The organism is Spirosoma areae, from assembly GCF_054781775.1.
In genome coordinates, this window is the sequence record NZ_BAAGTT010000052.1 from 1 (window position 1) to 56,651 (window position 56,651).

Annotated in this window: 56 protein-coding genes (1 of these 56 running past the window's edge); 36 read left to right on the forward strand and 20 right to left on the reverse strand. The window is 51.3% G+C overall.

Going from position 1 to position 56,651, the window contains the following annotated elements; genetic code table 11:
* A partial coding sequence (locus ACYVI1_RS28875) for an IS1 family transposase (protein ID WP_460915316.1) occupies positions 1-109 on the forward strand: 109 nt, incomplete at its 5' end.
* Between the two features lie 79 nt (positions 110-188).
* Here the strand turns inward: ACYVI1_RS28875 and ACYVI1_RS28880 are convergent.
* The 3 genes from ACYVI1_RS28880 to ACYVI1_RS28890 all read right to left on the reverse strand — a co-directional run bounded on the left by ACYVI1_RS28880 (position 189) and on the right by ACYVI1_RS28890 (position 3,367).
* Positions 189-1,193: a hypothetical protein gene (locus tag ACYVI1_RS28880; RefSeq protein WP_460914873.1), complete on the reverse strand. Its 1,005-nt coding sequence runs from the start codon at positions 1,191-1,193 to the stop codon at positions 189-191.
* Between the two features lie 256 nt (positions 1,194-1,449).
* Complete coding sequence (locus ACYVI1_RS28885; RefSeq protein ID WP_460914874.1) at positions 1,450-1,659, reverse strand: hypothetical protein; 210 nt, start codon at positions 1,657-1,659, stop codon at positions 1,450-1,452.
* Positions 1,660-1,687: 28 nt separating this feature from the next.
* A complete protein-coding gene (locus tag ACYVI1_RS28890) occupies positions 1,688-3,367 on the reverse strand; it encodes an amino acid permease (RefSeq protein WP_460914875.1) in 1,680 nt (559 codons plus the stop codon).
* Positions 3,368-3,623: 256 nt separating this feature from the next.
* Here ACYVI1_RS28890 and gldA point away from each other — a divergent pair, with 256 nt between their 5' ends.
* Entirely contained in the window at positions 3,624-4,541 is a 918-nt protein-coding gene (gene gldA / locus ACYVI1_RS28895) for a gliding motility-associated ABC transporter ATP-binding subunit GldA (protein WP_460914876.1), read from the forward strand.
* Positions 4,542-4,638: 97 nt separating this feature from the next.
* Here gldA and ACYVI1_RS28900 read toward each other — a convergent pair whose 3' ends face one another.
* Complete coding sequence (locus ACYVI1_RS28900; RefSeq protein WP_460914877.1) at positions 4,639-5,172, reverse strand: DUF4136 domain-containing protein; 534 nt, start codon at positions 5,170-5,172, stop codon at positions 4,639-4,641.
* A 126-nt stretch (positions 5,173-5,298) separates the two neighbouring features.
* A complete protein-coding gene (gene aroB / locus ACYVI1_RS28905; RefSeq protein ID WP_460914878.1) occupies positions 5,299-6,366 on the reverse strand; it encodes a 3-dehydroquinate synthase in 1,068 nt (355 codons plus the stop codon).
* A gap of 90 nt (positions 6,367-6,456) precedes the next feature.
* On the opposite strand from aroB, the gene ACYVI1_RS28910 reads away from it, so the two are divergent.
* The 3 genes from ACYVI1_RS28910 to ACYVI1_RS28920 all read left to right on the forward strand — a co-directional run bounded on the left by ACYVI1_RS28910 (position 6,457) and on the right by ACYVI1_RS28920 (position 9,248).
* Positions 6,457-7,698, forward strand: coding sequence for an MFS transporter (locus tag ACYVI1_RS28910; RefSeq protein ID WP_460914880.1), 1,242 nt, complete (start codon positions 6,457-6,459; stop codon positions 7,696-7,698).
* 136 nt (positions 7,699-7,834) lie between these two features.
* A complete protein-coding gene (locus tag ACYVI1_RS28915) occupies positions 7,835-8,743 on the forward strand; it encodes a manganese catalase family protein (protein ID WP_460914881.1) in 909 nt (302 codons plus the stop codon).
* 115 nt (positions 8,744-8,858) lie between these two features.
* On the forward strand, positions 8,859-9,248 hold the full coding sequence (locus ACYVI1_RS28920) for a hypothetical protein (RefSeq protein ID WP_460914882.1): 390 nt from the start codon (positions 8,859-8,861) through the stop codon (positions 9,246-9,248).
* Here ACYVI1_RS28920 and ACYVI1_RS28925 read toward each other — a convergent pair.
* Positions 9,243-10,298 carry a glycosyltransferase family 9 protein gene (locus tag ACYVI1_RS28925; protein ID WP_460914883.1) on the reverse strand — a complete coding sequence of 352 codons (1,056 nt, stop codon included), beginning with the start codon at positions 10,296-10,298 and terminating at the stop codon, positions 9,243-9,245. The two genes, ACYVI1_RS28920 and ACYVI1_RS28925, sit on opposite strands and share 6 nt — an antisense overlap.
* Before the next feature lie 43 nt (positions 10,299-10,341).
* Here ACYVI1_RS28925 and ACYVI1_RS28930 point away from each other — a divergent pair, with 43 nt between their 5' ends.
* Both ACYVI1_RS28930 and ACYVI1_RS28935 read left to right on the forward strand, forming a co-directional pair.
* Entirely contained in the window at positions 10,342-11,577 is a 1,236-nt protein-coding gene (locus ACYVI1_RS28930; protein WP_460914884.1) for a M16 family metallopeptidase, read from the forward strand.
* 81 nt (positions 11,578-11,658) lie between these two features.
* Complete coding sequence (locus ACYVI1_RS28935) at positions 11,659-12,003, forward strand: nucleotide pyrophosphohydrolase (protein WP_460914885.1); 345 nt, start codon at positions 11,659-11,661, stop codon at positions 12,001-12,003.
* Between the two features lie 80 nt (positions 12,004-12,083).
* Here ACYVI1_RS28935 and ACYVI1_RS28940 read toward each other — a convergent pair whose 3' ends face one another.
* The 3 genes from ACYVI1_RS28940 to bshA form a co-directional block, all read right to left on the reverse strand.
* Positions 12,084-12,731 (reverse strand): sterol desaturase family protein, encoded by a 648-nt coding sequence (locus tag ACYVI1_RS28940; protein ID WP_460914887.1) that lies wholly within the window; start codon positions 12,729-12,731, stop codon positions 12,084-12,086.
* Between the two features lie 93 nt (positions 12,732-12,824).
* Positions 12,825-14,162, reverse strand: a complete 1,338-nt coding sequence (locus ACYVI1_RS28945) for an NAD(P)/FAD-dependent oxidoreductase (RefSeq protein ID WP_460914889.1) — start codon at positions 14,160-14,162, stop codon at positions 12,825-12,827.
* 109 nt (positions 14,163-14,271) lie between these two features.
* On the reverse strand, positions 14,272-15,408 hold the full coding sequence (gene bshA / locus ACYVI1_RS28950) for an N-acetyl-alpha-D-glucosaminyl L-malate synthase BshA (protein ID WP_460914890.1): 1,137 nt from the start codon (positions 15,406-15,408) through the stop codon (positions 14,272-14,274).
* A 172-nt stretch (positions 15,409-15,580) separates the two neighbouring features.
* Between bshA and ACYVI1_RS28955 the strand changes: the two genes are divergently transcribed.
* The 3 genes from ACYVI1_RS28955 (at position 15,581) to ACYVI1_RS28965 (ending at position 17,807) form a co-directional block, all read left to right on the forward strand.
* On the forward strand, positions 15,581-16,456 hold the full coding sequence (locus ACYVI1_RS28955) for a geranylgeranylglycerol-phosphate geranylgeranyltransferase (protein WP_460914892.1): 876 nt from the start codon (positions 15,581-15,583) through the stop codon (positions 16,454-16,456).
* 148 nt (positions 16,457-16,604) lie between these two features.
* The gene (locus ACYVI1_RS28960; protein ID WP_460914893.1) at positions 16,605-17,306 is read left to right on the forward strand and encodes a TapB family protein; all 702 of its coding nucleotides are present in this window, start codon (positions 16,605-16,607) and stop codon (positions 17,304-17,306) included.
* 120 nt (positions 17,307-17,426) lie between these two features.
* Positions 17,427-17,807 (forward strand): MerC domain-containing protein, encoded by a 381-nt coding sequence (locus ACYVI1_RS28965; RefSeq protein ID WP_460914894.1) that lies wholly within the window; start codon positions 17,427-17,429, stop codon positions 17,805-17,807.
* On the opposite strand, the gene ACYVI1_RS28970 is transcribed toward ACYVI1_RS28965, so the two are convergent.
* Together ACYVI1_RS28970 and ACYVI1_RS28975 are read right to left on the reverse strand one after the other, a co-directional pair.
* On the reverse strand, positions 17,804-18,910 hold the full coding sequence (locus ACYVI1_RS28970) for a cytochrome-c peroxidase (RefSeq protein WP_460914895.1): 1,107 nt from the start codon (positions 18,908-18,910) through the stop codon (positions 17,804-17,806). The two genes, ACYVI1_RS28965 and ACYVI1_RS28970, sit on opposite strands and share 4 nt — an antisense overlap.
* Complete coding sequence (locus tag ACYVI1_RS28975) at positions 18,907-19,722, reverse strand: MbnP family protein (RefSeq protein WP_460914896.1); 816 nt, start codon at positions 19,720-19,722, stop codon at positions 18,907-18,909. The genes ACYVI1_RS28970 and ACYVI1_RS28975 overlap by 4 nt, the downstream gene beginning before the upstream one ends.
* 252 nt (positions 19,723-19,974) lie before the next feature.
* Here ACYVI1_RS28975 and ACYVI1_RS28980 point away from each other — a divergent pair, with 252 nt between their 5' ends.
* From ACYVI1_RS28980 to ACYVI1_RS29000, 5 genes are all read left to right on the forward strand, one after another.
* Positions 19,975-20,853, forward strand: coding sequence for a c-type cytochrome (locus tag ACYVI1_RS28980; RefSeq protein WP_460914897.1), 879 nt, complete (start codon positions 19,975-19,977; stop codon positions 20,851-20,853).
* A gap of 501 nt (positions 20,854-21,354) precedes the next feature.
* A complete protein-coding gene (locus ACYVI1_RS28985; protein WP_460914898.1) occupies positions 21,355-21,483 on the forward strand; it encodes a hypothetical protein in 129 nt (42 codons plus the stop codon).
* 254 nt (positions 21,484-21,737) lie between these two features.
* Positions 21,738-23,588, forward strand: coding sequence for an outer membrane protein assembly factor BamB family protein (locus tag ACYVI1_RS28990; RefSeq protein ID WP_460914899.1), 1,851 nt, complete (start codon positions 21,738-21,740; stop codon positions 23,586-23,588).
* Entirely contained in the window at positions 23,585-24,598 is a 1,014-nt protein-coding gene (locus ACYVI1_RS28995; protein WP_460914900.1) for a VOC family protein, read from the forward strand. The genes ACYVI1_RS28990 and ACYVI1_RS28995 overlap by 4 nt, the downstream gene beginning before the upstream one ends.
* 6 nt (positions 24,599-24,604) lie before the next feature.
* Complete coding sequence (locus tag ACYVI1_RS29000) at positions 24,605-25,369, forward strand: SDR family NAD(P)-dependent oxidoreductase (RefSeq protein ID WP_460914901.1); 765 nt, start codon at positions 24,605-24,607, stop codon at positions 25,367-25,369.
* Between the two features lies 1 nt (position 25,370).
* Here ACYVI1_RS29000 and ACYVI1_RS29005 read toward each other — a convergent pair whose 3' ends face one another.
* Positions 25,371-26,363 (reverse strand): alpha/beta fold hydrolase, encoded by a 993-nt coding sequence (locus ACYVI1_RS29005; protein ID WP_460914903.1) that lies wholly within the window; start codon positions 26,361-26,363, stop codon positions 25,371-25,373.
* Between the two features lie 138 nt (positions 26,364-26,501).
* Between ACYVI1_RS29005 and ACYVI1_RS29010 the strand changes: the two genes are divergently transcribed.
* The 10 genes from ACYVI1_RS29010 to ACYVI1_RS29055 all read left to right on the forward strand — a co-directional run bounded on the left by ACYVI1_RS29010 (position 26,502) and on the right by ACYVI1_RS29055 (position 34,530).
* Positions 26,502-27,089, forward strand: a complete 588-nt coding sequence (locus ACYVI1_RS29010) for a dioxygenase family protein (protein WP_460914904.1) — start codon at positions 26,502-26,504, stop codon at positions 27,087-27,089.
* A 75-nt stretch (positions 27,090-27,164) separates the two neighbouring features.
* Positions 27,165-27,758, forward strand: a complete 594-nt coding sequence (locus ACYVI1_RS29015) for a cupin domain-containing protein (protein WP_460914905.1) — start codon at positions 27,165-27,167, stop codon at positions 27,756-27,758.
* A gap of 3 nt (positions 27,759-27,761) precedes the next feature.
* Entirely contained in the window at positions 27,762-28,634 is an 873-nt protein-coding gene (locus tag ACYVI1_RS29020; RefSeq protein ID WP_460914907.1) for a helix-turn-helix domain-containing protein, read from the forward strand.
* 52 nt (positions 28,635-28,686) lie between these two features.
* Positions 28,687-29,514, forward strand: coding sequence for a helix-turn-helix domain-containing protein (locus ACYVI1_RS29025; RefSeq protein ID WP_460914908.1), 828 nt, complete (start codon positions 28,687-28,689; stop codon positions 29,512-29,514).
* 75 nt (positions 29,515-29,589) lie between these two features.
* Positions 29,590-30,243: a hypothetical protein gene (locus ACYVI1_RS29030; RefSeq protein WP_460914909.1), complete on the forward strand. Its 654-nt coding sequence runs from the start codon at positions 29,590-29,592 to the stop codon at positions 30,241-30,243.
* 182 nt (positions 30,244-30,425) lie between these two features.
* On the forward strand, positions 30,426-30,773 hold the full coding sequence (locus tag ACYVI1_RS29035; protein ID WP_460914910.1) for a nuclear transport factor 2 family protein: 348 nt from the start codon (positions 30,426-30,428) through the stop codon (positions 30,771-30,773).
* Positions 30,774-31,191: 418 nt separating this feature from the next.
* On the forward strand, positions 31,192-31,983 hold the full coding sequence (locus ACYVI1_RS29040; RefSeq protein ID WP_460914911.1) for a HipA family kinase: 792 nt from the start codon (positions 31,192-31,194) through the stop codon (positions 31,981-31,983).
* Complete coding sequence (locus ACYVI1_RS29045; protein ID WP_460914912.1) at positions 31,961-32,347, forward strand: DUF3037 domain-containing protein; 387 nt, start codon at positions 31,961-31,963, stop codon at positions 32,345-32,347. Before ACYVI1_RS29040 ends, ACYVI1_RS29045 begins: the two co-directional genes overlap by 23 nt.
* A gap of 77 nt (positions 32,348-32,424) precedes the next feature.
* Positions 32,425-33,720, forward strand: a complete 1,296-nt coding sequence (locus ACYVI1_RS29050; protein WP_460914913.1) for a serine hydrolase — start codon at positions 32,425-32,427, stop codon at positions 33,718-33,720.
* Between the two features lie 117 nt (positions 33,721-33,837).
* A complete protein-coding gene (locus tag ACYVI1_RS29055) occupies positions 33,838-34,530 on the forward strand; it encodes an arginine-tRNA-protein transferase (RefSeq protein ID WP_460914914.1) in 693 nt (230 codons plus the stop codon).
* Positions 34,531-34,961: 431 nt separating this feature from the next.
* Here the strand turns inward: ACYVI1_RS29055 and ACYVI1_RS29060 are convergent, their stop codons facing one another.
* Positions 34,962-35,084, reverse strand: a complete 123-nt coding sequence (locus tag ACYVI1_RS29060; RefSeq protein WP_460914915.1) for a hypothetical protein — start codon at positions 35,082-35,084, stop codon at positions 34,962-34,964.
* Between the two features lie 35 nt (positions 35,085-35,119).
* Here ACYVI1_RS29060 and ACYVI1_RS29065 point away from each other — a divergent pair, with 35 nt between their 5' ends.
* The 5 genes from ACYVI1_RS29065 (at position 35,120) to ACYVI1_RS29085 (ending at position 42,535) form a co-directional block, all read left to right on the forward strand.
* The gene (locus ACYVI1_RS29065) at positions 35,120-38,287 is read left to right on the forward strand and encodes a SusC/RagA family TonB-linked outer membrane protein (protein WP_460914917.1); all 3,168 of its coding nucleotides are present in this window, start codon (positions 35,120-35,122) and stop codon (positions 38,285-38,287) included.
* A 92-nt stretch (positions 38,288-38,379) separates the two neighbouring features.
* Positions 38,380-39,834: a SusD/RagB family nutrient-binding outer membrane lipoprotein gene (locus tag ACYVI1_RS29070; RefSeq protein ID WP_460914919.1), complete on the forward strand. Its 1,455-nt coding sequence runs from the start codon at positions 38,380-38,382 to the stop codon at positions 39,832-39,834.
* Between the two features lie 55 nt (positions 39,835-39,889).
* Positions 39,890-40,369: a putative periplasmic lipoprotein gene (locus ACYVI1_RS29075; protein WP_460914920.1), complete on the forward strand. Its 480-nt coding sequence runs from the start codon at positions 39,890-39,892 to the stop codon at positions 40,367-40,369.
* Positions 40,370-40,478: 109 nt separating this feature from the next.
* A complete protein-coding gene (locus ACYVI1_RS29080) occupies positions 40,479-41,636 on the forward strand; it encodes a pyridoxal phosphate-dependent aminotransferase (protein WP_460914921.1) in 1,158 nt (385 codons plus the stop codon).
* 371 nt (positions 41,637-42,007) lie between these two features.
* The gene (locus ACYVI1_RS29085) at positions 42,008-42,535 is read left to right on the forward strand and encodes a DinB family protein (RefSeq protein ID WP_460914922.1); all 528 of its coding nucleotides are present in this window, start codon (positions 42,008-42,010) and stop codon (positions 42,533-42,535) included.
* A gap of 10 nt (positions 42,536-42,545) precedes the next feature.
* Here ACYVI1_RS29085 and ACYVI1_RS29090 read toward each other — a convergent pair whose 3' ends face one another.
* The 3 genes from ACYVI1_RS29090 to ACYVI1_RS29100 all read right to left on the reverse strand — a co-directional run bounded on the left by ACYVI1_RS29090 (position 42,546) and on the right by ACYVI1_RS29100 (position 47,189).
* The gene (locus ACYVI1_RS29090) at positions 42,546-43,337 is read right to left on the reverse strand and encodes a LytR/AlgR family response regulator transcription factor (RefSeq protein ID WP_460914923.1); all 792 of its coding nucleotides are present in this window, start codon (positions 43,335-43,337) and stop codon (positions 42,546-42,548) included.
* A 67-nt stretch (positions 43,338-43,404) separates the two neighbouring features.
* Positions 43,405-45,165, reverse strand: coding sequence for a histidine kinase (locus ACYVI1_RS29095; protein ID WP_460914924.1), 1,761 nt, complete (start codon positions 45,163-45,165; stop codon positions 43,405-43,407).
* Positions 45,162-47,189: a histidine kinase gene (locus tag ACYVI1_RS29100; RefSeq protein ID WP_460914926.1), complete on the reverse strand. Its 2,028-nt coding sequence runs from the start codon at positions 47,187-47,189 to the stop codon at positions 45,162-45,164. The genes ACYVI1_RS29095 and ACYVI1_RS29100 overlap by 4 nt, the downstream gene beginning before the upstream one ends.
* Before the next feature lie 593 nt (positions 47,190-47,782).
* On the opposite strand from ACYVI1_RS29100, the gene ACYVI1_RS29105 reads away from it, so the two are divergent.
* From ACYVI1_RS29105 to ACYVI1_RS29120, 4 genes are read left to right on the forward strand one after another with little or no spacing between them, the layout of a single operon-like run.
* Positions 47,783-48,334, forward strand: a complete 552-nt coding sequence (locus tag ACYVI1_RS29105; protein ID WP_460914928.1) for a cupin domain-containing protein — start codon at positions 47,783-47,785, stop codon at positions 48,332-48,334.
* Positions 48,335-48,376: 42 nt separating this feature from the next.
* Positions 48,377-50,818 carry an outer membrane beta-barrel protein gene (locus ACYVI1_RS29110; protein ID WP_460914929.1) on the forward strand — a complete coding sequence of 814 codons (2,442 nt, stop codon included), beginning with the start codon at positions 48,377-48,379 and terminating at the stop codon, positions 50,816-50,818.
* 40 nt (positions 50,819-50,858) lie between these two features.
* Complete coding sequence (locus ACYVI1_RS29115) at positions 50,859-51,935, forward strand: hypothetical protein (RefSeq protein WP_460914930.1); 1,077 nt, start codon at positions 50,859-50,861, stop codon at positions 51,933-51,935.
* A 12-nt stretch (positions 51,936-51,947) separates the two neighbouring features.
* Positions 51,948-53,441, forward strand: coding sequence for an MBOAT family O-acyltransferase (locus ACYVI1_RS29120; protein ID WP_460914931.1), 1,494 nt, complete (start codon positions 51,948-51,950; stop codon positions 53,439-53,441).
* 227 nt (positions 53,442-53,668) lie between these two features.
* On the opposite strand, the gene ACYVI1_RS29125 is transcribed toward ACYVI1_RS29120, so the two are convergent.
* The 3 genes from ACYVI1_RS29125 to ACYVI1_RS29135 form a co-directional block, all read right to left on the reverse strand.
* Positions 53,669-54,304: an HNH endonuclease family protein gene (locus ACYVI1_RS29125; RefSeq protein ID WP_460914933.1), complete on the reverse strand. Its 636-nt coding sequence runs from the start codon at positions 54,302-54,304 to the stop codon at positions 53,669-53,671.
* Positions 54,305-54,480: 176 nt separating this feature from the next.
* The gene (locus ACYVI1_RS29130; protein WP_460914935.1) at positions 54,481-54,717 is read right to left on the reverse strand and encodes a hypothetical protein; all 237 of its coding nucleotides are present in this window, start codon (positions 54,715-54,717) and stop codon (positions 54,481-54,483) included.
* A complete protein-coding gene (locus ACYVI1_RS29135) occupies positions 54,710-55,555 on the reverse strand; it encodes an AAA family ATPase (RefSeq protein WP_460914937.1) in 846 nt (281 codons plus the stop codon). The genes ACYVI1_RS29130 and ACYVI1_RS29135 overlap by 8 nt, the downstream gene beginning before the upstream one ends.
* Before the next feature lie 81 nt (positions 55,556-55,636).
* Between ACYVI1_RS29135 and ACYVI1_RS29140 the strand changes: the two genes are divergently transcribed.
* Together ACYVI1_RS29140 and ACYVI1_RS29145 are read left to right on the forward strand one after the other, a co-directional pair.
* Positions 55,637-55,867 carry a hypothetical protein gene (locus ACYVI1_RS29140; protein ID WP_460914938.1) on the forward strand — a complete coding sequence of 77 codons (231 nt, stop codon included), beginning with the start codon at positions 55,637-55,639 and terminating at the stop codon, positions 55,865-55,867.
* Positions 55,864-56,286 carry a PIN domain-containing protein gene (locus tag ACYVI1_RS29145; RefSeq protein ID WP_460914939.1) on the forward strand — a complete coding sequence of 141 codons (423 nt, stop codon included), beginning with the start codon at positions 55,864-55,866 and terminating at the stop codon, positions 56,284-56,286. Before ACYVI1_RS29140 ends, ACYVI1_RS29145 begins: the two co-directional genes overlap by 4 nt.
* 7 nt (positions 56,287-56,293) lie before the next feature.
* On the opposite strand, the gene ACYVI1_RS29150 is transcribed toward ACYVI1_RS29145, so the two are convergent.
* Positions 56,294-56,651 carry the final stretch of an ABC transporter ATP-binding protein gene (locus ACYVI1_RS29150; RefSeq protein WP_460914940.1) on the reverse strand. 1,424 nt of this gene lie beyond the right edge of the window, so only the last 358 of its 1,782 coding nucleotides appear in the window; its start codon lies off the right edge, out of view; it ends in the stop codon at positions 56,294-56,296.

Here is a 56,651-nt window from a genome sequence, read left to right on the forward strand (position 1 = left end):
CAAACGGTTAGCTCGGAAGACAATCTGTTTCTCGAAGTCAGTGGTGGTTCATGACACGGTGATTGGGTTATTTATCAATCAGTTTTTCTTCGGCATTCAACATTATTGAGCCATCACCAACTATCTTATATTGAGAGGGTATTCTGTAATTCAGTGCTTATCTATTAATTAATCTTCTCAAATAGTCTCTAAAAACTATAAATTCCTATTAGAATAATCCGTAGTTTTAAGGCGCTATTCTTCGTGTAATAATCAGAGTATTCACTTTCAAAACTAACAAGAGGCTGATATCGAATTACAACCCACCACTTCCCTGCTGAATTAATACCCGCAGTACGAATATTTACTTTCCCATAAGCGTTCATTACAGTATTTAAAGTAATATTTCCATCTATTGAATCCTTTATTAGAGGAAAGTATTTTTTAAAATTCCTAGCCATTTTTATTCCTATTATTCTTTGCTTCTTTTTATTTGCTCTATATAAAAATGATAGCCCCTGGCTATAATATATCATTTCTGTTGAAAAACTACCATGATTTTCTTCTTTATCTGGTAAGCCATAGACATTTATAACATCAGACTTCTTGCTATTATTAATTTTGATATTGTGTAATCCAGAAATGTTAATTTCTATTTCGTCTTCATCATCGTCCTCATTTTGATCCAAGTCCTCCTCTTCAATATCTCCATCCTCCTTATCTTCTTCGTACTCACTATCCTCTTCTTCCTCTATTTCATCTTTACTGCTTAGGTTTTCAGAACGTTTTAAGTCGTTGAAAACAGACATTGTCCATGTCTCAAGTAAACCGGCGGGTGTATCGTCTGGATCAATATTTAACTGTTCAGATTGTTTATGTTTTTCATCCTGCCAGTTTTTAGCCATTTCTAAAGCTTGAGATGAATGAGATATATTCTTTCTCAAATCAGTGGTATATATGGCTTCAACATGTTCGGGAGCACAATTTAAATTATTGGCAATAAAGACGTAGCTCGCTATTTTTTTGTTCTGATTTTTAATAGATTGGGTATTGAAATTTAATCCTCTATTTCCTTCTATACCTGCTGCTGATTCTGGATTATTCTTTTGATATTTCTCCCAGTTTTTATCTGTATTGTCTGTTATATATGTATCATAAATAAACTTACCAAAAAAGAACAGGGCAATTACTCCAATTACTGCAAGAAATTCCATTGTTTTTAATTAGTAATTTGTGGATGAATAATTCCTTTGACAAACCTTTATTATGGAAGCTTGAAATATGTTCTCTATAACAAGACTTCCACTGGTTATTATGCTATTTACCCCAATCAATAACCGTCTTAGCCTCTTCCAAACCGTAACAGCTTATTTAGCACGTTTGGCCCTACCGTCGGCCATATCTAAATGTGATTTATCAGGCTTATCTGACAATGGATAGTCGGCCCATATAATCTCCCCCTGCAAATAGTCAGGCATGTTGCTTAGCGTAAAATTCGTCCCATACGTCATTTTCGGGGGCCTCCCAATCGTCCCGGAGCGCTTCTTCGGTAAGTTTCATCCAGCCTGCATCCTCGTCCTCATCGTCAATCAATCGCTTAAACTCGTGCTGAACGGCAGCAGGCATTTGCCGGTAAATGATCCAAAGTGATCGGGCGATATCCATCGCTGTAGCTTCCATGTGTATCTTGTTTTAACAACAAACAAATTTACAACGAAATCGACTCCGCTTTCCGCAACTTACTATGGCTGAACCCATACGAAAAGTAGATAACTAAGCCAATCACTAACCAGATACCAAAAATCTTCCAGTTGCTGGCGCCCAATTCGGTCATCAGATACAGGTTGGTTAGCACGCCGACTACCGGCAACAATGAGAAATTATACCGGAAACCCTGCACGGCCAGTACCGTCCACACCCCCCAGAAAACGACCAGCAGTGGTTTACTCTCCAACGTTTGGACCAGGTTATCCCCCGTCAGCGCGTAGGCCAGTACGGCCAGCAGGACCGCCCCAATGATGTACTTGCCGTTTATGTAAGGCACCTTGAACTTCGATTGGGCCGTAAGTCCTTTGGCATCTAAGTACAGAATTCCGGCACAGACGAGAATAAACGCGAAAAACGTTCCCACGCTGGTCAGGTCGACAAAGAATTTCAAGTCCATGAACAGCGAGGGAATGGCCACCAGAAAGCCCGTAACGATGGTAGCAAACGAAGGCGTTTTGAATTTGGGATGAATCCGGGAGAACCGTTTCCAGAGCAATCCGTCGCGGCTCATGGTCATCCAGATACGCGGCTGCCCGAGTTGGTACACCAATAGGGCACTCGTGATGGCCACCACCGCACTCACCGAAATGACGCCAGCCACAAAATCGAGGTTTACTTTCTGAAACACGTAGGCCAGCGGGTCGCTTACGCCCAACTCCTTGTAATTTACCATGCCAGTCAGCACGAGCGTAATCAGCACGTAGAGCACAGTACAAATGCCTAAGCAGTAGAGCATGGCACGAGGCAGGTCGCGCTGGGGATTCTTACACTCTTCAGCGGTGGTGGAAATGGAATCGAACCCGATAAAGGCAAAGAATACTGACGCCACTCCGCTCAATACACCCGATACCCCGTTTGGCGCAAACGGCGACCAGTTAGCTGGTTTCACATAAAAGGCGCCCACCCCGATGACTAAGGCGATGACTGCTAATTTGAGTACGACCAGGATATTACTCGCCGTGCGCGATTCCTTGATACCGATATAGACCAACGCCGTAATCAGTACCGTAATGGCCCCGGCAGGCAGGTTGGCAATCAGATGGAACTCGCCGATCTGGGGCGCGTTGGCGTAGGCATCGGCCAGAATGCGCGTGTTTTCGGGAAGCGTATCGAGCGACCTACCCGCTAATCTGGTTTGCTCAATGAGGGTAAACGCACGGGACGCTGAACCGTAATCAGTGGCAAAGTATTTGGGAAAGGTGATACCAAAACCGCTAAGCATAGAGGTGAAATACTCCGACCACGAAATGGCCACAACCATGTTGCTGACGGCATATTCGAGAATGAGCGCCCAGCCAATAACCCACGCAAAAATTTCCCCAAACGCGACATAGGCATAGGTGTAGGCGCTGCCACTTACGGGCACCGTACTGGCAAACTGTGCGTAACTTAGCGCCGTGAATACGCAGGCAATGGCCGTAAACACAAACAGCAGCGACACCGCCGGACCACCGTTGTAACTGGCCAGGCCGATGGTGCTGAAAATACCGGCACCAATGATGGCCGCAATACCAAACGAGGTCAGGTCGCGGACACCCAGCGTCTTCACTAATTTACTCGACTCGCCTTCGGCGGCATCACTTAATATTTGGGTTACGGTCTTTTTGCGAAAAAGGGACATAGGCTGGCTGAAGAAAAACGGGGTCTATTGATGTTAAACCGCTAAAAATAGAAATTCTTTCCGGTTTTTGTCTGATACTTGTACACGGACGCCGGATAAGTATGTCATTTTTCGACAGGATTACAGGATTAGCACAATTTTGCTTAAATGAACATTCTGTCAATCCTGTAATCCTGTCGAATCAACATGAACACCTCATGAATATATGCCGGTTACGCGCCCTTCGTCGTTGATTAGTCAGCTTTATCAATAAATTATGTCTATCCGGGTACAGAATCTCACCAAAGAATATAATCAGCAGCGGGCCGTCGACCAGATTTCGTTAACTGTGCTGCCGGGCGAGATTGTCGGCTTTCTTGGCCCTAATGGGGCCGGAAAATCCACAACCATGAAGATTGCCACGGGTTATCTCCCACCAACGGAGGGCACCGTCGAAGTGAACGGATTCGACGTCAGGACGCAGCCAATGGACGTGCGCCGGAGTGTGGGCTATTTGCCGGAGCACAATCCGCTTTATTTAGATTTATACGTGAAGGAATATCTCCGCTTTGCGGGGTCCCTGCACGGCCTGCGTGGGTCAGACCTGAGCCGACGTATTGCCGACATGCTTGCGTTGGTTGGGCTTGGTCGGGAGCAGCACAAGCGCATCGGGCAACTCTCCAAAGGTTATCGGCAACGGGTTGGGCTGGCGCAGGCACTGCTGCACAATCCACCGGTATTGATTCTCGACGAACCCACAACGGGCCTTGATCCTAACCAGTTAGCCGAAATCAGGCAGGTGATTCGGGAGGCCGGTCGTGACAAAACGGTGCTTTTTTCCACGCATATCATGCAGGAAGTCGAAGCTATTTGTGACCGGGTGGTGATCATCAACCGGGGGCAGATTGTGGCCGACGGGCCGCTGAGTCAGCTCAGAAACGCATCGGCGGGAGAAAGCGTGGTCGTTGTTGCCGAATTTGAAGGCGATTTGACTGATTCGGCGGTGCTGACATCGGTGTCGGGCGTTACTCAGGTCGAACCACTCGGACGCGGTCAGTATCGCATTATTGCTAAGCAGACTACCGATTTACGAGCCTCGATTTTCCGCCTTGCCGCCGACCGGAATCTCAAACTGGTTGGATTGCGGCAACAGGAGAATTCGCTGGAGGGGATTTTTAAGGAATTGACGAAGTAATGTACCGCGCGGGCGGCCCCGAATGAATAATGGTCAATGGATAATGACTTGGTGCATTATCCATTGACCATTATTCATTTTACATCACCATTACCGCCTACCGGGCTGTCGCCATCAGCGGGTACTGGTCGAAAATGGACCGGACAATGCCTTTGAAATAGTTATTCTTGAAATTCTGGTTCCGCATCATCTTTGAGGCATAGCCTTTCCAGATCACCTGATACGATTCGGCGTCGATGAGCGAAATCATCAGCGTGCCTTCATCGAGATTGTAATCGATACGTTTGTAGGTGGCATCGTCATCTTCCCGAACGACCCAGTCTTTAATGACCGGCTGCTGGTAGCCCCGGAAACGCAGGTCGGAACGGAAAATATTATAGGATATCAACAGGTTGGGATTCCGGTTGCTGACCCGGTAGCCGCGTGCTTCCATCTGGTGCCGGATGGCATCCTGAATGTCGGAGCAGAGGAGTGTCGAATCGACAAATTCGCACTCTAAGAAATTGAAGGATTCGTAGTTTTTAAAATGGCCCTCGTAGCTATAATCATGCTCCACAAACAGTCGACTTGACGAACAACCCGCCATAGCAACAACGGCCAGCGTAAATAGAATTCCGATGCACTTTTTCATACTTACGTTCGTAAAGAAGTTTTCGATAGATAACTTATGTTTAATAAATAGTTATGACAACCACGGGTCGAACCCAAATATAATCGTAATTGTTTGGCAAACAATGGTCTATTACCAAATAATATGCTATTTATTTAGGCCCCGGTAGAACTCCATACCCCGGCGCATGTCGGCAGCCGTAACGGGTATGTCGAATGAACAACTTCCGGGTCCGTTGAGCAGCGACATTCGCACCTCCCGGCCCCGGTTCTTCTTGTCCTGCAGCGTCAGGGCCAGAATTGGCTCAATATCGTCATCGGTTAGCCGCACATTTCCATATACGGCAAATATGTATTCTTCGATTTGCGTCAGCAGCAATTGGTCAATCATCTTTTTCTGAAAGGCAATAAATGCTTCGGCCACCATCCCAACGGCAATGGCCTCGCCGTGCAGAAGCCGCTTGGGGGGCTGACCCGATCCGGTGCGCCGGAGCGACGGGACCGTCAGAAAATACGTTTCAACGGCGTGGCCCAGTGTATGCCCGAAGTTCAGAATTTTTCGTACTCCCTTCTCGGTAGGATCCTGTGCGACAACGTGCTGCTTCACGCCCACCGAATGCGCGACCAGCGCGGGCCAATCCTGCTCATTGAGGTCGCGTCGGCGAATTTCGTCCCACATACCCGCATCGGCAATCAGGCAGTGCTTAATGACCTCGGCAAAGCCCGACTGGAGTTCACGCTCGGGCAGAGTTGCCAGAAAAGTTGCATCAATAAGCACGCTATCAGGCTGTTGAAAAACGCCGATGTGATTTTTGAATCCCCGAAAATCAATACCTAATTTGCCGCCCACACTGGCATCTACCTGCGAGAGCAATGTGGTGGGCAGTTGGGCAAAGGCGATCCCTCGCTTGTAAGTTGCCGCACAAAAGCCGCCCATGTCGCCAATAACGCCCCCACCGAGGTTCAGTACCAGTGCATGCCGGTCGAAATTAGCCCGCGTCAGGGCATCCCAGATTAACTCGCAGGTGGCAATGTGCTTTTGCTCTTCGCCCGACTTGATCCTGACCAGTGTATGTTTGGGCAGTAACGGCTTTAATTCAGGGTAGCAAAACTTAAACGTGTGGTTATCGGCGATGACGGCAATGGCCGAAAAATCGTGGGACTCCAGGAAAGCAGGCAGGCTTTCGGAAATAGGGGCAATCGTTACGGTCGACATGCCGTAAAAATACATCTGCTAGGGGTTGGTATAAAGACATGCCCGTAAGTTATTTTTGGCCTTTCCCCTCACTCCCTTCCCTCGTCGCTTATGAAGGTCCGTTACCGCGTCCTCACGGGCTTATTTCTGCTCTCCACCATCACCTACCTCGACCGCGTTTGCATGAACGTGGTGAGCAAGTACGTCAAAGCGGACCTGCACCTCGACAATCAGCAGTTTGGCTGGATACTGGGTGCGTTCTCTTTAGCCTATGCGTTATTTGAAATACCGACTGGCGCTTTGGGCGACAAGATTGGGCCCCGGCGCGTGCTGACGCGGGTGGTGCTGTGGTGGTCGGGGTTTACAATGCTGACCGGCACGGCGTTTAATTTTCTGTATCTGCTCATCGTCCGGTTTTTGTTCGGCATTGGCGAAGCCGGTGCGTATCCGAATGCGTCAATCGTAATCGCGCGCTGGTTTCCCGCCGTTGAAGTAGGCCGGGCGCAGTCGGTGATATGGGCGGCTGGGCGGCTGGGTGGCGCGTTGACACCACTGTTGGTCATTCCGCTGGTGCACTGGGCGGGCTGGCGGTGGGCCTTTGGGGCACTGGGTTTGCTGGGCGTCGCATGGGCTATCGGCTGGTTTGCCTGGTTTCGGGACGAACCCGCCGAAAAATCGGGCATCAGCCAAGATGAGATTCAGGAAATCGAATCGGGCCGGCGTATCAAACAGACCGACCACCGGATTCCCTGGCAAACCATTATCCGCAACCCCGATTTATGGGCCTTGATGCTCATGTGCCACCTGTTTTTCTACGGCTCGTATTTCTTCACCAACTGGTCGTCGGTTTATTTTCAGGAAGGGCGCGGTATGACCGAAGACCAGACCAAGAACTTTATCTCCCTCTCCTATTTTCTGGGTGCCATTGGCTGTTTGGTCGGTGGTCTGTTGAGCGATGCGCTGACCAAACGCTACGGCCTGAAAATCGGTCGGCGGGCGGTGGGTATGGGTGGACTGGGCCTGTCGAGTTTGTTTTTTCTGCTGGCGGGGCTAACGACGGATAACCAGATGGCGGGCTATTTACTGGCAACGTGCGTCTTGCTGAAAGACCTTGCCCTGCCCGTTGCCTTTGCGGTATGCGTGGATATTGGCCAGCGCAACGCGGGCACAGTGACCGGGTCGATGAACTTTGCCGGGCAACTCGGTGGCTTTTTCATCACAATTCTGTTTGGCATAATCGTTGAACAAACCAAAAACTTCAATTATCCACTGTTCATGATTGCCGGTTGCCTGTTTGTTAGCGCGTTACTCTGGCTTCGAATCGACCCGACAAAGCCCGTGACGGTGAAGTAACATAACCGGACTGGCTACGTTCAGGCCCGTTGGCTCTCATTTTTCTTATTTCACACGTTTTTTCTAACCTAATCTCTGTAGGGTGAGTTGGCTTGTTGAGTATACATTCTCAGTCTAACTACAAAACGACAAGGTTATGATTTTAAAAATGGACCGGCTCCCTATTGAGCTGCCTATCCCTAAAAACCCGTCGGCCAACGACGCAGCCGCCATTCAGGAATTACTGGGTGGTAAATTCGGGGAGATGTCGACCCTGATGAACTACACCTTTCAATCGTTCAACTTTCGGGGTCGCAAGAAAATTCGCCCCTTCTACGACGTTATTGCCAGCATTGCCGGTGAAGAATACGGCCATATCGAGGTTGTGTCGTATGCCATCAACCTGTTGCTAACAGGCGTTACCAAACGCGGCCACGACCCCGTGCCGGGTCCACTTGCCGACGCTGTTAATGCCCGCAACACCTATCATTATATTGCCAGTGGACAGGGTTCGCTGCCTGTCGATTCGATGGGCAACTTCTGGACCGGCCAGAACGTGTTTAGCAGCGGGAACCTTAAATTAGATTTACTGCATAATTTCTTTCTGGAATGTGGCGCACGGGGCAACAAAATGCGGGCCTACGAAATGGTGACGGACCCAACGGCCCGCACGATGGTTGGCTACCTGCTGGTGCGCGGGGGGCTGCACATCGTTGCCTATGCGAAAGCGTTGGAAAAACTAACGGGCGTAGAAGTAACGAAACTGTTGCCAATACCCGACTTAAGCAACAATGCGTTTCCCGAAGCTAAGAAGTTCATGGAGCAAAAACTGCACCTGCAGCTTTACACCTTCAGTCAGGAAGATTACAAGCAGGCAGGTCTCATCTGGAACGGGCCGCACCCCGACGATGGCCAGGAGTGTGTGGTCATTGAGGGAGCCATTCCGGGCTTTCCAGTACCTGACCTTGAGGAAGAGCCACAATTGAATTCGCCCGGCGCCGACGATTTCGACCCGCAGGTGTTTTCGGATATGGCCAGGAAAATGGGCATCAAGTACGAATATTAGGCTATGGAGCGTGGGCTTCCACCCACGCTCCATTTGTAGTCAGTTTTCTGGAAAACGTCTCTCTTCGCTCTGTCATTGCTTTTGATTTTGCCCATAATATCAGTACGTTTGGGCTATGAAAAATGAGGAACGTATTTTAGAGTTACTGGTCGAAACCCTCCAACGCATTGATCGGCATAGTGAACAATTTGAGCGACTTGAAGAAGAAGTTAAGCAAATTAGTGAACGAATTGAACGCATCAATGAACGAATCGAGAATCATCAGGGACAATTGGATGAGCAGCGCGAACATAGAGACGAACAACGCCAGCAGATTTGGACATTAATTGCTCAGATGCAGAAACATCAGGAGCGCCTGGAGCGGCACGGAGAAGCCTTTGGTGAATTGCGGGAACGCACCGAAGCCATTCACCAAAGTTCGCTGGAGCAGCAGAAGGCTTACCAAGCCATGACGGAATTGTTAATGCATCATAATCGCGCCTTAGCCGCCAAAGGAATTTTATAAAGTTAATTGCGCCAACTCCTCCACCCGAATCCCCCAGGCGCACCGAAAATGACCCAGCGGACAGGCCGTCCGCCCATGCAGATTACAGGGTTTGCACGCCAGGTGTTCTGGTATTTGCACCACCCGCGAAACATCGGCCAGTGGCCCAAAGCCAAACTCCGGCACCGTTGAGCAGAAAATAGCCGTTGTCGGTGCGTTCATAGCCGAACACAAATGCAGTGGCGCCGAATCATTGACATAATTCATCACCGCACCCTGCTGCAAAGCCGCCGATTGCAATAAACTTAACTTTCCCGCCAGATTAACCACATCTGCCACCCGACCACTCAGGGTTTTAATGGTTTCACAGGCGATTGTATCGGTTGGCGCACCCAGCAAGTATACCGTCAGCTTTTCGGGTAATGCCTGAATTAGGTCAATCCATCGTTCGGCAGGATACTGTTTCGTGAACCAGACCGACATCGGCGCCATACACACATACCGCCCGCTCTGATATACCTTAATCACTTCATAATCCTCAGCCGACGGATACAGTTTGGGCCGCGCCAACGGTTGGACCGCCAATGGTTGGTTTTGTTGGTTCTCCCTCAGTTCCAGCACATTCAGCAAACCCCTGTTTCGGTCGACTTCATGTACTCCCGGCTCAAATCGGTGTTCGACCCGGTGCGTGAAGAACCGTGAAAAGGGGTTTTTGTCGAACCCAACCGTTTCTTTTGCGCCCGACAAAGTGGTTAATAAACCCATTGTACCGTATCGTTGCAGGTTCAGAACGGCATCGTAGTTCCGGGTACGAATGATGCGTACCAACCGCGATAAATCCCGATATTTGGCGAACGCGCCCCCGCTGCCTTTTTTATCCCAAACCAGCACCTCATTCAGAAACGGATGATTCGCCAGCAGGCCTTCGTTTCCTTTCCGAACCAGCACATCCAGGACGGCATCGGGCCGGGCTGCGTGCAGTTGTTCGAGCAGGGCCGTCGCCAGAATTACATCGCCGATGAACGCGGTTTGAATAATCAGGAACCGGGGCGGATTGGTTGCGGTTATCATTAGTACGCTCAATACGTCGTTACGACTGCGTAAATTACGAAGAATGGAAGATTACGAAGTTTATACCCTGCCCAACGGAATTCGGATTGCACACAAACAAATACCGCATACGCAGATTGCCCACTGTGGCATTATGCTCGACATCGGTAGCCGCGACGAACAACCGCATCAGCAGGGACTGGCCCATTTCTGGGAACATATGGCCTTCAAAGGTACGGAGAAACGAAAATCCTACCACATCATTACCCGATTAGAAACCGTTGGGGGTGAGTTGAATGCCTATACAACTAAAGAAAAAGTGTGCTTTCACGCGTCGGTGCTGGATGCTCATTTCGAGAAAGCCACCGAACTGTTAGCCGACATTACGTTTCATTCGGTGTTCCCCGAGAAACAAATCGAGCGCGAACGGGGGGTCATTCTGGAAGAAATGGCCATGTATTACGACTCGCCCGAAGATGCCATTCAGGATGACTTCGACGAGTTAGTATTCCCAAATCACGCGCTTGGCGGCAACATTCTGGGCACCACCGAAACCGTTGCGTCGTTCCGGCGCGAAGACCTTCAGCGGTTCATTGCCGAGAATTACGACACCAGCCGTATTGTGTTTGCCTCGGTGAGCAAGCTGCCCTTCAGACAGGTGGTGAAAGTGGCCGAAAAATACTTCCTCGACGTGCCCGCACAAATCGCGGCCCGCCAGCGCCAAATGCCAACGGACTATGTGCCGCGTCGAACCCGTGTGGAACGGCCTATCACGCAGGCCCAGTGCGCGGTAGGTCGTCCCGCTTATGGGCTGAAAGACCCGCGACGGTTGCCATTTTTCATGCTTGTTAACCTGCTTGGCGGGCCGGGAATGAACTCCCGGCTGAACCTGAATCTGCGCGAAAAATACGGCTTAGTGTATTCGATAGATGCCAGCTATACGCCCTATTTAGACACCGGTTTCCTGGGCATCTACTTCGGCACCGACCCTAAAAAAGTCGATAAGGCGCGGGCATTGATTATGAAGGAGTTGAAGCGCCTGCGCGAGCAGCCACTCACCACACTGCAACTGCACCAAACGAAAGAGCAGTTAATTGGCCAGTTGGCGATGTCTGAAGAGAGCAATAACAGTTTTATGCTGATGATGGCGAAAAGCCTGCTCGACATCGACCGGGTCGAAGCGCTGAACGATATTTTCAACGACATTAAAGCCGTAACGGCCAATCAGTTGCAAACGCTTGCTCAGGAATCGTTCGACGAAGACCAGTTCAGTACGCTGACGTTTGTACCGGAAAAATAGTTTTAGTTTATTGTTCCAGGTTTCAGGTTCAACGTCCAGCCAGAGCAATTAACATGGAACGTGGAACCTGGAACAATAAACATGAAACCTGAAACAGAATTAACCCTACGCGACGCCCAAACCACCGTTGACGACTGGATAAAAACCGTTGGGGTTCGGTATTTTAATGAACTAACCAACATGGCTATGCTCACGGAAGAAGTTGGCGAGGTGGCCCGCATTATCGCCCGTCGATATGGCGAACAGTCAGAGAAAGAATCGGATAAGACCAAAGATCTCGGCGACGAAATGGCCGATGTGCTGTGGGTGCTTATTTGCCTTGCCAACCAAACCGGTATCGACCTGACCGAAGCCTTTCAGAAGAACTTAGCCAAGAAAAACAGCCGCGATGCTACCCGGCATCTGACAAACGAAAAACTGAAGTGACGCCAGCCTGAATACGCTATACACAAAAATTCCCCGGCAACTAGTTGCCGGGGAATTTTTGTGTGAAAACGGTAGGCCATCTACTTCTGATAGGAGCCGAAAACATGATCCCAGAACGGCGACGATACCCCAAAGTTACTCTCCGGGTTCTTGTAATGATGCACGCTGTGATTTATCCACAGGTATTTAAAGAAATTCTTCGGTGGGGCATAAGCATGAACAATGAAGTGCATGGCTAAATAACCCGAATACCCCACCAGAAAACCAGGAAAAAAGGCATAAGCCGCTTCGCCCATCAACAGAAAAAACAAGCCAAAAAAGACACTGGCCACAACAATAGCGAGAGCGGGAGGCATTGCCAGCCGGGTCTTATCTTTTGGATACTCGTGGTGAACACCATGAAATTTGTACTGAATTTGGGCCCGTCGGGGCGTTGTTGGGGCCAAATGATACAGATAACGGTGTAACACGTATTCAAACAGCGTAAACGAGAGCAAACCGACTACAAACAAGACTGCAATGGTATTCGTACCCATATCTGTATAGGTAAAGGCATACCAACCCAGAAACGCCGACATAATCAGCCACATCGAGATGGGCACCATAATATGCGTTCTTGATAGCGCTTCCAGTATTGGATTATCAAATAATTTTTTGCTGCCACTGTTTTTAGGCCGGGTATTGCCATGACCAGCTAGTGTATGCAGTTTTTCGGTGGTTGATTCCATAGAGCAAAGACATTGTTAATAAACTATTGGCACAAAAATAGAGTGAAAAACGGTTAAACCTGATTATATAGTAAATCAGGTTTACTATCCTGATTATGATTTGTTAACAGACATTTGGTCGGAAAGTTTCTCCTGAAGACCCTCAGACGTAGATTTCGGCAGCTTTGGTCGAATAATCAGGCGCAGTGAGTTGTTGTATGTCAGGTAGTTGAACATCCAGTTCAGAAAGATAAACAGCCGGTTTTTTACGCCAACAATCGACATCAGGTGAACAAACAACCAGGTTAACCAGGCAAAAAATCCCTGAAATTTCCAAAAAGGCAAATCAACGACAGCCAATCCCCGGCCAATGGTCGCCATGGTGCCGAGGTCGCGGTAGATAAACTCCTCCGGCTGCTCGTTGCGAATCCAGTGGAGCAGATTTTTGGCTAAATGCTTTCCCTGCTGCATAGCCGGCTGCGCTACCTGCGGATGGCCATTGGGCCATTTTTCTTCGGCCATCATCGCTACGTCGCCAATGGCAAACACGTCCGTAAATCCCTGCACCTGACTGTATCGGTTGACCAGCACGCGCCCGCCCCGCCCAATAACGTCGGGCGGCAGGCCCGCCAGCGGATTTGCTTTGACGCCAGCCGCCCAGATAAGGTTATTGCTCCGCAGGGTCGACCCGTCGTTCATGGTTACAACCCGACCGTCGAAATCTTTAACGCGCGTGTTAAGCCGAACCTGAACGCCCAATTTTTGCAGATACTGCAGCGAGTGTTTCTGCGATTCCACCGACATGGGTCCCAGCAATTCGGCTCCCGACTCGATGAGGAAAATGTCCATCTTCTTGAAATTCAGCTCTGGATAATCGCAGGGCAGTACGGTCTTTCGCATTTCGGCCAGGGTGCCGCACAATTCGACTCCGGTTGGCCCCCCGCCTACCACCACCACATCCATCAGCCCCTCCAGTTCATCCTCGGTTTCGACACTGAGCGCATCCTCAAAATTTTGCAGCATCCGGTTTCGCAGGGCTATTGCTTCCGAAACAGACTTCATCGAGATGGCATTGGCAATGATGTTCTGCTGGTTGAAAAAATTAGTATCGGCGCCGGTGGCCATCACTAAATAATCGTATGGAATCGGCCCAATTTCTGTGTCTATGGCTTTTTCAGCCGGGCGAATACCCATTACGTTAGTCACGCGGATATGCACTTTCTTGTCGTCGCCGAACACCGCCCGCAAGGGAAAGAGAATGGAATTTGCTTCCAGCCCGGCCGTTGCCACCTGGTAATAGAGCGGCTGAAATTCGTGAAAGTTGTTTCGATTAATCAACACCACCTGAAACTCGTTCCGGTGCGATAACTTGCGGGCCAGTTTCAGTCCGCCAAAACCTGCGCCAACAATAACGACACGTTTGCGGTCTGTTTGGGGTATGTTTGGGTTCATGAATTCAATGTATAATGTACAATGAATAATGAATAATGAATAATGTTAAATGCCTGATCAGTCGTATGTGTTAGACTAAACTACACTGCCAGTTAATATACATTGTTCATTATACATTGTTCATTACTCCTTGCAACACCCGCTCGTAATGAGCTTCGTAGAGGGGCAAGATACGCGATAACTCGAATTCTTTGGCCCGCGCCAGTGCGTTTTCTTTAAATCTGGGTAAGTTGGCATCATCCAGGACAAACAGCGCGTTTTTGACCATGTCGGCCACATCGCCAACCGGACTCAGAAAGCCCGTAACGCCCTGTAGGTTCAGTTCGGGCAGTCCACCCGCATTGGAAGTAATGAGCGGCACTTCGCAGGCCAGCGCTTCGAGAGCGGCCAGGCCAAAACTTTCATTTTCGGAGGGCATGATAAATAAATCCGCTACTGACAGCACTTCCTCAACCGCATCTAATTTCCCCAGAAACCGAACCGAATCATAAATACCGAGGTCCCGCACGAGCCGCTCAATGCGGGCGCGTTCGGGACCATCGCCCACAAGCAGGAGTTTGGTGGGCATTTGCTCCTGAATGTGGTGAAACGCCATCACCGCATCGTCGATGCGCTTCACCCGCCGGAAATTGGACGTATGCACAATCAGCTTCTCGCCGTTGGGGCAGATGGCTTTCTTGAAATGCTCTTTCTGCTGGCGTTTGAACCGGCTGAGGTCAACAAAGTTGGGAATAACTTCAATTTCGCGGTGAACCTTGAAATGTTTGTAGGTGTCCTGCCGCAAATTCTCCGATACCGCCGTAACGCCATCAGATTCGTTGATGCTGAACGTAACGACTGGTTCATAGGACGCATCTTTGCCCACCAGGGTAATATCGGTGCCGTGCAGCGTAGTCACCACGGGCACGTTTCGCCCCTGCGAACGCAAAATCATCTTGGCCATGTAGGCCGCCGATGCGTGCGGAATAGCGTAGTGAACGTGCAGTAAATCAACGTTTTCGTTCAATACAACGTTGACCATTTCGCTGGCTAACGCCGATTCGTAGGGCGCGTATTGAAAGAGCGGATACGATGGTATATTTACCTCGTGATAAAAGACATTTTCGTTAAAGAAATCGAGCCGGGGTGGTTGCTGGTAGGTGATGAAATGAATCTGGTGCCCGTTTTGGGCCAATGCCTTGCCGAGTTCGGTAGCGACCACGCCACTGCCCCCAAAAGTTGGGTAGCACACAATGCCAATTTTCATGCGTAGAGAATGAGTTTGGTTTGTCAACAACAAACACCGGCAAAAAGAATCCCGAAAGAAGTGGATAAAGCACAGCCGGTTTAGTAAGCAGACAGCCTGGTTTACGTTTTCCTCTATGTTACGCCTGCCCAATACGTGACTTATTCCACTACTTTTACCAAAACTTCCATCAATGGTTGCCCAACAGTCAGTTCCTTTTCCGGCCTTCGTGTCCGGCTTTCTGCGACTTATTCGGGTGCAGAATTTGCTGATTGTTGTGCTGACGCAGTTTCTGGCCCGCATTTTTCTGGTAGGCCCATCAACTGATGGGTTACTTATCCTTGCCAACCGAACGATTTGGCTCCTTTCGCTATCGACCGTTTGTATTGCCGCCGGTGGCTACATTATCAATGATTATTTCGACGTTAAAATTGACCTGGTCAACAAACCCGAACGGGTCGTCATTGGCCGGTACCTTAAGCGCCGGATGGCCATAGGCGTACATCAGGTATTAAACGTACTGGGCTGTCTGATTGGGCTCTACCTGAGCAAATGGGTCTTTCTGGCCGATGTACTCGCGGTTTCGCTGCTTTGGTTCTACTCAGCAACGTTTAAGCGGCAGCCGTTAATTGGCAACATCGTAATAGCCCTGCTTACGGCTTTATCGCTGATTGTTCTGGCCATATACTACCGCCAGAACGCCGAGATGCTACTTATTTATGCCTTTTTCTCGTTTGGCATTTCGCTCATCCGGGAGATTATCAAAGACATGCAGGACATCCGGGGTGATGCCCGGTTCGGTTGCCGAACACTACCTATTGTGTGGGGCCTCCGCCGAACAAAATACCTGCTCTATGTATTAATCGGGGCCTTTGTATGTTCGCTCTTTGTCATTGCCATTTCATTACAAAACTTTCGGCTCAACACCATTTTCCTGCTCCTGCTCATTCCCATTGCGTGGCTTATCTACCGGCTTGTGCTGGCCGATACCCGGCGCGATTTTGGCTATCTCAGTGGTCTTTGTAAACTTATTATTTTCCTGGGTGTGCTGAGTATGATCTGGGCATAAAGGGAAGAATGTAGAATGAATTGTAATTCTTTTGCATTCATTATTCATTATTCATTATTCCCTTAAAGCCGTTCCCTCAAGGATTTAGTGGTTCATTTCCAGTAATTTTTACCTTTGGCGATAGCTAAACCAACTTACGTTTATACGCATGAAAACACTCTTTTTTTCACTACTGCTACTGGCGGGCGCATTCCGTTACGGCTACGCTCAGGACTGCCTGGGTATGACGTTCAAGGCGGGCATGGGGTTTGAACTGAGCCACTTCAACCCCAAAGACAAGCCCATCGGTAAGGTAATTTATCAAGTCAAAGACGTTCATAAGGAAGGCAGTTCGACCGTGATGGACATTACGGCTCAGTTTGAGGATGAGAAAGGCAAACAACGCCCGCCCTATATGATTCACTACACCTGTACGGGAAATGAACTCGTAGCCGATATGTCGGGCATGATGCAGGCCATGCAATCCAATGGCCCCAAAGACATGGAAATGAAACTGAAAACCAACAAGTTAGTTTATCCGGGTAAACTAAGCGTGGGGCAAAAACTCAGCGACGGGCAGATGGAAGCCGAAATGACCAGTAACGGCAACACCATGATGAACATGAGCATGACAATGGCCAATCGGCAAGTCGAAAGCAAAGAAGCCCTAACAACTCCCGCCGGAAAATTTGATGCCTACAAAGTCTCGTCAGATATGAGCTTCGAAAATAAAGTAATGGGTATTCCTATTCGTAACTCCATGCGCGTTGTCAGCTACCGGGCTGACAATCAGCTTTTCGATATAAAGTCAGAGACGTACAATAAAAATGGTAAACTCATGGGCTACTCGCTCCTGACGAAGGCAAATTGATTTATAGAGGGAGAAGAGGGAGGAAGGATTTCCCTTTCCTCCCTCTTTCGCAACTTTGTTGCATAAAACTGAGTTAAGGAGAAACACGATTGACCAAAGCGTCGTATTTTTGTGCTCCTCATGAAGACAGATACGCTCTCCCGAAAAGCAGATTATATCGGCATTACCGGCTCCATGCTGTGTATTATTCACTGCCTGCTAACGCCCATCCTGCTGCTGACCTCATCGGTGTTGCAGAATTCAACCCTTCGGATTGGCTTTCTGAGTCTGGATTATGTTTTCATCGGTGTCAACATCATCGCGGTTTATTTCGCTACCCGGCACTATGCTCCACCTCTTATCAGGAAGAGTCTTTGGGGCTTTTTAGGGTTATTTACGGTGGCTCTTTTGCTGGAAGATACAGCACCAGTTTTTGAGTATTTAGCCTACACAGCGTCGGCAGGGCTGGTGGTGAGTCACCTGATGAACATCCGGCAACACCGCCTGAACCACGCCCACTAATTTGCGCTGAACGCCCGATTTTTGATGAATGTCTCGTCGGAGAGGGTTCGCAGGAAAGCAAGTAGCTGCTTTTTTTCGCCATCGCTCAGGGCAATGCCGAGCCGGCCATTGGCTTTCAGAGCCGCATCGAGTGTTGGGCTGTCCTTCACCTCACTCGCGTAATGGGTCAGAACTTGCTCCAGGGTTGCAAAACGACCATCGTGCATATAAGGAAACGTATACGCCACATTCCGCAGGCTGGGAACGTTAAATTTCAGCCGGTCGGCTTCGTTCAGCGTAATGGTGTAGCGACCCTGATCGTTGATGCCGCCCACCGCCAGGCCATTGTTGCGGTAGCTTCCATCGGTAAACAAATCGGTCGCGTGGCAACCCGCGCATTTCTGCTGAAACAGACTCAAACCGGCCAGTTCGTCGGAGTTTAAATCACCCCCCGCTTCTTTCCTGACGAATTTATCGTAGCGTGAATCCGCCGATACGAGCGTGAGCAGAAACTGCGAAATCGCTTTCAGAAAGCGGGCGGTCGTAACGGTGTCGGAACCGAAAGCAGCGTTGAACAGGGGTGGGTATTTGGGGCTTCTCTGCGTCCGGCTGATGGCATCTGCTACTCTTAAATCCATTTCGACCGGATTCTGAATTGGCGATATGGGCAGTTCATCCAGGTTGGTAACGCCCCCATCCCAGAAGAACTCACGGTCCCAGCCTAAGTTTTGCAAACCCGGCACGTTGCGGGTGCCAAATTTTCCGCCTATACCATGACTGAGCGGGTGGTCGGAGTGGCCAAACCCGGCAAACTGCTGATGACAGAAACCGCAACTGACCGTCGTGTCGCGCGAGAGTTGGGGGTCATAAAACAACGCTTTGCCCAGCGCCACGCCTTCCACCGTTAGCGGGTTTTGGTTTAAGTTGTAGGCCAGGGCCGGAAAATTAGCGGGTTTCCGCAGTGTAACGGGCGTTGGTTTGTAGTCAATTCCTCCTCCCGGCGCGGGCATAACGGGGTCTGGTCGTAAGCCTGTCTGCGTTTGACAGGCACTGACGAATACCAGCAAAACCGCACTGGCAGCCAGTCCAAAACGCTTCGGCGATAGGGTTCGAGGTCGGCTCATTGATTGGTTTCTATTCGGTCGTAACGGAACATTTGCGCGTAATTGTTGGCGATCTCGGCGGAGTAAGGCTCAAACATAATCGAGGAGTGCTGGGCAAGGCTCAATTTTGTGGGGCCATTAAACAGCGTCAGTACATCGGCGGTAAGGCGCACAGATGGTGTATCGGTAGGCAGCACTTTTGCCACATCGCTCTTAAAAGGCAGGGTAATGGTGCGTAAGTTATTAATGGTTTTTTTGCCGTTATAGCCGCCCCCAAAGCCGCCGATGTGGCAGAAGAACCGGTTGTTCTGAACCGCCGGAGCCGAGGGAGACGTGCCTTCTAATTTCATAAAAATATAGCCTGAATTCCACTCCCAATACATGGCATCGTGGGTCGATACACCGGGGTCGAGCACCCCGGTGCGCTTGCTGATGTCGGCCAGGCTCCGCAGGCTGTCAACGCCAATCAGGAAACTCAGGCCGGTATATGTAGCAACGGGTACGTTGGTCAGTGTAATGGTTTGCGAAGCTGGTTTGTCTTCCTGGATGAGAAAATAGCTGTTATCCTGGGGCACAACATACTCGCTGCCGTCGGCCTTCCGAAGGTGGATATTACTCACGAAGTAATTGAGTTTGGTAACGACAAACGATTCGCCAACGGCGTTTTTATACGTGCTGGCGTTTAGGTTCAGGTCTGATGAACCCGCTACATTGTCGAATACAAGCTGCATACGACCCAGTTGCGCGGGGTCGAAGCTATTATCCGTATCGGTGGTGTCGCAGGCAGCAAGAGTTAAACCAATTGCCAGCACGAACAGAAACTGTGTTGTCATCCTCATTTTCATTATTTATGCAGTAAGCTAAAAGTAGACTGGTTCGCTTATGAGCTAACGAAAACAGCGTCGAAATCATGCAGGGTAATGGGGAAATAAGTTAGCCCACCAACCACTCACTCAATTATTTAACGCACCGGAAAAGACTTTATATAATTTACTGGCGATTAACGACTTCGATACAGGCTAACCACATACAGGAGCGTTTCGTCGTCAGAAATCCAGGCCATTCACTATAAATCGTTTGTGATCATGCTAAAAAAAATCCTTGTCTGGACAGGCATTATTCTGGGAAGTCTTGTTGTCCTGCTGCTTATTTTTTATACGGTCGCTTATTTCCAGACGGAGTCTCGCGCCAACAAAGTTTATGCGGTCAACTTACAGACACTGGCCATTCCTAACGACTCGGCCTCCTACCAGTTGGGTCAGCACATTGCGGGCATACGGGGTTGTCTGGAGTGCCATACCAGCACCCTGCGTGGCCAGGTATTTTCTGACGAAAAGTCGCCGTTGGGCATCCTGTATGCCAGCAACCTGACAAAAGGCAAAGGGGGTATCGACTACACCGATCAGGACTGGATTCGTGCGCTGCGACACGGGTTAAACAAAGCGAATAAGCCACTCTGGTTTATGCCTTCCCATGATGTTAGCAGCAGGCTGTCGAACCGGGAGATGGGTGCGCTGATTTATTTCCTGAAAAGCCAGCCTCCTGTTGACCAGTCACATCCGCCCAAAGCGTTTAAGCCTTTAGGCAGAATATTAACTTTTTTGGGTGAGTTTCCCATGTTTCCGGCCGAGATGATCGACCACAGTGCCATACCAGTCGACGAGGTTCAGGTAGCCGTCAATTCGACCTATGGCCACTACTTAGCCACCAGTTGTATGGGGTGCCATGGGACTAACCTCAAAGGTGGGCCGGGCCATGGCGAGAATGAACCCGACATCCCCGATCTCAGCTCTACGGGTAAGGTGGGCAAGTGGAGTGCCGATGAGTTCGTTGCCACCATTCGCACAGGTAAAACACCCGAAAAACGATCACTCAGTGATGCGATGCCCTGGAAATACTTTGCCAAAACCTATAAAGACGACGAGCTGAAAGCGATCTATCTGTATATGCACGACGTAAAGTAAATAGTGAAGCGGTTTAGGAGTAAGCGTAAAGGGCCTAAACGCATTTGTTAATGGAGTCGGTTTTACCCCTACATCCCCTGAAGGGCACTTTGTCTAAGCATAAGCTAGGTCCCCTTCAGGGGATGTAGGGGGTAAGCCGACCAGAAAAAGTAACTACTAAACCGCTTAAGTATCACTGAAGGCATTCTCAGTTATTGCTCTGTATTTATTAACTGCTGCTGCGCCCGGTCTACTGCTACGCCCCGATGGGGTACGACAGGCTACCAAACCAGACGCCCCTACGGGGCTGAACCAGCACCATTCCGCAGCCCCGTAGGGGCGTCTGGTTTAGTACCAATTGGGCGTAACATCAGTTATTTACTTAAAAACGAATTTAAACCATACGTCAACTGGTAGCTGCATGGATTATATGGGGTATCGTGTTGGTGGTTATGGTGCTAAAGCAGTTGGAGTTAACCCCAGTAAACCAAATTGGAACAAAGCCATCGCAGCCGGTCTTTTATGGCCCTTTTCCCTGATACAGACGAACAGGCAATCAAGAACATTCGGCAGGGCGTAAAAGAAATGCGGCTTGTGGAACAGAGGAAACTGAAAAGCCGTCCTGCCCGCGAATTATTGAAAGATTTATGAGTTATCAGGTTGACACGATTGAGCATGTTGAACGAGAGGCAAGACGGCTTAAAAATGAAATTCCGCTCACTCAAGTGTGAAATCAACCCACTGATTGACAAATTAGAGGAAAAGCAGGATAAATCGCAGCCCACAGCTAAAGCGGCAGGCTGATAATCATTGAAAACTTGCCCGGCACCTTCTCTCCTCTATGAGCAAACGGGTATAGATTGCAGTAACCACATCTTTTAAGAAAACCACTACAATCTCTGCGTATGCTGTTCCGAAACTTAATTGTCGGCTTTGTCGTGCTGCTGGCCGGGTCGGGATTTTTGGGCGGCTTACCGGCACCAGATGACGCGGGCGAGCAGCTTTACAAAACTAAGTGCGCCGTCTGCCACGGGGGAACCGTACCCGAAGCGCCCCGATTCGAGGCCCTGCAACGGTTATCTGCCAGCGCCATTCTGGAAACCCTGCAAAACGGCGTAATGAAGGCACAGGGCGCTACCCTGACGGCCACCGAACGCCGGTCGGTCGCCGACTACATCTCTAAACTCGGTACGGCCAAAACTTCCGTCCGGTCCGGTCAATGCGATCAGCCGCCATCGACCAGCGCCGATAGTCAGAAATCCCGCATCAGCAGTTGGGGTATGGGGCCGGGTAATGGGCGCTATGCGGCTGCCCCCGACCTACGTATCAGGGCCGATAATGTTTCGCAATTAACGCTGAGCTGGGCGTTTGCCTTTCCCGACGCTACCCGCGCCCGCTCGCAGCCGACGGTGGTGGGCAATACGCTGTTCACGGCCAGTCAACAGGGGGTTATCTACGCCCTCGACGTCGCCACGGGCTGTATTCGCTGGACTTTCCAGGCCGAGGCCGAAGTGCGGTCGGCCATCGTCGTTGGCACCGACAAAAAGGGCGTGGCCAACCGGCTCTACTTCGGCGACTTCAAAGCGAATGTATACGCTGTTGACCTGCAAACGCGCCAACTCCTGTGGCGCAAACACATCGACGACCACGAACAGGCCACCATTACCGGCTCGCTGGTTTTGCATCAAAATCGACTGTACATACCGGTATCCTCTACCGAAGTCATTGCTGCCTATAACGCGAAGTACCCCTGCTGTACATTTCGCGGCTCAGTCGTGTCACTGGAAGCATCCGACGGGGCGGTGGCCTGGAAAACCTACATGACCGACACGCCCGCCCCGCAGGCCCTCAATTCGGCAGGAACCCAAACGCACGGACCGTCGGGAGCGCCGGTCTGGTCAAGCCCAACCATCGACGCCAAACGCGGGTTGCTGTACATCGGCACGGGCGAAAACTACAGCCGCCCGGCCTCGCCCACGAGCGATGCTATCCTGGCCCTATCGCTATCGACGGGAGCTATCAACTGGGTGCAGCAAACCATCAGTCAGGATGCCTGGAATGCGGCCTGCACACAACCGGGTTTGGCGAACTGCCCGGACCAGCACGGCCCCGACTACGATTTTGGCGCACCGCCCATCTTTGTGAGTCGACCCGGCAAGCCCGATTTAATTCTGGCGGGGCAAAAGTCAGGCATGGTTTACGCCCTCAATCCCGATGCCAGCGGAGCCATCATCTGGAAGCAGCGCGTGGGGCGGGGCGGCATCATGGGCGGCATTCACTGGGGCATGGCCAGCGACGGCGAAACGCTGTATGTTCCCATCAACGACCATGATGCCTGGCCCGCCGATTCGGCCAAACGGGCTTTTCCGGGGCTGCACGCGCTCAGCGTAGCCAACGGTACCATCAAGTGGTCGGCGATTGAGAAAAACCGCTGCGAGCAAGGCACAAAATGGGTCTGTGCGCCCGGTTTGTCGGCGGCCATTACCTTGATTCCGGGCGTTGTATTTGGGGGTGCATTAGATGGAATGCTTCACGCCTATTCAACAACCGACGGGCGGGTTTTGTGGGCCTTCAACACCAATCGTGACTTTGAGTCCGTAAATGGCCTGAACGCATCGGGAGGTACCATCGACTCGGCAGGGCCGGTTGTGGTGGGCAACCAACTCTTTGTGAATTCGGGCTACGCTAAGTTCGGCGAGAAAGCCGGTAACGTACTACTTGCTTTTACGCTTAAACCTACCCCTCCCACGAAATGAATGCGGGAAAAATAAAAATAATGCTCTCCGCCCTGCTCGTTGTATCGGTCAGCGTCGTGGGACAGCCGTCGACTACTCCTACGGCTACGCCGGGCGTGAAAGGAATCCATCACGTCAGTCTTTCCGTTCGGGATCTGGACCGGGCCGTTGCCTTCTATACGGGCGCCATTGGCCTTACCGAAGTCCGTCGTTATCGGATAACGGGCAACGTGGCGGTCGAAAAGAAAAGCGGCATCAAGTCGACGCCCCGGAGCGTCGTTCTGCTGCATGGTCCCAACGGGCAGATTGAGCTTAATCAGTTCGAGGGAAATACGGGCAAACCCGCCAGTGCGATGCCAGTTCAGGGGCCGGGCATCACGCATATTTGTTACCAGTCACCGGCGGCTTCGGGCCTGTATGCCAAATCGAAAGCAACCGGGGGCACTATCGTCAGCCGGGGCACAACGCCCGTCGACCGGGGCTACGGCATTCAGTATGCGTATGCAAAAGACCCCGACGGTTTGCTGTACGAACTGGAGCAGTTAGATAAACCAGCCTTTACTGACCCGGTCTGGATGGGGCACGTAGCCCTCGTGACGCCCGACATTGACCGTTTGGTTGAGTTTTACACCAAACTGCTGGGCGTGAAACCCCACAACCGAATCGACAACATTCGCAACAGCCCGAAATTAGACGATATCGCCAACATCGACAGCCTGAGACTGCGGGCAGCCTGGTTCAAAACGGGTAACATGGTGCTGGAAATCTGGCAGTTCAACAATCCACCAACGCGTGTGCCGGACAGCCCACCGCCGTATACGCGAATCGGGTACACCAATATCAGTTTCGAGGTGGGTAACCTCAACCGCACCTACCAACAACTCCGCGACGCTGGCATTTCGTGTCTATCGCCCCCGGTTTCGACCGCTGAATCAACCGCCGTTTTTCTGCGCGACCCCGACGGTAATCTGCTTAGTTTAGAGGAATTTCCGACTCCAGCGTCCATCGACCGGCTCAAACGACTTGAGTGATTTATCATGAACTTATTTGATTTAACGGGGCAGGTCGCCTTAGTAACGGGTGGCAATAGTGGCATTGGTCTGGCATTTGCCAAAGGCTTACTCAAATCAGGCGCGCAAGTGGCCATTTGGGGCCGCAACGTCCAAAAAAATACTGACGCGCTTCACCAGCTTCAGGCCCTGAGCGAAAACGCAGCCGCCTTTGTCTGTGACGTTACCGACGAGCAGGAGGTTTTGAAAACCTTTGCCGATACCGTTGCCCACTTTGGCAAAGTGGATAGCTGTTTCGCTAACGCGGGCGGTTCGGGCAAGCCGGGTATGCTGCATAAACTGAGCGCCAACGATTGGAATGCCGTATTGAACCTGAATCTGAACAGCGTGGTAAATACCTACAAACCCATGATTGCTCACCTGCTGGAACGAAAAGCGCCGGGCAAGCTAATTGTTACCTCATCGGAAGCGGCCCTGCTGGGCACGGGCTATGCCGCCGGGTATGGCACGACCAAAGCCGCCGTGATGGGCCTGACCAGGGCTTTGGCCATCGAACTGGGCCGCAACAACATTCAGGTCAATGCCGTGCTGCCCGGCTTTGTCGAAACCGGGATGTCGGTCGAAACGTCGCCAGCGTTTCAGGAAGCGGCCCGGCGCCGGTCGGCATCAGGGCAAATCGGCACGCTCGACCAAATGGAGGGCGTTGCTGTTTTTCTGGCTTCCCGGCACAGCGACTTCATGACCGGGCAGGGTATTGTGCTCGACGGTGGCCACAGCATTCACCCGATGTAGGTCAGGGATAAGGCGTTTTCAGGTGCGTCATCACGGCATTTATCACAGCCCGCTCCTGTTCCTGAATTAAGGCATGACCGGCCTCAAGGCGAATTTCTTTATATGGCCCCTGCATCAGTGACGTTTGTTTCGCCACAACCGACGGCGCAACGGCGAAGTCTTTGCTGCCCCAGATGAACAGCGTGGGCCGGGTGATGGGCCGGTTCAGTGTTTTACCCGCCACTAATTTTTCTACGTTCATGGCCCGGTACCAGTTTAGTTCGGCGGTTAGTGCGCCCGGTTCGGCCAGTATGGACAGGTATTCGTTTCGGTGAGGTTCGGGCAGGGTGGCGAGTAGTTTTTTCATCCCTTTCTGTCCGTTGTAGGTGAACAGGAATTCGGGGAGCAGCGGGCGTTGGAAAAAGCCGAAGTAGCTGCTTCGTTTTTTCTGCTCCGGGTCGTGCAGAACTCCGTCCAGAAACACGCCGAAGTGCGGAATTGAGAGGGCCGTCCAGGTCATAATGCGCTCCGGTAAGTTCATCGTTGCTCGCCAGCCAACACCCGCTCCCCAATCGTGACCCACTAAATGAAAGGTTTTGAATCCCACCGCATCGGCAACCTGGGCCACGTCGCTGGCTAAACTGTCGATGTGGTAGTGAGCCACGTCGGTTGGTCTGGCTCCCGGACTGTAGCCCCGCTGGTCGAATGCCAGCACCCGATACCCTTCCTGAGCGGCCTGCCGGGCCAGGGCATTCCACATGATGGACGACTCCGGGAAGCCGTGCAGCAACAGCAGGTTTGGCCCCGTATTGTGCATACCCGCCACCCGGACAACAAACTCATGCGTATCCACGGCCAACCGGTACAGTCCCGTATCCGCGTTTTGGGTATAGAGCGGCAGGGCCGACATACGGGCGCTGTGTTGTTTCGTCCAATCGACCGAAGCAACGTAGAGCAGCGTCGGAATCAGCAGGGCCAGCACGAGCAGGGCCAGTAAAATAAACTTCCAGGGCATGGGTCGAGAAATTAGTTGCCTAAAAATAGCCGACTTGTTGAGTATTTACGCAAAGACCGTCCCGCTTTTATTTCCAAACTTAGTACGTAACTTAGTACGCTCTGTTTCAGCCATTAACACAGCATCAAACCTCCTCCGATGGAAACGACACGACGCCGGTTTTTTGCCCTCCTGACAACCTTACCGCTGCTTGGTATTTTTTCGGCCATCACCCGCCGACGCCCGGCAACGCTGCAACCAACGCCCCCCTGCGACGACCACGACGAGCCAACGCCCAGCCTGACGGAAGGCCCGTATTTTACGCCCAACTCGCCCGAACGAAACAGCCTGCTCGAACGCGGTGTTGCGGGCACAACGCTGGTGTTGCGGGGTCGGGTGGTCGATACCAACTGCAAGCCCGTTGCCAACGCGCTACTTGACTGGTGGCAGGCCGACGACCGGGGCGAATACGATAACCGGGGCTTCCGGTTGCGGGGTCACCACTACACCAACAAGCAGGGGTATTTTCAACTGGAAACGGTTGTTCCCGGTATGTATCCGGGCCGCACGCGTCACCTCCACGTGAAGGTACAGGCACCGGGACAACGCGTACTGACCACGCAACTCTTTTTCCCGAATGAGCCGGGCAATCGGCGCGACCGCATTTTTGACCCGGTTCTGGTGATGGACATTCAGCGAAAAGACGACCGGGAGATGGCAGCTTATACGTTTGTGCTGAATCAGTAAAAATGGCCGATTCTTACCACCAAATACCTCATCCGATGCAGAACCTTTGCATAACACCTTTAAATAGAAAGAATTATGCAACGGAGAAAATTCTTAACCAATACCACGGTGGCCGTTACGTCGGCGGCATCGACCGTAGCAGTTACCGCTTTAGGCATAACGACCAATCCACTGAAAGCCGAATCGCAAACTGCTAAACGTACTGAAAAACCATTCCTTGTGAAAGCGGGCGAAACCCGGTTTGGCGAACGAACGCCGTTTCGGGGTATCAATGCCAATGACCTGAAAGTATCCTCGAAAGATACCGCTGGGAACGTCTCGGTATTCGAGTATGTCGGCAAAGAAAAAGTGGGGCCACCGCTGCACGTACATGATAAACAGGACGAAATTTTTTACGTGGTCGAGGGAGAGTATTTATTCCAGATAGGTACTGAAAAAATGACGGTTAAAGCTGGTGATACGGTTTTTGGTCCCCGAAACGTACCGCATACGTGGATTCAGGTATCAACCAGCGGGAAAATGGTGTATTTAGTACAGCCATCGGGCACAATGGAAGAATTTTTCTCTGAAATGAATAAGCTAAAGGGTCCACCGACCGAAGCCGACATTCAGAAAATTCATCAGGCACATGGCATGACCGTGCTGGGACCGCCTATATCGCTGAAATAAATCATGGACGCTATATTCGACTACCGACTCCCCTGCCCGGCTCTGCGCGACTACGTGCGGCAGTTGCAGATGGTTGGCTGTTCGTTTCCCTCGTCATTGAATGTTTTGCCTGTGAAAGCCTACTGGCCTCGTGCTGAAAACAGCCTGGCGTTTTATCCGAAAGACCCCGAAAGGCACGAATATGGCTTTGATGGAAACCAACTAATCAAACCGATTTCAACGCTGAATGGGCAATCCTCCATAGTAACCAATCGGCATGTCGGGCGTGATTTCATGGTGTTTCAGGTGCAGTTTCAGCCGGGGGCGTTGTTCTGGCTGACGGGAATTCCCAGCTACGAACTGACCAATACGTTTGTGGATGCTGAAGCCGTGTTCTCCACTGAAATCCGGTTAGTCAATGAGCGGCTGAGTTATACCCGGCATTACACGGAGATGATTCCGATTGTGGAGAACTTCCTGTTGTACTTAGTTAACCGGGCGAAGCGGAGAGTCTGGCGACCTATCGACAAAGTAAGCCGGTTTATGTTGCAAAATCCGGCTTCTGTTTCGCTGGTTTGGCCCGGTCCCGGCGGGGCACCGCTGGATTGGCTGGCCGACCAGGCATGTTTATCGCAGCGCCAATTTTATCGGCAATTTAGGGAGCGTGAAGGTATCAGTCCCAAACTCTACGCCCGCATTGCCCGCTTTGAAAATGCTATGAAACTGAAAAACGCCCGGCCTGGTCTCGACTGGCTGAGTATAGCCATCGAACTCGGTTATTATGATTATCAGCATATGGTCCGGGATTTTAAAGAATTCACGCAACTGACGCCCAATGCCTTTTTAGAAGCCGATGGCAAATCGCCCGAACGGGTGTTTGGCATGGTGGAAACCTGACCGAATACGAGAATCTACTTGCCTGACTGTTAGCTACTTACTATCTTTCAGCATGATCTATCAGCGCATTCCGCCACATCCCGCGCTTCAAGCCTTTGTGAAAGAGTATTTGCTGCTTCATTTTGTGTATGACGCCACGAAACCAGCGCTTGTCAAGGCCTTTCCGCCGTTGCCTGAACATGGTCTGGAGTTTTTTCCAAAGGGCTTAGTCACCTCGGTCAATATGCAGACAGGCGTCGTAAAAAAAGAACCGCGCAACGCCATTTTTGGGCAACAGGTTTCCCGCATCAATTTTGTGATGCCTCCCGAAGACTATATCATGATTCGGGTTATTTTCCACGTTGGAGGCTTGTATCGCCTGCTGCGGGTACCACTTACCGAATTCACCGACAGAAAAGCCGATGCTGAAGCCGTTATCAATCAGGAGGTTCAATTGATTACTGATCGGTTAGCCAATACGGAACAGTATCCCGACATGATTGCGGTTGTCGACGCGTTTTTGTTGTCGAAAATCCGGCGGGTAAAAGCCGATGTCCACGCCGTCGACAAAGTCGGCCAACTCCTGCTTCAACATCCAACCCGATTTTCGCTGGACTGGCTGGCTAATCAGGCGTGTTTAAGCCCCCGGCAATTCGAGCGTAAATTTGTGGAACGGCTGGGCATTGGTCCCAAACTCTTCAGCCGCATTGCCCGCTTTCACCAGGCATTCATGCACAAAGAAAAGCAGCCTCACCTCGACTGGCTTACGGTGGCGGTCAACTTTGGTTACACTGATTTCCACCATCTCTTCAAAGATTTCAAAGAATTTGCGGGTGCAACGCCCAATACGCTGCTCGCAGAATATGCCCACTCACCCGAAAAAATTCTGCATTTAGCGTAAACGTGTCGGTTTTCTACCAAAACCCGCGCCGGTGGGCTTTTTACATTTACGGGCTATACCAACCCGCTTCGTATCGTGGAAAAAGCCTACCGAAACATTAGCTATCTGTTTATTGCCGTCCTGATTCTGGTCTTTCTGGCATTTTTCAAGACCTACTTCGGCCTGTTCCCGACGTTTGCCGGCACTACCTTACTGGTTCATTTTCATGCGGTTACGATTCTGTTGTGGTTCGCCATGCTGATTGGGCAACCCATACTGATTCGGAACAAAAAGGCAGAACTTCATCGGCTCGTTGGCAAAGTCTCTTATGGGCTGGTGCCATTCATGGTGCTTTCCTTTGTGCTGATGGCCCGTCAGCATCAGTCTCGTGGCAAAGACCTCATGCTGTTGGTGTATAATACGTTCGACATCAGCACGTTTGTTTTGTTCTACACGCTCGCTGTCGTTTACCGGCGCAAGCCAGCCTACCATGCCCGATTTATGGTAATGACTGTGTTGCCGTTTCTGGGTGCAACCATAGGCCGACTGCCGGACTTTCCCATTCCCGGCGCTGTGCTGGGCCTGCTCACTATCATTGGCTTATTGATGTATGAGCGGTTCACCCGAAACGTGTACAGGCCCTACCTTATTTGCTTAACTGCGTTTGTGAGTCTGCTTGGTATGTCGGTTACCCTGCTTGGTGTCGGTGCGGGTCTGCTGAATAGGGTGTGGGATTTTTGCTTTGGTTGACAAACAATCTTTTTTCCCGGTTCGATGGTCACCTTTCGCCCGATTGTCCGATGTTCCCGGTCGATTTTCAGTCTCAGGTATAGCCAACAAAATCTCAACCTTCACCGACGCTAACAGTGGCTATAATGTATTTCTTTTGAGAAATAGAATTTGCTGGTGAATTCTATCCTCTCTTCCTGGCAATGGACTATCAGGATCTAATCAATCGAGCCTATCGGGCCTTTAATGCCCGAAATATTGATGGCGTACTTGAGTTAATGCACCCAGCCGTCGAGTGGCCCAACGGCTGGGAGGGCGGCTACGTATCCGGACATGAGGAAGTACGCGCCTATTGGCTGCGGCAATGGCAGGAACTTGACCCTGAAGTAGTTCCGGTTTCGATTCAGTTAACGCCCAGCAAACAAATTGACGTGACCGTTCATCAGGTAGTTAGAGAACGACTGGGCAAGGTTGTGACAGATGGGCTGGTGAAACACCTGTATACCCTTGAGGAGGGGAAAATAAAACGAATGGTTATTGAAACGGTGTAAAAAAAGGCCTTACCCCTGCCGGAAGCCAATGGCAATCGGGTTTACGCCAACCATCCTACTAAACGAATATACCCGGCAACCGGCGGTTGTCTGGGCATTTTAAATCCTATAATCTTACCGGGAAGAATCCCTGCTTCTCAGAGACTGTCTACATGTCAAAAATTAGGTATAAATTCCCCGTTGCTGTGTCCTCACCGCGCCACGGAGGCAGCAACCTATGCGTCAGCCACCGTTTAGCCCTACCGGAGAGTTTGCTGCCTCCGTGGCGCGGTGAGGACACAGCAACGGGGAATTCGTGGTTAACGTTAGAAATGTAGACAGTCTCTCAAAGATTTGCCTTAATTTTCCCGGCAATTTCCGTTATGTACGCATCCAGCTCAGTGGAGCATCGAAAGCCTGCGTTTCAACTTTTTTATTTGTGCTGAATCAACAACCTGAACTCCGAACCGTCAACGTGACGCGCTACGTGACGCCCCTGCGTGAAGGCGGCTCATTGCCCGCTATTGTTGAGGCCGACGATGGGTTTTTATACGTACTCAAGTTTCGCGGGGCCGGACAGGGCGCCAAAGCCATCATTGCCGAATTGATTTCGGGTGAACTGGCCCGCACAGTCGGCCTGCGGGTGCCGGAACTTGTGTTTGTCAACCTCGATGAAGCGTTTGGCCGCACCGAACCCGACGAGGAAATTCAGGATTTACTTCGGGCCAGTGAGGGGCTTAACCTGGGGTTGCACTACCTGTCCGGGGCCATCACGTTCGACCCCCTGGTCACACCCGTCGATAGCCGGCTGGCCTCGCAGATTGTCTGGCTGGATTGTTTTGTAACCAACGTAGACCGTACCGCCCGCAACACAAACATGCTCATGTGGCATAAAGAACTGTGGCTTATCGACCATGGCGCATCGCTTTATTTTCATCATTCGGGCCAGCCCTGGCAGGAACAGGCTGCGCGACCATTTACGCAGGCTAAAGACCACGTATTACTCCCACAGGCTACCGAACTCGACACCGTCGATGCTGAGTTTCGCCAGATTCTGACAGCGGAGCGTATGCAGTCAATTGTGTCGTTGATTCCCGATGCCTGGCTAACCGAGTCGTCAGACCCAGTCGATGACCAGCGACAGATGTATGCCGGGTTTCTAAAGGCCCGGCTGGCGAATTCAGCAATTTTTGTCAACGCAGCTACCGATGCCAGAAAAGCACTTGTTTGAGTACGCTGTTATCCGGGTCGTGCCGCGCGTCGAACGCGAAGAGTTTCTGAACGTGGGCATTATTCTGTATTGCTCTGCGCAGGGCTTTCTGCAAACTCGGTTCGACCTGAACGAAGAACGCCTTCGGGCTTTCTCGGCCGGGCCTGACAAAACGGAACTGCACGAGCGACTTCGGGCTTTTGAGCGGATTTGTGCAGGCCGGGCCGAAGGTGGCCCAATTGGTCAGTTGCCAATAGCGGGCCGTTTTCGGTGGCTTACTGCCACCCGCAGCACGGTTGTGCAAACCTCGGCGGTTCATCCCGGTTTGTGCGCCGATGCGGGCGAAACATTAACCCGGTTATTTGCCCAGTTGGTTGATCCCTAACGACACCGGGTAAAAACCCGGCACAATTACTATACTATTGCGCCGGGTTTTAACCCGGTGTTTTTGATGAAACGACTATGCAGCCACGTCTCAGGTTTTTCACCGTTTTTTTATCGCTCACGGCTTCGTTTAGTTACGGGCAGCCACGAACCGACGCCTTCCTGACCAACCTGTTTTCTACGAACCGGAACGCGGTGTTTCAGCAGGTTCTCCGCCAGGCTGACACCCACCGGCTGCAGATTATTTACACGCAGATTAACCGCGATAAAAACAATAATCCGTTATTCACCAACTATTACTTCCGGGTCGATAGCACCGAGTATTTCAACCCGGCGTCTACGGTCAAACTGCCGCTTGCGCTGTTATCGCTGGAAAAACTGAACAACCTGAGAAATCCGCAGCTAACCAGGTTCACGGCCATGCAGTTCGATAGCGCTTACAGCCGGCAAACGAAGGAATGGACGGATAGCACGTCTCAAAGCGGGTATCCATCGGTTGCTCATCTTATCAAAAAAGCCCTGTTAGTCAGCGAAAACGACCCTTATAGCCGGATGTATGAGTTTGTTGGGCAACAGGCTATCAATCGGTCCTTACATGCCAGAGGGTATCTGGATACGCGCATTACGCACCGGTTCGTCAGGATGAGTGCCGAGGAAAACCGTCATACCAATCCCGTTCGCTTCATTGGTGAAGATGGTAAATTGATTTATTCACAGCCAGCGGCTTATAATCCGGACCCGTTCGATTTTCGGCGGGTAACTAAACTCGGCAGGGGCTATTATGCCAACGACAGTCTGGTGAATCAACCGTTCGATTTTACGGAGCGCAACAAACTGCCCCTCGAAACCTTACAGCAGATTCTGCAATCGGTCATGTTTCCAGCGTCGGTGCCCGCCAAACAGCGATTCAACCTGACGCCGGAGGACTACCCGTTTCTGTACCAGTACCTGTCGCAGTACCCCGGCGAAACAAACTACCCTAAATACGACGCGAAACCGTATTACGACAGCTACGTGAAATTTTTCTTTCTGGACAGTTTGCATCACAGCTTACCGACGGGTGTACGGGTGTTTAACAAAGTGGGGTGGGCATATGGGTTTCTGACCGATGCAGCCTATGTGGTCGACTTCAGCAACAAGGTCGAGTTCATGCTAACGGCCACGCTCTACGTCAACAGTGATGGTATTCTGAACGACGACAAATACGAGTATGACAACCCTGGACATCCATTTCTGTATCAGTTAGGCCAAACGATTTACCAATACGAACGAAAACGCAAACGGACGCATGTTCCTGACGTAAGCCGATTTAAGATCAAGTATGAAAAACGGCTGGATGATGGCCGACCAGTTTTGAAAAACGTAGATAATTAGCTGATTGTAAGCGATTAACAGTCGACCGAAATGGCGGACCCATCCCGACGGGGTCATACGTAGTCAGGATTTAGACTGGAATTAGTTCTATAACCGCAACCGAAAAAACGACAAACGATGACCGGAAACCAACTGGATATATGGCTAAGCAGGGGGTATTATCGAATGCAGCAGAAAGTTTTTACGTGCGACTGGGTCTACTTCGACGATACGTATTACACCGCACACTGGCTGCGTATCGTGTTGGCTGACGTTACCTACGGGAAAGCCCAGCTTCGGTTGTTGAGAAGTAACGGGAAATTTTCGGTGGCGGTTAAGCCCTTTGTTCTTTCAGAAGAACTTGAGGCCCTGTATCGGCAGTATCGAAATTTCATAAATTTTGATGCGCCCGATTCGGTCGAGGCCTGTTTGCTGGACGGGTCTTTGCAGAACGCATTCGATACCTATGTCATTGAGATTCGGGATGAGGGCCGGTTAATTGCAGCCGGCATCTTCGACAATGGCACCCTAAGCATTGCCGGTATCATGAATTTTTACCACCCGGCCTACCGCAAACATAGCCTGGGAAAATACCTGATGCTGCAAAAAATCAATTACGCCCAGACCTGGAAAAAAGCATACTATTACCCTGGTTATTTAGTCAACGAGTACCCCAAGTTTGATTATAAACTCTTCCCCTGTACATCGGCCACCGAGGTATACGATAGTTTCAGTGGTATATGGCTTCCTTTTTCGTGGGAAACGGTGAACGCCCTATCGGCCGATATTCTGGGTACAAGCCGCGCCGATGCCCCAATTGAAGACGTATAGACAGGACCCCCTTTAGGGCAGAAAGCCATAATCCAGTCCACAGATAGGCTTTTAGGATTATTACGGGAAAAAATTTAACTGTCAACTTATACTATATTTGGACAAATGTGCATTGTGTAAAATTTTATAGAGGTTTATTAAAAAAAATTCAAAATTGTGTTTGGCCTTTACGATAAACGCCTATATTTGATTCAACAATTTAGTACAACAAACCATACTTCAAGTATTGACTGCTCACTGGCCGCACTTGTGGAGTAGTCAGGCACAACTCAAAGCGGGTGTTCACCACCAGCCCACTGAGTTGCAGGTTAGCTTCTGCTCATTGCCGAACGCCTAACCTCATTTAAATAATCACGATTGTCGGGTCATCCGGCTTGCGAAAGCCAGCCCTGATAATCATATACCCCTATACCCGAATTTATTTTTCTGTTTCACCCGCAGGCCGTGAGGCCTTCGAGGGCAATTGTGTTGTGCCTGGCCGGTTCGGACGGTTTCGGATCGGGCGGCCAGTATTCGGCATCGTTCGAGCGGCCAGGAACACATAATTGCTTCATTACCAATGCACTTTTTTCTTAACACTAAACAAACTATGCGAAAAAGACTACTCATTTGGGCACTCTTGTGCTGTTGTGCGGGATTGTCAGCCCACGCACAAACCCGCCTGCTGACCGGAACGATTAGTTCAGCCGAAGAAGGGCCACTGCCTGGTGTAAACGTGCTGCTGAAAGGCACCTCTATTGGCACCACAACCGACTCGAAAGGCAAGTTCTCGCTCAGCGTCCCCGGCGATGGGGCTGTCGTCACGTTCAGTTCCATCGGCTTTACCACCGAGGAAATCAACGTGGGCAATCGGTCAATGCTGGATGTATCACTGAAATCTGATGTACGGGCGCTCTCCGAAGTGGTTGTCACAGCCTTTGGGGTCAAGAAAGAAGTGAAATCACTGGGCTATGGTGTGCAGGAAATCAAAGGAACGCAGCTTACCGAAGCGCGGGCGACCAACGTAGCCAACGCCCTGTCGGGGAAGGTAGCGGGCCTGCGTATCAGCAGCAACGGCGGCCCCGGCAGTGGCTCCGGCATTCAGATTCGCGGAGCATCGTCGGTATCGGGTAATAACCAGCCGCTGATTGTGGTGGATGGCGTGCCCATTCAGCAAACCTCCGAAAAGCAGTTTGGTGGCGGTTTGTCGGAAATCAACCCCGATAATATCCGGGAAATCAGCGTTCTGAAAGGACCCAACGCAGCCGCACTCTACGGTTCGCGGGCGGCCAATGGCGTAATCATCGTGACCACCAAAAACGGGTCGGGTACCAAAGGAATTGGGGTTGAAATCAACTCGAATTTCATGGTCGAACGGCCCTGGATTAGCCCTAACTTTCAAAATACCTACGGGGGCGGAAATGGCTACCGCACCTGGTACAACGACGGCTGGAGCGGCTCAATTACCGACCCGACCGAGATTGCCCAGTACCGGGGTGCCTACCCAAACGGCCCACTGAGCGGCACCGAAGGTACCGACGAAAGCTGGGGCGCGCCAATGGACGGGCGGCTTGTGCGGCACTGGTGGAGCGGCAAGGAAGTGGCCCCGCTAACGCCCAATCCGAACAACTGGAACGACTACTGGCAAACCGGCAAAACCTTCACCAACACGGTCGCCTTGTCGGGTGGGAATGATAAAGGCAGTTTCCGCATGTCGGCCAGTCGGCTCACGCAGGACGGCATCATGTACTTCAATGATTTTTACCGGAATAACTTCAAGCTCAACACGGCCTATAATTTTACACCGAAGCTAAATGTGTCGGTATCCGCCGAGTATGTAAAATCGGGCGGAAACCGGGGCTTTCAGGAAGGCCAGCAGTTTATCTGGGCGCACCGGCAAACCGACTGGACCAAAATCCGCAACTGGCGCGACTACTCAGCCGTTCATATTCAGCGGGCTGTAGCGGGCAAACCGGCGGATAACGACCCACCCAACTGGCAGCATACGTTCTTCACGAACCCGTATTTCTCGACCGAAATGCTGCCCTACACCAATGAGAAGGATCGCCTGGTAGGCAACGTGGCGCTGAACTACCAAATCATGCCTTTCCTGAGCGTTATGCTCCGCAGCGGCACTGATGTCTGGACCGATACCCGCGCCAACGTCGTCAACTTCGCCCGTGTTCGGAACGGCAACGCCACACCGGGCCGCTACTCCGAAGAGGTGCTTCGCCGGCAGGAAACCAACAGCGACCTCATCCTGACGTTCAACAAAGCCCTGACCACCGACTTTACGGCCAACATTCAGGCGGGGGCGATTCAGCGGACCAACTACTACAAGCGCAACTATACGTACGTTGGCGAATTGGTGGTCGATGGGGTGTATAACCTGTCGAACTCCAACGTGAGCCAGAACGCGGTCGAAAGCGAAATTCGCAAGTCGGAGATGAACAGCCTGTTTGCATCGGCCGAGTTCGGCTGGCGTAATTCGCTGTTTTTGAGCGGCACGGCCCGGAATGACTGGTCGTCGACGCTGCCCAGTAATGCCCGATCCTACTTCTACCCGTCCGTATCAGCCTCAGCCGTGCTCACCGAATTGCTGAATGTGCAGAGCCGGGTGTTATCGTTCGGTAAAGTGCGGGCGTCCTGGGCGCAGGTGGGCAATGATGCCGACCCCTATCAGTTAGCGCAAACGTTCCGGTCGGGGGGTTCGTGGAATGGATCGGTGCCAGAGTTTTACGAAAACACCAAAATTGCCAACGCCACTCTCAAGCCCGAAATCACCACCGGCATTGAATTGGGCATCGACCTGCGCTTCCTGAAAGGCCGCGTTGGATTAGACCTGACGTATTATGACCAGACGTCGCGCAACCAGATTCTGGCCGTCGACATCTCGAAAGCGAGCGGCTACAACCAGCGCGTGCTGAACGCGGGCGAACTCACCAACAAAGGCGTTGAAATCGTGCTAACCGGCACACCCGTGAAATTGGCCAACGGGTTCACCTGGGAAACTACCCTCAACTACTCCCGCAACCGCAACAAGGTTGTTGAACTGGCCGAGGGGCTAACCACCTACGTGCTCAACACCCGCCAGGGGCTTAACTCCGAAGCGCGGGTTGGTCAGCCGTATGGCACGCTGTTCGGCATCGGCTTCGAGCACGCACCCGACGGTCAGATGATTTACAGCAATGGCCTGCCCGTTGTTTCAACCAACCCAAAAGTGCTGGGCAACATTCAACCAAAGTGGACGGGCGGCTGGCTCAACAGTTTCAGCTACAAAGGCATTACGCTGTCGGCCTTAGTCGATGCCAAAATCGGGGGTGATTTCTACGACGAAGGTACCGGCACTGCCCGCTGGACGGGTCAGTACGCCGAAACCGCTCTGGGTCGCGAAGAAGGCATTATCGGCAAAGGCGTTGTGAACGTCGGTACGGCCGAAGCTCCGCAGTATGTGGCGAATAACGTGATTGTACCGGCCAATACGCTTTACGGCTACAACAATCCGCGCCGTTACCACGAAGCCGTCATTTTCGACGGCTCCTACGTTAAGCTCCGCGAGGCTACAGTGGGATACGCCTTACCTGCATCGTTCTTAGCTGGCAAATTCATTCGCACAGCCAAGTTATCGGTGGTGGGTCGTAACCTGCTGATGCTGTTCCGCAACAACCCGCACATCGACCCCGAAGTTGACCGTTTCGGCGGCAACCAACAGGGTTTTGCCTACGGCGAATTGCCCTCATCGCGCAGCGTTGGTATGAACCTGAGTCTTGGATTTTAACTGTTCCAGGTTTCAAGTTCCAGGTTCCAGCCGGGCCATCAGAGCGGTTGAGACCAGAAAGACTTGAAACATGAAACATGAAACGTAAAAACATGAAACGAACCATCCTATTTATACTCACCCTACTCATAGCCGGGTCTTGCACGAAGGAATTCGACAAGATGAACGTGGACCCCAATAACCCCACGGCACTTAGCCCGCAGTATTTATTGCCCTATGCCATCGAGAAAGTCGTGGACCGCTCGTGGGGCGGCCGGGATCGCTTCGAGCGGCTCAACCTCGATGGCGCCATGCTCTGGATGCAGTACCTGACGCGCAACATTTACTCCAACGAAGGCGATAACTACGGGCTGTCGGTAGCGTTCTACAACAACAACTGGAAGGCCCTCTTCAACGATGGACTTGTTAATTTTCAGCGGATTATTTCATTATCCGGGACGGGTTCTCAGTTTCAGAACACAAACTACGAAGGCATTGCCTTAGTGATGCGAACCTGGACGTTCTCCCTGCTAACCGATCTTTACGGGCCAATCCCCTACACCGAAGCGCTGAAAGGCACAACTGCCGAACCCATTTATACACCCACGTATGACGCCATGGATAAGGTCTACGCCGGTATGCTGGCCGACCTGAAAACGGCCAATGAGAAATTGACAGTCGGCGGTGCAGCGGTCTCGGGCGATATTCTGTACAACGGCGATATTCTGAAATGGAAGAAGTTTGCCAACTCGCTCCGGCTTCGGCTGGCCAACCGGCAAGCCGTGAAAAAACCGGCTGAGTCGAAGGCAATTATGGCGGAGATTCTGGGCGACCCGACCAAATATCCGGTCTTTACCAGCAATGCCGATAATGCCACCCTGAAAACGACCGAAGTGCTGTCGAGCAACAACGAGTTTTATTTAGTGATGATTAACGACAGCCGTACCGACTGGAACGTGAGCAAGACTTTAGCTGACCGGCTCAATGCACTTGGCGATGCCCGCCTTTCGGTGTATGCTCAGCCTAACAAAGCGGGCAAATACGAAGGCCACGCCAACGGGTTGCCCGATGCCATTGCCACCACCTACCTCGCCACAAGCTCGAACATCGGTACGTATTTCATCCAGAAAACCTCGCCGGAAGTCATCATGACGTTTGCCGAACTGAACCTGATTCTGGCCGAAGCCGCTCAGGATGGCGACATCAGCGGCTCAGCGCAAACTTATTTCGAGAAAGGCATGACCGCTTCGTTCGACCAGTATGGGCTGAAAATCACCGATGCGTATCTGAAAACGGTGGGCACGGCCTCGAAGGAGAAAATTATGGAGCAAAAATGGATTGCGCTGTTTGGGCAGGGCCTGGAAGCCTGGACCGAATACCGCCGGACGGGCCTGCCCGTGCTACCGGCTAAGGACCCCCGGTCGGTATTCGAGAACGATGGGGTGCTGCCTACCCGACTGCCCTATCCAACCTCCGAAGTGTCGCTGAACGAAGCGAATTATACCAAAGGGGTTGCCCTGATTGGTGGCACCAACAACACGAAGGCGAAACTGTGGTGGGCGGAGTAGTGAAGAATTAGAGAATGTACAAGGAATAATGTACAATGAATAACGAAACTGAACCATGAAGCATTATAAAAAACTCATACTACCGTTTGTCCTGGCCGTCATCGGGCTAACGGCCTGCGAAAAGAAAGTAGACCCGTTTATCGACCGGGTTGTAGCTCCCGTGCTGGTTGTTATCGACAACGCAACGGGCGATAGTGGCGGACTCACGCAGGAGCCGGTCGTGTCGCAGAAGGTAAGCGGACCGGTTACGCTGGCGGTGCGGATTTATGAACTCGATAAGGCAGGAATCTTAGACAACAAAGTCGGTATTGATTCGATTCCGGTGGCCTCGCTGGCCCTCAAACTGACCACCCGGACGGGTACGGCCATTGGCAGCTTAACCACCGATGGCACGGGGAAAGCCACCATCTCGAAAACCTGGGCTGAACTCGGCATCACAGCGCCCAAAGCGGGCAGCAGCGTGTTGCTGACCTGGACGGGCGAACACAAAGGGCAGGCGTTTTCGCGATTCTCCCGACTACAGGGGGTTAATTAATGAATCATGCAGAATGAATAATGAAGGGTCGCTCAATTATTCATTCTGCATTATTCATTCTGCATTATTCATTCTGCATTATTCATTATTCATTATTCATTAAAAACTCATGAACCTCAACCGTCGTAATTGGCTCAAAAACAGCCTGATGATGAGTGCAGGAGCTGTTGCGGCCCCTGCATTGTTACCCATGAACGCGTATTGCGAGCCCTGGCTCGACGCCCCGGAAATGCTGCCGGTCATGCCGCCAAAGGGCGTTCCGATGAAAGCCCGGCTCTCGGCGAATGAGAACCCGCATGGCCCGTCGCCAAAGGCACTGAAAGCCATTTCGGAAGCAGCCGCCGAAGGGTATCTGTATCCATTCAGCTATGGCGGGCAACTGCGGAAAATGATTGCCGAGCAGGAAGGTGTGGCCGAAGAGCAGATTCTGCTGGCTCCCGGTTCGGGGTCGCTGCTGGTGGCGGCAGCTATGCACTACAGCTACAAGAAGCCGGGGGGCAGCATTATCTCAGCCGACCCGACGTATGAGCAACTCATGCGGGCCGCTGTCCAACACGGGGCTAAATGGGAAAAAGTACCCCTGACGGCTGGTAACTACGACCATAACCTCGCCGAGATGGAAAAGCGTGTTGGCGACAATACCAGCCTGATGTACGTCAATAACCCAAATAACCCAACCGGTGTGACCATCGACCCGGTTGCGCTGCGGGCGTTTGTTGACCGGGTATCGGCTAAAAAACCGGTATTTGTCGATGAAGCCTACATTCACTACACCAGCAACCCGAAGAAGTTTTCGGTCATTGAGAATGTGAAAAAAGGACAGGATGTGCTGGTGGCCCGGACGTTCTCGAAAATCTACGGTATGGCGGGTTTGCGGTTAGGCTACTTAGTGGGCCAACCCGATACGCTGAAAGAAATCAGCAAGTGGGGGGGCGGCCCCGGTGGTCTGACTATGACGACCCTGCGGGCCGGCCTGGCCTGCTACACCGATGAGGAATTCATCAAATACTCCTTAGCCAAAGGCCTGGAAGCCAGAGAGTTTCTTTATCAAACACTGAAAACCAATGGCTACACCTATCTGCCATCGGGGACGAATTTTGTGCTGTTCCCAATTCGGATGAAGGGTGAAGATTTTGTAGGCCGCATGATGGAGCAGGGGGTGAGCATCCGGCAATGGAAGTTCGACGGGCAATACTGGTGCCGCGTCAGCTTAGGCACGATGCCCCAAATGCAGGCCTTCGCCGAGGGTTTGAAGGTTATTTCGTAATCAAGTAAATTAGATTAAATAGATTGGTTTGACCCCTGCGGGGTCCGATAAAAGATGTAAACTAATTCTGACTGATTAGACAGGCTACCAAAGCTAACGCCCCTACGGGGCTGAACCAGCACCATTCCGCAGCCCCGTAGGGGCGTCTGGTTTGGTAGCCTGTCATACCCCATCGGCTTCAGCCCCGTAGGGGCGTAGCAATAGACCGGGCGTAACAGCAGTTAAGTAGATACTGTTGAAAATTAATACTGTTATCTAAGCATGGCTGATGGCGTTGTCATTGGCCATGCTTCGTTTTATGGCTTCAGTGAGTAAAACAGCAGTTGCTGCTGCTTATTCTGTTCGCGAAATGGCTCCAATCACACAACAGCATGAACCAGCTTAACCAGCTCCTGCACGACGTAGCTACGGCCCGAACCCAGTACATCAGCGAGGTTGGTAAACTTAGCGAGGAGCAGGCCCACTGGAAACCATCGCCCGATGTATGGAGCGCCGTTGAAAATACCGAGCATCTGTATTGGGCTGAGCACGGCGGTATTTGGGGTATGTGGCGGGCCTTTCATGCCAAACGGGCAGGCAACCCCATCTGGGAAGGCGAATTGATTCATAAAGGATTACCCATCGAAGAAATTGTTGCCCGCACCTGGCAGCCGAAAGAGATAGTGCCCGCCATTGCCGCTCCGCGCATGGGTGGCCCGGCGGCCTTCTGGCTGTCGGCGTTGCGTAGCCTGCAGCAGCCGCTGACGGAGTTGGGCCACGCGTTAGCCAGCGAAGAGTGGGAAACGCTCATTCATCCGCATCCCATTTCCGGCCCGTTAGATGTTCGGCAGCGATTCGAGTTCCTGCGCTTTCACATCGACCGCCATAGGAATCAGGTGCTGGCGCTGGCGTTGCCCTAAATACATGTATTTATACCCACCCGAACCGTTCCATCAGCCTATCTTTCTGCTGACGGGCAACGGGAATGCTTACGCCAGTGGTCAGTAATAGATACGTTCCCTCGCCCTTCACCAACTTCTGAATGTGGTCCAGATTGACCATATATTGCCGGTGAACACGCACAAAATCGCGGGTTTCGAGCACGTCCTGCACATCGCCCAGCGTTTTCGAAACCATGTATACCTCGCCGTTTTCGAGGTGAAACCGGGTATAATTACTGTCGGCTTCGCAATAAATAATGTGTTTGGTATCCACGAATACCAGGCCGCTGGCGTGCGGGAGCGCAATGCGACTGGGGCTGGATAAGGCCTTAACGCCGAGTGCCGTCCCACCGAGCGTCGGACCGCCGAGTGTCGGGCCAGCCGGATAATACTGTCGCATCAGTTCCAATTGTTGCGGATGAATGCGGGGGGTGTTTTCGGCCCGCCGGACGGTGGCAATCAGGTCAACGGTGTCGATGGGTTTGAGCAGGTAGTCTAACGCGCTGAACCGAAACGCCCGCACCGCATACTGATCGTAGGCCGTCACGAACACGATATGGAACGTTATCTCACCAACTTTTTCCAAAAGTTGAAAGCCGTTCATCAGCGGCATCTCAATGTCTAAAAATACCAATGCCGGACGGAGTTGCTGGATTGCTTTCAACCCCTCGATGCTTTCTGTAAACTGGCCGACGATTTCGACCTGCGGACAATGCCGGCTCAGTTGCAGGGCCAGCAGTCGAACGTTGTCGGGTTCGTCATCAATGATCAGGGCTTTCATGTGTAAAGAGCGAAAGAGTGAAAAAGCGAAAGAGCGTTGAGTGATGCGTCAGCCGCTCTTTCACTCTTTAAATCGGTATCTGCAAAACGACTTCCGTTCCGGCGGGTTGACCGTCGGCATCAACGAGGTCCTCAATGAGTACCTGCGTTTGGGTTTGGTATAACTGGTTGACCAAGGCAATCCGCTCGGAGGTCATCTTCAGGCCAAACGACTTGCGGTGACTGGCTGATTTACTTTTCAGTTCGGCGGCTCGGGTTCGGCCCACGCCATCGTCGGTAATGGTCAGTTGTAGCAGGTTTTCCTGCGGCTGGCTGGCCCGGATGCGGACAGTACCACCCTCGGTTTTGTGCATCAGCCCGTGCCAGATAGCATTCTCCACATACGGCTGCAACAGCAGGGGCGGTATCTCGACAAAACCCGTGTCAATACCGGCTTCGACCTCTACGACAAACGACAGTTTTTGCTTGAAGCGCATGATTTCCATATCGGCATACAGTTGGAGCATAGCCAACTCGTTTTGCAGTGTTACGCGCTCGGAGCGGGAGTTTTCCAACACCATTCGGATGAGCCGGGAAAACTTGGTGAGGTAGTCTGACGCCTTTTCCGAGTCGTTTTCGGTGGCATAAAGCTTAATCGAGTTGAGGCAGTTGAAAATAAAATGCGGATTCATCTGCGAACGTAGCCCCGCCATCTCGGCCTCGGCTACCCGGCGCTCAAAATCGGAACGAAGCTGACTGACGCGCTGTTCTTCGAGCTGATGAGCTTTTGTCAGTACTTCGGTTTCCCGCTGAGCCAGTTGACGTTCCAGATCAATGGTATAGGTTTGCTGTAGCCACCCATTTTCTTTTAACTGCTGAATCAGTTTGTTCTGCGTCTGAATTTTCTCGACCTTATTCAAATAACCACGTCGCCCCAGGGCCAGTGAAAAACACAGGATTTCAAGTAACTGGCTCACAACTAAGTAAAACAGGGGCATTTGAGGTAACTGATCCGTCGTTTGGGGGCCGCTATAGTTCAGGACAATCGCCGTGATAGCTCCGCTTATTAATAGTATTGAGCCTGCCAGTGCGTATGGTTTAAGCGGATGTTTGTTACGCAGCAGGCCGACCATAAGCACCAATAGGCCACTGTAATTAAGAAAGTTAACCGTTAGATATACGTAAATAGAAGGCCAGATAAATAATTCGGCCAGTAAAACCGGCACGGATAAGGCAGCAAATCGGACAAAGTAACGCGTCCAACGATCTAAACGGGGTTGTTGTTGAGGCACTTCGAGAAGATAGCCGATAAAACGAATGTACGACACCATCATACTATACCCCAGTAGCAGCATGTAGGCAAAGAAAACCGTCAGATCGGGTGGCTGTGTATGGTCGGAAGGCCGCACCCCCGCCAGTGCGGCACCATCGAACCATACACGGGTTGACTGCCACAGCCAGGTTGCGGTTATCAGTAAATAAAGTGCGTACCAACCATAGGGTGCGTCACGATTGAGCAGATATTGCGCGAACGTGAACAGGCTCATGAACACCAGAGCCCCCAGTGCGGCACTAAAAAACACCAAAATCGGCATGGTAGCCTGGGTGCGTTTGGGCATCTGTAGACCGGACTGGTACTTACTGAGACGGTGTGGTAGTGTTTGAGGGTGAGTTCGACCTGGCGGCTGGTACGTTCCTGAGGGATTCACCGGCATTCGTCCATCGGATTGCCGGGCAGTCGATTCGGAAGATTTACCGGGCAATATGGGTGCCGTCTGTCCCCATATCAGCGGGCCTGTTAGCCAGATCAGGCCGATAAATAGCCAATGATGGTATCGAAGCACTTTCATACGGGTATGTCTACGGTTACACGTGTCCCACAAGCCTCGCCGAAACTATCGACCAGGTCATAAATCCGGGACTGCGTCTGGATGTTGTACAACTGATTAATCATCCGAATCCGGTCGGCCGTGACCTGCATCCCGAACGATTTGTGCTTACCCGCCGACTTGCTCTTTAGTTCTCTGGCCCGCTCCCGGCCCACCCCATCGTCGGTGATTTCAATATGCAATAGATTGTCCTGGAGCTGGCTGACTTCCACCGTCACCGTGCCGCCCTCGGACTTGTGCATCAACCCATGCCAAATTGCGTTTTCAACATAAGGCTGTAAAAGTAGAGGTGGAATACAGAGATACCGCTGGTCGATGTCGGGGGCGACATGAATGCTGAACTGCACTTTCTGCTTGAAGCGCATGGCTTCCAACTCGATGTAGAGTTGGAGGGCTTCCAACTCATTTTGCAGCGGCACCAGTTCGGAACGGGAATTTTCCAGCACTAACCGGATGAGCCGGGAGAACCTGGTGAGGTAGTCAGACGCTTTGTCGGCATCGTTCTGGAGGGTGTAGAGCTTGATTGAGTTAAGGCAGTTGAAAATGAAGTGGGGGTTCATCTGGGCACGCAGGGCGGTCAATTCGGTATCGGCCAGTTTCTGCTCGAACTCGGTTTCGAGCTGGCGGATGTGCTGGGCTTCCAGTAAGCGGCTTTGCTGTTCGATTTCCTGGGTACGTTGAGTTAGTTGAGCTTCCAGCGTTTCGTTCTGCGTAGTTAATAATTGCTGTTTCTCCAGGGCCAATTGTTGTATGTCGACGAGCCTGGCGGCTAAACTGCGGTTGATGTAGGCAAAGTTTTCGCCCAAAAACCAGGATATACAAATGGGAATACTCATCACCCCAATAAAATCAATCAGGTTTGGAATCTGATTTTTTAGAAGCTGAGGAAAAATTTCGTAAAAAACAATTATATACCTACTCTCCAAGGCCACTGTAGATAATACCATGCCACAAAGAATCAGGAGCGCGTTTCGTTTTTTGTCCAGCAGGGCCTTTATAGTTACGTAAAAGCAGGCTAATGCACTTACATTCGTCGTCCACATTTCAGAGATTTGTACCCCATGCTTATAGTCAGCATAAAAGAAGAGTAGTAGTAATACATTATAAGCGACTGTGCTCCAGAAAACAAAGTCTGGTTTGTAGTCAAACAGGGCAAAGAAAGCCCGTAGCAGCAATATATAGGTAAGTGTGTAGATAGGCCCACGAAACAGACCGCCATAGAGGACAAGGGATAAATTGTCCGTCGGTTTAAGCGATACAAACAAAGCCCACATAAGAATATGGATGCCGTAGCATAAGGCCATGCCGGAAAAGTATAGATTGGCTTTCTGGGCTGGATAGAAGATGTATAACGCGAAATGCAACAAAAAGAAAAGCAGGAATGCGCCTATTTTAGTACACGCAGACACCATCATTGGGCCAATGAAAGAGGTATAATAATTTTTAACCTGCTCAACCGAAACGAGCGAAGAATAGATGAAGAAGTTGGGTACACCACCAAATCGGTTATACGGCAAGCCTTTCTGGAAAGCACACCGAATCGCTATCACAACAGGGGATGGGTGTGCAGGAAAATCAAGAAATGTAATATAAAAGCCAGCTTTTACGGCCGAAGCGTTCAGGTTACCAAATCGTTTCACCAATTGCCCGTTCATATAGATTTCTGAAGCACCGACATGAAAAATCATGAGCGCCAGGGGTTTGCCAAGTGAAACTGTGTCCAGTCTGACCCTGTGCCGAATCCAGATGATTTTACCGTCCTGAATCTGGGGTAAGTCCATAACATCCTGGGCAGGGTCGATGCTCTCCCACTTGCTGTCATCAAACGCTGGCCCGGACCAGGCCCTGTTATCACCCTGATGCCACTTCCAGCCTTTATCGAGCCGGGGCAGAGGGTCGGGACCTTGACTGATTGGAGACATTAGCCCCCAGTACAGCATAGCTGTAACTAAAAACAGCCAAACGAAGCGGTAGCGATTCTTCATAGAACGGTTTAGAAAAGGCAGTATCCAGTTCAGCCATCGATACGCGTAAGTTGCTAAAATTTAACTTATTACGTCGCTTACATCCGTGTAAAGCCTTCCTTCTTTTGAGTGAGTGGTCGTTTTTTCGAGTGACCCACTCCGATGACCGTTCACACGTTCCACTCATAATTCCAGCAACTCACACAGAATTCTATACCATTTACACTGTCCTTTTTTAGAGAGCTTACAGGCTCATGTACATTCGAGTCAGCTAAGCCAGTAGTTAACGGCCCAGTATAGGCATCTGTGAATCAGTAACTATGCTGAGGATCTTATCCCCCTTTTATGGGATGGACAGACAAGTGAAAAAACCCAACCTTTGCGCGACTTGAGCTACAGGCTTTGCTACCCGTGAAAGGAGATTTTTATGATATAAGACTGGATTCGCTGATGGCAGTTTTGAGCGAACGGTCAGAAAATGGGCAATTTTTTACCACTAACCTCCTTCAGAATTACCGTACTTTGCAACAGGAAACTTTCTCAATCAACTGTCCATCAATGCTTTGCCAGGAACGTGACAAGTACCAATCAATACCTATAAACCAATTCACAGTATGCCCACCCAAACTGCTCCCCAACTTGCGCCGGCCTACACGGCACCGGGCCAGAACGCCCACAACGCTCCCATGCTCAATGTGCTGGGCATGGCCGTTGGCGTGAAACTGCAACACGCCCAGACCTACGGGCAGTTTTCGTGCATCGAAGTGTCGCTGGAACCCCGGCAGATGGGGCCACCGCCCCACGTTCACTATGCGCTCGATGAAATTATGTACGTCACCGAAGGCACCATTACACTGCTGGAGGGCGACCGGGTGGTAGAGGTGCCGGCGGGGGGCTGGCATTTCCGGCCACGCGGAGTCATCCATACGTTCTGGAATGGCCACGACCAACCCGCGAAGTTCATTGATATGTACCCCAGCCCGCAGAATTTCGCGCATTACCTGGAAGAACTGGCGCAACTTGGCACCGACCTCTACAACGAAGGCGCAAATCCGTTTGCGCCGGAGAGCGTCGCCCGCTTCAAAGCCCTGGATGCCCGCTACGACCAGGAGGTCTTCTACGAGCAGATGCCCGAACACCTGGCTAAGTATGGCCCGAAAGCATAACACACCGTAAACATCAATAGTACCTTTCTCTCCATCCACACCATGAAATCGATTGTACTCTTACTGGCTCTATCCACACCATCCCTGCTGGCACAGGCCCAGACAACCCTTACCGGTTCTGTTCACGACGGAACCGGTAAGGCACTGCCCTTCGTCAGTGTGGCCCTGCTCAACGCCCGCGATTCGAGCAATACAGCAGCCAGGCCTGCCAAAGGCACAGCCAGCGATCAGCAGGGACTCTATCTGTTCGAGAATGTTCGGGCGGGGCAGTACATCGTCCGGGCCACGGCAGTCGGTTATCAGAAGGTAAACTCGGCTGTATTCGAAGTTGCGACCAGCCCGATAAACGTACAGACCCTGGCGTTGGCTGAACTAACCGGTAAACTGGCCGAGGTGCAGGTAACGGCTAAAAAACCGTTTGTCGAACAACAACTCGACCGCATGGTCGTCAATGTTGCCAACAGCATCGTGGGCAGCGGCAGCACGGCGCTGGAAGTGCTGGAAAAAGCGCCAGGCGTAACGGTCGACTACCAGAATGAGCGGCTTCAGCTACGGGGTAAAGAAGGGGTTATTGTGCAGATCGACGGGAAGCAGAGCTACCTCTCGGCGCAGGATGTCATTGCCATGCTGCGGAGCATGTCGAGCGATAACATTGAGACGATTGAGCTGATCACGAACCCTTCGGCTAAATACGACGCGGCTGGCAATTCGGGTATTATCAACATCCGGCTCAAAAAGAACAATAGCGTCGGCACCAACGGCACGGTATCGGTGGCGGGTGGGTCGGGGAGGTTCGACCGCGAACGGGGCAGCCTGCAACTGAATCATCGCACCGCCAAACTAAACCTGTTCGGCAATTACAGCCTGAACCGGGGTGGCAACTACTGGGATTTTCTGCTCACCCGCAACCAGCCTGACCCCGTTTCGTCTGATGCCTCCCGGCGGAACATCGTTAGCCAGACCACGTATCTTAAGTTTCGCGATCTGGGCCAGAATGTTAAGGCCGGGCTGGATTTTTCGCCATCGAAAACCACAACCATTGGCGTTGTCTGGACGGGTTTCTGGAGTGAACACCGCGAGCAGGGTCCTGCCGGAGCCAATTTCCGCCGTAATGAGGGCGGGCCAGTGTATTTGCAGACATCGACCCATAAAACCTACTCGACCGTTTCGCAAAACCAGATCGGCAACCTGAACCTGCAACACTCGTTTGGCGAGAAGAATGGCCAGTTAACCACCGATTTCGATATTGGCCATTTCAACCGCGACTACAGCAACAGCCTGCTCACCCAAACCCTCATCGCGATTGGCGACGTTACTAAACCCGCCGACGGCTTGCTGATTACGCAGCCCTCCACGGTAGACATCCGCACGGTGAAAGCCGACTACAACCGGCCGCTGGCAAATGGCTGGAAGTTGGAAACGGGCCTGAAAAGCGCGTCGGTGAAAACCGATAACGACCTGCACCTGAGCAGCGGCACCACCGGGGCACTCATCCCCGACCCGTCCCTGTCGAACCATTTCCAGTACACCGAGCGGGTCAATGCGGCCTACGTCAGTGTGTCGGGTAAATGGAAAGAAACAGCCGTGCAGGCGGGTCTTCGGGCTGAACACACACATTCGGAGGGCAACTCCTTAACGCTGAATCAGGTGGTCGAACGCGATTACCTGAAGTGGTTTCCGAGTGTGTTTGTGTCGCGGCCGCTGTCGCCAAACCAAACCCTGACCTTCTCCTACAGCTACCGCATCGACCGGCCAAACTACCAGAACCTGAACCCATCACGCGGCTACGTCGACCCCTATGCCTACAGCCAGGGGAATGCCTACCTGAAACCTCAGTTCACGCACGCGCTGGAAGGTAAACTAAGCCTGAAAAACGGCGTGTTCGCATCGTTGGGAGCCAGTTATACGACCGACCTGATGTTTTTTACCATCCACGCTATCGAGGGAAATAAGTCGTATGTCACGCTGGAAAACCTGGGTAAGTCGCAGGGCTACACGCTGACGCTGAGTTACCCGCTGACAATCACGAAAGGCTGGCAACTGCAAACCAATGTGCTGGGCTACTACAACCGCTTTCAGTACGATTATGAAGGAACAGTGCTGCAAATCCAGAACGTAGCGGGGCGGCTCAATGGCAACAACGCCTTTACGCTGGGGCATGGCTGGACCGCCGAACTCAACGGCTGGGTCAGTACGCCCTCCATAACCGGCATCTGGCGGTCGCCCTGGTTAGGGGCGTTGGATACGGGTGTACAAAAAGCGGTGTCGTCGGTCCTGAAACTCAAGTTCAGCGTGCAGGACATGTTTCATACCAATCGTTTTCGCCCCAGTGTCGAAACGCCGAATGGCACTCAAACGGGTGTGCTGACCTTCGACACGCGCGTAGCCCTGCTAAACCTGACGTACTCATTTGGCAACCAAAAACTGAAAGGCGAACGGCAACGGCGCACCGGCTCCGACGACGAAACCCGCCGGGCAAACTGAGTGCTTCGGTAGTTTATCAACTCCTTAACAAACCTTCTTCATGAAAACACCTGATTATCAAAAAGCGGCCTGGCTCGCGCTGGTACTCGTCCTGACCTTTGTGGTCGGCTGGGAACTATACTGGCGCTCCCAACACCATGCCCTATCCTACAATGACGACGAAAGCCTGTGGGCCAGCAAACGGAAACTGATTTACCAGAGCAGCCCGGCTCAACCCGTGGTGATTGGCTCCTCACGCATTAAGTTCGATCTGGATATAGACACCTGGGCGGGCATCACGGGCACGAAGCCCATCCAGTTGTCTTTGCCCGGCACGTCGCCCCGGCCTATGCTAACCGACCTGGGCAACGACAAAGATTTCAGGGGAACGGTGTTGATCGACGTAACGGAAGGCTTGTTTTTTACGCCCAGCGGTTCATTTCCCGAAAAGGAGGCCATCAAGCGGGTTACAGCCTACCCGAAATGGTCGCTTTCGCAGCAGGTTAGTTTTCAACTAAACCGCGTGCTGGAAGCCAATCTACTTTTCCTGGATGAACTGAACCTGTCGTTGAATCCACTACTGGATTTACTGCCCATTCCGACCCGGCCGGGTGTGTGGGGCGGCCCAAAGTTTCCCCGCGAGTTTTCGGTCAATGAGTTTGATCGCCAAACGAAGATGACCGATGCGTTTGTGGCCGACACGGCCCTTCAAAATCAGGTAAAAGGCGTTTGGCAGGATATTGGCGCCCATAGCCCAAAAAAGGCTATTGATGGGCCTCCTCTTCTGGAAATCCTGAACGAAACGAAGCGGTCGGTGGAGCAGATTCGGGCGCGGGGTGGTCAGGTGGTCTTCATCCGAACGCCATCGGACGGGCCAATGCGCGAGGTTGAAAAGCAGGCCTTTCCGCGGGCACGGTATTGGGATCGTCTGCTGGCCCACACGCAGTCGCCGGGCATCTATTTTGAGGATTATCCGGTTCTGACCCGCTTCCGGTGCCCGGAATGGTCGCACCTGACGCCCAAAGACGCCATTCGCTTCACGGAAGATTTTATCCCGATTATCGAGCATAAAATGGGCTGGTCGCTTCATCGGGGCCCATTGGCAGCACCCACCAAAACCGTTTCATTCCTTCGTTAGCCCGCTACGATCATGGTCTTCAATTCCTACACATTCATCCTCTTTCTTGCTGTTGTATTGGCGCTGCATAACCTGCCTTTCTCGTGGAAAATGAAAAAGGTAAACCTGCTGCTGGCCAGTTATCTGTTCTACGCCCTCTGGAACCCGCCGTTTATTCTGTTGCTGTGGCTGTCGACGGTCGTCGATTTCTACATGGCCAAACTAATTTCGCTTGAGCAGCGCCCAATGCGCCGGAAACTTTTGCTGACGGTTAGTTTAGTCCTGAACCTCGGCATGTTGAGCTATTTCAAGTATGGCGGTTTTTTGCTGGAAAACTTCACGGCGTTGCTGTCGGCGATGGGCATTGTCTTTCAGGCAGCTAAACCCGATATTATTCTGCCCGTCGGTATTTCGTTCTATACGTTCGTCACGCTTTCCTACACGCTGGATGTGTACCGACGGAAGTTTGCCCCGGAGCCGTCGTTCCTGAATTTTGCGCTTTTCGTTACGTTTTTTCCGCACTTAGTTGCCGGACCAATTGTGCGCCCCGAAGACCTGATTCCCCAATTTAAAACGCCCCGGCGGGCAACGGCTGATCAACTAAGCTGGGGGCTATTTTTGCTATCGCTGGGCTTATTCATGAAAGTGACCATAGCCGACGGGCTACTGGCCGATACCGCCGACCTGATTTTTACCCTGCCATTTCCGGTGCAGATGCTCGATGCCTGGACCGGCGTGCTGGCGTTTTCGGGGCAAATATTCTGCGACTTTGCGGGGTATTCGACCTGCGCCATCGGGGTCTCGCTCTGCTTAGGCTTCGTGCTGCCCGACAATTTCCGGTATCCCTACGCAGCCATCGGTTTCTCGGATTTCTGGCGTCGCTGGCACATTACCCTCTCGACCTGGCTGCGCGACTACCTTTACATCCCGCTGGGCGGCAACCGATACGGCTCCGTCAGAACCTACGTGAACCTAATGATTACGATGCTGTTGGGCGGTCTTTGGCACGGCGCATCGTGGACCTTTGTCGTCTGGGGGGCCTTGCACGGGCTATTTCTGTGCATCGAGCGACTCTGGCGCGGCTGGTCGGCCCGCCGACGGGAGAAAGCTGCCGAACGGGTGCCAGAAAGTCAGTTCATAAGCCGGGCTTCGGTCGTTCCCGTTCCTCCGTTGTCGTTCGCCAATTCGTTCACCAAGTTTGGGCTGGCCCTGCTGACGCTGCTGTTGATCAACATAACGTGGGTATTTTTCCGGGCGACCACCTTCAAGGGCGCTATGCTGTTGTTGCTGTCGATGTTTGGCGTCATTCCCAACGGAGCGGCCATGCTCACCAACAAGGCCATCCTGACCGTCGGGATTGTTAGTGTCGTGCTCTTTATCTGTCACTGGCTCCTGCGCGACAGTTCACTGGTACAGCTATCGAAACGCCTGCCCTGGTGGGTACTCGGCCTGGGGTGGGCCGGTATGCTGATTCTGGTGGTTCTAACCCAGAAAAGCAGTGGCTCGTTCATTTATTTTCAATTCTGAAAATGGCAATAGACCGCTGATTTTTATGATCGTTAGGATGAACGCTGATTTTATGGGGTTTGGGCCTGTTATTGGCGACTTATTAGCCTAAATAGGCCCGTTTTCAGGGGTAGTTCAAGGCTAAATGCCCAGTCAAGAGTTGGCATCTTCCCTAAATCATAGCAATCCTAAAAATCAGCGGTCTATTGAAAATGGATGAATGGCGGCAGTAGGCGCAAGCATAATTTTTAGGCTAAATCAGGGAAGTTGGCACGAACCATCGCAGCAAACGGTTTTGCATCATCGGCGGCAGTTGCCATAAAAATCTTTGCCGTGCGGATTAACTGCTCAATAACCGGCCAGGGCATATTCAAAAGCTGGCTAAGCTGTTGGCGTTTTGCATTGGTAATCGTGTCTAAATTGACGCCTGCCAACGCTTCATTATTCCGGACGTTTTGTAAATAAGCTTCCCTGATTCTATTTAATGTCGGTCTGTCTATACCAAAGCTACTGATTGATATTTTTCCACGCTCAGTTTTGTCAACCGGAACGTGGTGGTTAAAGGTTATATGGTCTTCAGGATTATCCATTGCTGGATGCAGCAGTAGAGGTGTTTCCTGAATATAATCGGCCGTGTGATTTTTGGCTCGCTTTTCTTCGTTCGCCAGTGGAAAATGGTTTTTCTTGAGACGCTGGTTGCAAATCTGGCAGGAGAAGAACAGGTTGTTCCAATCGTAGGCTAACCAGTAATAACCGGGCCGAATGAGCCTACCGGTAAGTGTTTTCGTAAATCCTACTTTTGGTCGAAAATGCTCGACGTCTCCGTAGCCATTCGCGGTGAAATCTGCTTCGCAAAAACAGCATTTGTCGTATTGGTCAAGCATTAATTGCTGTTTTACTGACTGCTCCCCATAAATGCCGGAGTCGATCTGAAACTTTTCAGTTCCAGCGTCATAATCAGTAGATTTTGTCAGGTATAACCGGCAACTTTCGGCAGTTGCCCGAATACCCTTGTCAACTAAAATCGCCGGAACAGTAGCGGATTTGTGAACGCGAATCATTAGACTTGTTGCTTAGTACGCAGGACATCGGCTAATTGCTGAATAATGGTTTCAGCTTTGATTTCAGCCTGATCCTTTCCAAATGGCACAAAGCCGATTTGCTGTTCTAATTTGGCTAAATGTGCTTTTTCTTTAGCCGTTAATTTTTGCTTTGCCAATAACGTATCCCGCTCAGTCCGAAGTTCTGTCAGTGGTTCTGATTGACTTGGTACGTGGCCAAACAAATCGCTATTCAATATGCTGAAATTTCGGGTGCAAATGCAAGTCAATTTCATCGACCAAACAAACGGCAGGTTCAGCAAGGGGATTTTCACTATCTGGGTAACGGTCAAGTAATCCTTTAGCAAAGTCCACCATCCAGGCGATGAGGGTTTTGTAGCCGAGACTTAGTTCGTGAAGTCGAACATCGCCGTAGTGAGTTTTGAAGTAGACTTTGGGAATTCCGGTATAAGTTTCTATATCAATATCAAAAACTTCATCTCGGAAAAGTTTTCTCAAAACTGCCATGACTCTGAGATAACGATTCCTAAATTTTTCTTCCTTCAAAGAAATGTAGTCTGCCTGAACAAGCCACTCTTCAGCATTGATCAAACTATTGCTTTCAGAAAAAAAACTTGATATGTAGTTTGGTTGCTTTTCAGATATAGCTGATGAACTAATTCTACGAGCTGCATTGTAAGCGAAAAGATTTATCTCTATTTCATAATCCCGAGTGAATCTAAAAGCAGATGCAGTACTGTATTTTACGTTTTTAAACCACTTTTCGACGACGAAGCCTGTGGGTATATCTTTTTCTGCATCGGAAATAATTCCTTCTACTTTTGATCCACCGACTTCCCAACCAGATCGCCATAACTCAGTAAGATCAGGGCCTGATTCGACTATAATTCGCTGACTTTCTACCATTACAAGAAGACTTTTCAACACCGTCGTTTTCCCCGTTCCATTATCGCCCAAAATCACATTCCAACGAGCGGCATTGCCATCCTTATCAGTAAAATTAATCGTTTGTTTCGTGCCGAACGAACGGACGTTTTCGAGCGAAATACTCTTGAACCAGACGCGGGGATTCATATATTTTGCCACTTTTTTCGTAAAATTAACACAATTTCAGCCGTCAGTCACTGAATAGCCAACGGAGCAACGCTAAGCACTATGCAAATAACAGTTGAAGTAGAAGACAGTGTCATTGAATCCCTGGGATACGAGCGGGTCAAAGACTTGTTGAGTGATTCAGCAGCTCATCTGGAAATGAAGGTAGCTGCCCTGGAAATCCTCAAAGAATTAGCTGAAAATGATCCTGTACACGATCCAGCCTGGAGAACTGCCCGCGAACAAGCCTGGGAGCAGGAGAAACACAAATATCTCCGTAAGCACGAGAAATGAGCTATGTTATCGATGCCAATGTGCTGATGGGTGCGCTGATTAGTGGCAAAGCGTTTTATAAAACCTTCTTTGGATCGCTTGATCTTTTGTTACCGGAGTTTGCACTGGTTGAAATTGAGAAGTACAAAGAAACTATCCTCCAAAAGTCAAAATTAGATAAGGTAGCGATGCAGCGTTACACACTTGATTTATTCAGGCAGTTAACTATTTTGCCTAATTACTTCCTGTCAATTGAGGCATTAATAGAGTCAGAACGTTTAATTGCTCACGTTGATGCCAAGGATGTGAGTTATCTTGCTCTGGCTATGCAGACAAATTCCGTACTGCTAACGCGCGACCAACCGATTTATAAAACGGCTCGGCAAAACGGGTTTCGTCGGATTATGTTGTTTGACGATTTTCTGCGAAAACATCTGTAAACCTCCCTCAAGCCTCCTCCGTCTGCAACTGCTTTTCATACAGTTCCCGGTACGCGCCGTTCAGGGCCAGCAGGTCGTCGTGGGTGCCCTGCTCGATGATGTCGCCGTCGTCGAGCATAATGATGTGGTCGGCTAATTTGGCAGAGGAAACGCGGTGCGAAATCACCACCGAGGTGCGGTCGGCCATGATACGCTGGAGGTTGTTCAGGATAATATTTTCCGTGTTCGTATCCACCGCCGACAGGCAGTCGTCCAGAATCAGAATTTTGGGGTTGCGGGCAATGGCGCGGGCAATGCTCAGCCGTTGCTTCTGCCCACCCGACAGCGTTACCCCCCGTTCACCCACGCGCGTCTCGAACTGCTCC

What these genes read in the sequence shown, in the direction of transcription:
- ACYVI1_RS28880 (WP_460914873.1), bottom strand. Translation starts at nt 1,193, where the DNA reads ATGGAATTTCTTGCAGTAATTGGAGTAATTGCCCTGTTCTTTTTTGGT.
- ACYVI1_RS28885 (WP_460914874.1), bottom strand. Translation starts at nt 1,659, where the DNA reads ATGGAAGCTACAGCGATGGATATCGCCCGATCACTTTGGATCATTTAC.
- ACYVI1_RS28890 (WP_460914875.1), bottom strand. Translation starts at nt 3,367, where the DNA reads ATGTCCCTTTTTCGCAAAAAGACCGTAACCCAAATATTAAGTGATGCC.
- gldA (WP_460914876.1), top strand. Translation starts at nt 3,624, where the DNA reads ATGTCTATCCGGGTACAGAATCTCACCAAAGAATATAATCAGCAGCGG.
- ACYVI1_RS28900 (WP_460914877.1), bottom strand. Translation starts at nt 5,172, where the DNA reads ATGAAAAAGTGCATCGGAATTCTATTTACGCTGGCCGTTGTTGCTATG.
- aroB (WP_460914878.1), bottom strand. Translation starts at nt 6,366, where the DNA reads ATGTCGACCGTAACGATTGCCCCTATTTCCGAAAGCCTGCCTGCTTTC.
- ACYVI1_RS28910 (WP_460914880.1), top strand. Translation starts at nt 6,457, where the DNA reads ATGAAGGTCCGTTACCGCGTCCTCACGGGCTTATTTCTGCTCTCCACC.
- ACYVI1_RS28915 (WP_460914881.1), top strand. Translation starts at nt 7,835, where the DNA reads ATGATTTTAAAAATGGACCGGCTCCCTATTGAGCTGCCTATCCCTAAA.
- ACYVI1_RS28920 (WP_460914882.1), top strand. Translation starts at nt 8,859, where the DNA reads ATGAAAAATGAGGAACGTATTTTAGAGTTACTGGTCGAAACCCTCCAA.
- ACYVI1_RS28925 (WP_460914883.1), bottom strand. Translation starts at nt 10,298, where the DNA reads ATGATAACCGCAACCAATCCGCCCCGGTTCCTGATTATTCAAACCGCG.
- ACYVI1_RS28930 (WP_460914884.1), top strand. Translation starts at nt 10,342, where the DNA reads ATGGAAGATTACGAAGTTTATACCCTGCCCAACGGAATTCGGATTGCA.
- ACYVI1_RS28935 (WP_460914885.1), top strand. Translation starts at nt 11,659, where the DNA reads ATGAAACCTGAAACAGAATTAACCCTACGCGACGCCCAAACCACCGTT.
- ACYVI1_RS28940 (WP_460914887.1), bottom strand. Translation starts at nt 12,731, where the DNA reads ATGGAATCAACCACCGAAAAACTGCATACACTAGCTGGTCATGGCAAT.
- ACYVI1_RS28945 (WP_460914889.1), bottom strand. Translation starts at nt 14,162, where the DNA reads ATGAACCCAAACATACCCCAAACAGACCGCAAACGTGTCGTTATTGTT.
- bshA (WP_460914890.1), bottom strand. Translation starts at nt 15,408, where the DNA reads ATGAAAATTGGCATTGTGTGCTACCCAACTTTTGGGGGCAGTGGCGTG.
- ACYVI1_RS28955 (WP_460914892.1), top strand. Translation starts at nt 15,581, where the DNA reads ATGGTTGCCCAACAGTCAGTTCCTTTTCCGGCCTTCGTGTCCGGCTTT.
- ACYVI1_RS28960 (WP_460914893.1), top strand. Translation starts at nt 16,605, where the DNA reads ATGAAAACACTCTTTTTTTCACTACTGCTACTGGCGGGCGCATTCCGT.
- ACYVI1_RS28965 (WP_460914894.1), top strand. Translation starts at nt 17,427, where the DNA reads ATGAAGACAGATACGCTCTCCCGAAAAGCAGATTATATCGGCATTACC.
- ACYVI1_RS28970 (WP_460914895.1), bottom strand. Translation starts at nt 18,910, where the DNA reads ATGAGCCGACCTCGAACCCTATCGCCGAAGCGTTTTGGACTGGCTGCC.
- ACYVI1_RS28975 (WP_460914896.1), bottom strand. Translation starts at nt 19,722, where the DNA reads ATGACAACACAGTTTCTGTTCGTGCTGGCAATTGGTTTAACTCTTGCT.
- ACYVI1_RS28980 (WP_460914897.1), top strand. Translation starts at nt 19,975, where the DNA reads ATGCTAAAAAAAATCCTTGTCTGGACAGGCATTATTCTGGGAAGTCTT.
- ACYVI1_RS28985 (WP_460914898.1), top strand. Translation starts at nt 21,355, where the DNA reads ATGGCCCTTTTCCCTGATACAGACGAACAGGCAATCAAGAACATTCGG.
- ACYVI1_RS28990 (WP_460914899.1), top strand. Translation starts at nt 21,738, where the DNA reads ATGCTGTTCCGAAACTTAATTGTCGGCTTTGTCGTGCTGCTGGCCGGG.
- ACYVI1_RS28995 (WP_460914900.1), top strand. Translation starts at nt 23,585, where the DNA reads ATGAATGCGGGAAAAATAAAAATAATGCTCTCCGCCCTGCTCGTTGTA.
- ACYVI1_RS29000 (WP_460914901.1), top strand. Translation starts at nt 24,605, where the DNA reads ATGAACTTATTTGATTTAACGGGGCAGGTCGCCTTAGTAACGGGTGGC.
- ACYVI1_RS29005 (WP_460914903.1), bottom strand. Translation starts at nt 26,363, where the DNA reads ATGCCCTGGAAGTTTATTTTACTGGCCCTGCTCGTGCTGGCCCTGCTG.
- ACYVI1_RS29010 (WP_460914904.1), top strand. Translation starts at nt 26,502, where the DNA reads ATGGAAACGACACGACGCCGGTTTTTTGCCCTCCTGACAACCTTACCG.
- ACYVI1_RS29015 (WP_460914905.1), top strand. Translation starts at nt 27,165, where the DNA reads ATGCAACGGAGAAAATTCTTAACCAATACCACGGTGGCCGTTACGTCG.
- ACYVI1_RS29020 (WP_460914907.1), top strand. Translation starts at nt 27,762, where the DNA reads ATGGACGCTATATTCGACTACCGACTCCCCTGCCCGGCTCTGCGCGAC.
- ACYVI1_RS29025 (WP_460914908.1), top strand. Translation starts at nt 28,687, where the DNA reads ATGATCTATCAGCGCATTCCGCCACATCCCGCGCTTCAAGCCTTTGTG.
- ACYVI1_RS29035 (WP_460914910.1), top strand. Translation starts at nt 30,426, where the DNA reads ATGGACTATCAGGATCTAATCAATCGAGCCTATCGGGCCTTTAATGCC.
- ACYVI1_RS29045 (WP_460914912.1), top strand. Translation starts at nt 31,961, where the DNA reads ATGCCAGAAAAGCACTTGTTTGAGTACGCTGTTATCCGGGTCGTGCCG.
- ACYVI1_RS29050 (WP_460914913.1), top strand. Translation starts at nt 32,425, where the DNA reads ATGCAGCCACGTCTCAGGTTTTTCACCGTTTTTTTATCGCTCACGGCT.
- ACYVI1_RS29055 (WP_460914914.1), top strand. Translation starts at nt 33,838, where the DNA reads ATGACCGGAAACCAACTGGATATATGGCTAAGCAGGGGGTATTATCGA.
- ACYVI1_RS29060 (WP_460914915.1), bottom strand. Translation starts at nt 35,084, where the DNA reads ATGAAGCAATTATGTGTTCCTGGCCGCTCGAACGATGCCGAATACTGG.
- ACYVI1_RS29065 (WP_460914917.1), top strand. Translation starts at nt 35,120, where the DNA reads ATGCGAAAAAGACTACTCATTTGGGCACTCTTGTGCTGTTGTGCGGGA.
- ACYVI1_RS29070 (WP_460914919.1), top strand. Translation starts at nt 38,380, where the DNA reads ATGAAACGAACCATCCTATTTATACTCACCCTACTCATAGCCGGGTCT.
- ACYVI1_RS29075 (WP_460914920.1), top strand. Translation starts at nt 39,890, where the DNA reads ATGAAGCATTATAAAAAACTCATACTACCGTTTGTCCTGGCCGTCATC.
- ACYVI1_RS29080 (WP_460914921.1), top strand. Translation starts at nt 40,479, where the DNA reads ATGAACCTCAACCGTCGTAATTGGCTCAAAAACAGCCTGATGATGAGT.
- ACYVI1_RS29085 (WP_460914922.1), top strand. Translation starts at nt 42,008, where the DNA reads ATGAACCAGCTTAACCAGCTCCTGCACGACGTAGCTACGGCCCGAACC.
- ACYVI1_RS29090 (WP_460914923.1), bottom strand. Translation starts at nt 43,337, where the DNA reads ATGAAAGCCCTGATCATTGATGACGAACCCGACAACGTTCGACTGCTG.
- ACYVI1_RS29095 (WP_460914924.1), bottom strand. Translation starts at nt 45,165, where the DNA reads ATGAAAGTGCTTCGATACCATCATTGGCTATTTATCGGCCTGATCTGG.
- ACYVI1_RS29100 (WP_460914926.1), bottom strand. Translation starts at nt 47,189, where the DNA reads ATGAAGAATCGCTACCGCTTCGTTTGGCTGTTTTTAGTTACAGCTATG.
- ACYVI1_RS29105 (WP_460914928.1), top strand. Translation starts at nt 47,783, where the DNA reads ATGCCCACCCAAACTGCTCCCCAACTTGCGCCGGCCTACACGGCACCG.
- ACYVI1_RS29110 (WP_460914929.1), top strand. Translation starts at nt 48,377, where the DNA reads ATGAAATCGATTGTACTCTTACTGGCTCTATCCACACCATCCCTGCTG.
- ACYVI1_RS29115 (WP_460914930.1), top strand. Translation starts at nt 50,859, where the DNA reads ATGAAAACACCTGATTATCAAAAAGCGGCCTGGCTCGCGCTGGTACTC.
- ACYVI1_RS29120 (WP_460914931.1), top strand. Translation starts at nt 51,948, where the DNA reads ATGGTCTTCAATTCCTACACATTCATCCTCTTTCTTGCTGTTGTATTG.
- ACYVI1_RS29125 (WP_460914933.1), bottom strand. Translation starts at nt 54,304, where the DNA reads ATGCTTGACCAATACGACAAATGCTGTTTTTGCGAAGCAGATTTCACC.
- ACYVI1_RS29135 (WP_460914937.1), bottom strand. Translation starts at nt 55,555, where the DNA reads ATGAATCCCCGCGTCTGGTTCAAGAGTATTTCGCTCGAAAACGTCCGT.
- ACYVI1_RS29140 (WP_460914938.1), top strand. Translation starts at nt 55,637, where the DNA reads ATGCAAATAACAGTTGAAGTAGAAGACAGTGTCATTGAATCCCTGGGA.
- ACYVI1_RS29145 (WP_460914939.1), top strand. Translation starts at nt 55,864, where the DNA reads ATGAGCTATGTTATCGATGCCAATGTGCTGATGGGTGCGCTGATTAGT.